Origin of the sequence: Cobetia sp. L2A1 (assembly GCF_009796845.1) — a bacterium.
Lineage (GTDB): Bacteria > Pseudomonadota > Gammaproteobacteria > Pseudomonadales > Halomonadaceae > Cobetia.
Genome location: NZ_CP047025.1, coordinates 1497478 through 1555148 on the forward strand (window position 1 = coordinate 1497478; position 57671 = coordinate 1555148).

A 57671-nucleotide genomic window follows, 5' to 3' on the forward strand; every position below is an offset into this window, starting at 1 on the left:
TGTGTTCGGTGATTAGTTGCTACTATATTGCAGAGCCTCTTGACACGGATGTGAATAGGGATTCAGGGAATAGCTAATGATAGCCAAGGAAAAAGACGCCTATAGCGGCGATGATGAGCGTGCCAAGTATGGCCATCGACAGGAGGAAGATGTTGCATTTCACCTGCGTCGCGCATTCGGGAATGAGTCGGACGTCGTGATATTCAACGATTTGCGTCTGAAGTATGAAGATGAGAATGCTCAGATTGATCACCTGATCATGCACCCCTTTGGCTTCATCATCATTGAATCGAAGAGCATTAGCGGCGAAGTGAGAGTCAACGCGACTGGCGAGTGGCAGCGTAGTTACAGAGACAATTGGATGGGGCTTAAGTCTCCATTGCGTCAGGCGGAGTTGCAGCAGGACATTCTCAAGCGCTTGTTGAACAATAATCGTACTCAATTGATGAGCAAGATATTAGGCCTGCAGGGTGGTTTTTCCGGCCGGCACTGGAAGGTGCTTTGTGCGCTATCAAGCAATGCCATTGTGCATCGCGAGGAAATGTCAAAGGCACTATCTGCGCAGGTGGTCAAACCTGAGTTTCTGCATGATCAGATAAATAATTTGATTGGTTCCCGCTCGAAGATGAAGCGTACTTTGATCTTCGATACGCGACCGGAATTCTCTGCAGATGAGCACGCCCGTATTACAGAATTTCTGCTCAAGCAGGATGCCCGATCTCGGCGTGCCTACACCATCGAGAGTGTACGAAACGAGATTTCTGGCCGATCAACAGATAAGCAACAATCGGTATCTTCTATGCTGGCATCCGCCGCTCAAAAAGAAGTACCTATAGAGCAAACTGTAGGTGCAAAGTCTACAGTCCCTGTCCAACAGACTGCTGTATCGCTTGAGCAACGCTTTCAGCCGTTGGACCAGTCGCAGCGCAGTGATCGCCTGGAAGGTATTGGTGAAACTCGAGATGAGTGCTTGGTTGTCTCTACGGCTGTTTCGGAATCTGATGCGATGGGGGTGCCTCCCATCATGACAGAGCATCCCGCTGAAATGACGGCAACGCTTGCGGTGCCTGATCCTGAGCTATCCGCTGCCCCTACTGTTACCCAGGAAGTGTTGATTTCCTGTCGTCAGTGCAAGCAGGATAAAGCACTTATGGGGTGCTATGGAAAGTTTGGTTATTACGTTAAATGTCGTGATTGTAGTGTTAATACTTCCATGAAGCAGGGGTGCCCTGCGTGCTGTCACAGTAGTGTGCGAATTAGCAAGGCGGGAGTCATCTATCGCGGCCACTGCCCGGAATGTACACACGAGTTTGTTATCTTTCGACAGATGAATTGAGCCGCATAACAAGAGGGTTATATCTCTGGTGTTACCACTTTCGCCTGATCAGATTAAGATCGCTTATTTCGCTATTGTGGCTTGATGTTCTAAGCAGTTGAGCAGTACTGGTCGTGATCGTGCTGATTCAGGCAGTGAAAGAATCGCATATGATCGAGTCACTATCGCGCGCTTTTGGGTCCATACAGCATTGCTCCCGAGTGGCTGAGTGAAACTAGTAGGTAGATCAATATTGGTGGGGGTCGCTCGGAGGGCATACGTGAAGCTCAACTTATCAATGACAGGCGCGGTTCGCACGTAGAGTGCCTCGGCTCCTCTTGCTCGTAAACATGAACGCTGTTGAATACTGTCAGTCGTTGGCTACTGGCGATTTACGAGATAAAAAATGCCTGCTCCTTTTCAAAAGATGCAGGCATTTTGCATTTTAAGCGTAGCGACGCAGTGGGTCGCCGAATGAGCTGGCCATCAGGTCTTAGTCGTCCGTGGGCCACACCTTATAGATGTGGTACGGCGGCTGACCACTGTCCTGGCCGTCATTGAAGGGTGGGGTGCTGTCGAGCTGATTCACGGTCACGTATAGCCAGCCGTCGGCAGCCAGGCGCACACCATCGGGCCAATCCAATCGCTCATCGCGCACCAACGGCGAAAGCTTGCCATCAGGCGTCAGCACATCCAGGCCGTGCTGATTGAGATTGGTGAAGTAATGAGTGCCATCAGGGCCAGTGTCTGCCCCATCGGATACCGGCTTGTCACCCACGCGTGTAATTCCGTCGGCGATGGCATCGTGGGAGGAATTTTTGCGCAGTAGTCTTGTCGGCACGCTGTACCAGCTATTACCTGTCATCGCGCCGAAATACAGCGTGTTGCCATCTGCTGAGAGTGTGATCGGGTCCGCGCCTATCTTGGCCGGTTGGCCGTTGTACAGCACGGACTTGCCGTCGATACGCATATCAACGTCAGGCTCCGCTTCCAGAGAAGGATGTTGGCTGAAACGGGTGGCCTTGCCGCTGTTGAGATCGACCGTGATCAACCCCGGATTAGCAATATCGGCGAGATAGGCCACACCGCGCGTGCGGTCTATGGCGAGGTCCTGAATGAAGCTGCCTTTGGGGGCGATTTCGGCTGGCAAGGTCAGCTTGGTGATCAGTTTGCCACTGGCAGTGTCGAAGCCCCACAAGCGTGTCTTGCCGAGGTGCATGCCCATATCAGTGATCCATAGGCCACCATGGCCATCCTGATAGATGCCAAGTGGAGAATCGATGGTGGCGTCGCCATAGCGACCGTCATGCGTTTGGTAGGCAGGTGAGGGCCAGGCACGGTAGCTATTCTGACCAGTGATCTCGACCAGTTGTACATCGTGGTCGCCATCCAATGGGTGAATGGTGGCGAATATTTTTCCGTCAGGTGTGACGGCAACATTACCAGGGCGAATCTGCATGACCGCAACCGAGCGCATTTCTCCATAAGAAGGCCCTGGCTTGAGGGCGGAGGTCGTGGGGGGCAATGTAGAATGCTCCGTGGCACATCCCGTCAACAGACTGCCAAACACCGCCAGACTACCCAGAAGTGCGGCTGACCGCTTGAATCCAAATGCCGCTGCGCGCATCAATGCCACCTCATGTTCGGAAAACCATCATGTCTGTAGGGAAAGGGCCGGGTAATTATTCTCGAGTGAATATTACGACCCATGGGCTGAGACCTCATTGCGCGATGCGCTAAAAAAATCATGTAAATCAATAAGTTTTGGATTATTGGAAGCAACAAGACATAAAAAAACGCCCTACAAGAGGGCGTTTTTTCGCGCGGTGCGGATCAGGCGTGGCGCGCGATCATAGCGTCGAAGTTTTCCTTCGGTTGCACGCCGGTCAGGGCTTCGAGCTTCTCGCCTGCCTTGAACAGCGCAATGGTCGGTAGACCACGAACACCGTTCTGTGCAGCGAGATCCGGTGCATCATCGACGTTGATGGCGACGACCTTGAGAGCGTCACCTTGCTCTTCGGCGATGGACTCGACAATCGGGTCAAGCATCTTGCACGGGCCGCACCACGGCGCCCAGAACTTCACCAGCACCGGCTGTGCACTCTCGGTGACTTCCTGCGTGTAATTGCTGTCGATAACCTGAGTGAAATTAGCCATTCATATCTCCTGTGCATCGCAAGGATGCGTGATTCAGTGATGTACTGCCTGCACTTTATAGGCACACACTAACGCCGTAAGACTTTGGTTCGCAAGCGCGTTTCTCCTCTAAGCAGGAAACATTTGCGTGCCATTCAGGCAACAGTAACCAGGCATCCTTGAATCACTATGGAAGAGGGGTCGCGTGGCAGTGTCATTAGACTGACGCATGATTGTCATTTGATATATGGTAAAACATATATATGATAATTCATATGTCGAGAGTAGTTTGCATCACAGGCCATGCCTGTTATTGCCGAGTTCAAGCGATATCAGCCATGGATGGATGACACAGTGAGAGGTTTCCAATGACGCTAAGTAGCGCTGCACAAACAAGTGATTCGGATGCTCGCTCTCAGCCTGACGCATCACTCACACCGCTGAAGGTGTTCAAGTGTCTTGCCGACGATACCCGTTTGACGCTGATGCAATTGCTGTCACAAGGCGGTGAGCTCTGTGTTTGCGAGTTGATATGGGTGTTGGAACAGCGTGTGCTGGATATCCAGTCAACGGGAGCCTCGCTGGCCGGAATCTCACAGCCCAAGGTCTCGCGGCATCTGGCGCAATTACGTGAATGTGGTTTGTTGAGTAGCGAACGGCGTGGTCAATGGGTGTATTACCGACTGCCTGTCGACCGGCCACAATGGCTTGAGAGCATTCTTTCTACGGCCTGTCAGGCCCAGCAGGTCGAGGTCTCGCGCTGGTCGACATGGCTGGACGGGATGCCCAACCGGCCTGAACGCTGTTGTTGAACGGGGCTAAGCATCTCCACTTCCTTTGCACCCTTGCATTGCCGTCATCTTGCTTCGCTAGTCCTATTTCCTGAACTGTCAGTGAGGAACTCTCCATGTGTCCAGCACATACCGCACCATCTTACGCCGCCTCTCTTCATGTGCCTGAGGGCATGCGTCCGCTCCGTATCGGTATCAATGGCTTTGGCCGTATTGGACGCCTCGCGCTGCGTGCCTTGTGGACGCTGAGAGAGAAAGTGTTGCTCGATATCGTGCGTATCAATGATCCGGGTGGCAATGCGATGACCTTTGCACACTTGCTGGAGTTCGATTCCGTGCATGGCCAGTGGTCACCAGGGGCGGGTATCGCCAGTGACGATGACTCGATCACGATCGACGGTGATCGTACTGCCTTCTCATCACAGCGCGAGATAACGGCAACTGACTGGTCGAAATGCGATGTGGTGATCGAGGCGTCCGGCAAGATAAAGACCACTGAACTGCTGAATGCTTATCTTGCACAGGGCGTCGGGCGTGTCGTGGTCTCTGCACCGGTGAAGGAAGAGGGCGTGCTCAACATCGTCATGGGTGTTAATGACCATCTCTATGTGGCTGGTGAGCATCGTATCGTCACTGCCGCCAGTTGCACGACCAACTGCCTCGCGCCCGTCATCAAGGTCATTCAGGCACAGTTCGGTATCCGTCACGGTTCAATGACGACGGTACACGACATCACCAATACGCAGACGATTCTCGATGCACCTCATAACGATCTGCGGCGTGCCCGTGCCTGCGGCATGAGCCTGATTCCGACCACCACCGGCTCTGCCAAGGCCATCAGTGCCATCTTCCCGGAGCTTGAAGGCCGGTTGAATGGTCACGCCATCCGCGTACCACTGGCCAATGCCTCGCTCACCGACATGGTGTTCGAGCTTCAGCGAGAAGTGACGGTAGACGAGGTCAATCAGGCCCTCAAGACTGCGGCTGAAGGTGAGTTGCGTGGCGTGCTCGGCTTTGAGACGCGTCCCCTGGTATCGATCGATTACCGTACCGACTCGCGCTCCAGCATCATCGATGCCTTGTCGACCATGGTGGTCGCCGGTACTCAGCTCAAGCTGTATGCCTGGTATGACAACGAATGGGGGTACGCCAACCGCACTGCAGAGTTGGCACTGAAGGTGGCGCTGTCTGATGTGGGTGCCAGTACCACTCTCGTGGCGCAATGACATGCGTGCCCGTCTGCAAGAATTGCCCCATGAGGTGCGTCAGTATTTGTTGGTCACGGGGAATTACTGGGCCTTCACGCTGACAGACGGTGCCCTGCGCATGCTGGTGGTGTTGCATTTCCACTCGCTAGGATATTCGGCGCTGGAAGTCGCGATGCTCTTTCTGTTCTATGAGGCCTTCGGAGTGGTCACTAACCTCGTCGGCGGCTGGCTGGGGGCACGCCTCGGGCTCAATCACACCATGAACGCCGGGCTTGCGCTGCAGCTTGTCGCGCTGGGGATGTTGCTGGTACCTGAGGTTTCACTCACGGTGATGTGGGTCATGATGGCGCAGGCATTGTCGGGGATCGCAAAAGACCTCAACAAGATGAGCGCCAAAAGTGCCATCAAGGTACTGGTACCGAAAGATGAGGCCATTGAGCAGCGCCAGGGGTCGCTCTATCGCTGGGTCGCCTTGCTCACTGGCTCCAAGAATGCGCTCAAGGGGCTGGGCTTCTTCCTCGGCGGAGCCGCGCTGAGTGTCGTCGGTTTCCAGGGCACGGTGCTGGCCATGTGGGTCATGCTGGCAGGGGTATTGGTGCTGTCACTGCGCCATCTGACGGCGGCGCTGGGTCAGAGCACAGGCAAGCGCAAGCCAGCCTTCCGTGAAATGTTCTCGACATCACGGGCGGTAAATGTGCTGTCGGCTGCTCGCTTGTGCCTGTTCGCGGCACGTGATGTGTGGTTCGTCGTGGCACTTCCGGTGTACCTGGCGGAGGTGCACGGCTGGCATTTCTGGACGGTCGGCGTATTGATGGCTGCCTGGGTGATCGGATACGGCGGAGTACAGACCCAGGCCCCAGGTATCACCGGCCCGCTATCGCGACGCTTGGTAGGCGACAATAGTATTCGTCATATCACGGTCATGTTGGCGGCAGGGCTGGCGCTCCTGCCTGCATTGATGGCCTGTCTGCCACTGGAGAGCGGTGAGATCACTTCACGCTTGGGGGGGCTTCAGCCGCTTGATTGGCTGATTGTCGGGCTGATGGCGTTCGGCGTCGTATTCGCCATCAACTCCAGTTGGCACAGCTACTTGATCGTACACTTTGCACGTAACGACGGCGTTTCGATGGATGTCGGCTTCTACTACATGGCTAATGCGATGGGGCGTTTGCTAGGCACTTTGCTGTCTGGTTGGCTGTACCAGGCATATGGCCTTGAAGCCTGTCTGTGGTGGTCTGCGGGGCTGGTGTTGGCAAGTACTTTATTGGCATTGGGCCTGCCAGGCGATACGCAAGAGAGCACAGAGCACCCATAGATCACGTGGATACCTCTCACCCCGCAAGGTGATGAGGGCTTTCTGGCCTCATGTATTATCGATGTGAGTGTTGTTGTATGTGCCAGTCCATAGCGTCAGTCTCTTGCGCCAGGCCTCTTCGCTAACCGTCATTTTCGTGGCGTAAGCTGGCATGACAGTGATCGAGTTCTTGCTGTCACGATGACATTCGTCGTCGCATCTTTATCTTTGTTCAAGAGAAATGCCATGCCCTTTAGTGACCCCGCAAGCGATGTAACCGTGCAGTCGGCCCCTGTCGAGGCCATGCAGGTACCGAAAAACGTGCGGCATCGCGAGGTGTTAGCGACCTTCCTCAAGCTGGGCCTAACCAGCTTTGGGGGCCCCATTGCGCATCTTGGTTACTTTCATGATGAGTTGGTACGTCGTCGTGGCTGGGTGAGTGACAGGGCCTACGCCGAGCTAGTGGCGCTTTGCCAGTTTTTGCCGGGGCCGGCGAGCAGTCAGGTCGGCTTTGCGCTCGGCATGGTGCGCGGGAGGGGAGTGATGGGAGGGCTGTTGGCCTGGATCGGCTTTACGTTGCCGTCCGCCCTGGCTCTACTCATGCTAGTACTGGTGGCTGGCAGTCTCGAGGGCGCGATCGCTTCGGGCGTCATTCACGGTCTCAAGCTGGTAGCCGTTGCAGTGGTCGCGCAGGCGATCTGGGGCATGGCGACCAAACTGTGCCCGGATTTACGCCGCATCTGTCTGGCGTTGCTGGCCATGCTGGGGCTCGCCGTAACCGAGGCGGCGCTGATGCAGGTGGGTGTGATTGGGCTTGGGGCATTGCTGGGCATGGTGGTGTGCCGCGAATCAAGCGGAGGGAGTTCTCCACGCGCATCCTCTCACGCGCAGGCACCTGGTGGGCTGATATTGCCGGTATCGAGAGGGCTTGCACGGGGATGTCTGATCACGTTCTTCGTCCTGCTGGCCGGCCTGCCACTGATGGCCTCCGGTAGCCTGGTCGATATCTTCTATCGTGCCGGTGCCTTGGTGTTCGGCGGTGGCCATGTGGTATTGCCACTGCTTGAAACCTCTACCGTCGAGACGGGCCGTATCGCAGCAGAGACCTTCCTGACCGGTTATGGGTTGGCTCAAGCAGTGCCAGGCCCGTTATTTACCTTCGCCGCTTGGCTGGGAGCCGGGATGGCGCAAATGACGGGCGGGTCTGTCGTGGTGGGATCGACTCTCGCTCTGGTGAGCCTCTTCCTGCCGGGAATCTTGCTGCTGATTGGCGTCGCGCCCTTGTGGGGGCGCCTGAGTGCACGCGCAGGCGCGAGAGCGGCACTGGCAGGTGCCAATGCGGCCGTGGTCGGGGTGCTGGGGATGGCGCTTTATGATCCCTTGTGGACGACCAGCGTGCTGAACCGTCTGGACGTGGTGATTGCGCTAGCAGCTTTCATCGCGCTGACACGTTTCTCGCTAGCGCCCTGGAAACTGGTGCTGGGGATGATCTTGATCGGGGTCGTGCGTGGGATGATGTAATCGGTGGCGAGCCCCCGTTCCGACACAACTCCGCCCCGAATGCTCAAGTATTCGGGGCGGAGTTGTGTCTAGCCTTGTTGCACAGAGAAGCAGGTCGCGGGTAACCCGATTGCTGAGGCTCACGTTACACCAGCGACAGCAGTGCGGTGACCAGTAATTCATTGTCATAGTAGGGCGCGCTGTTTGCCGTGATCAATTTGGTATCGATCACGGTGACCCCCAATCGTTCCAGTGCTGGCACCGAGACGCCACCAGGGTAATCGCCGCGCTGGCTATCGATGAGGACGATGTTGAGCAGGCTCTCCGTTGGGCAGTCGTTGGACATCAGGTTGAGGTCAGCACACAGCGTAGTGAGCAAAATGGCCACTAACTGATCCAGCGTCCTGCCTGTCTGTTCGGGGTCTGGGCAGCAGTTGGGCACATAGATCTTGGGGCACGGATTAGCGAACACCGCACGCCCTACACCGCTGGGTAGCAGATTGGCAATCACGCTGGAATAGAAGCTGCCTGGTGGGAAGCAGATCAGTTCAGCAGAGTCGATCAACTGACGATTATTTGTATGCAGTTTAGGGCGCACAGGCTGATAGCTATCGCTTTCATCGTCTACACCACTGAGTATCGTCGCTAGTCCGATATGGGCAATCGGGCTTTCCAGTGGCGCGACTTCCTTGCCTGTGATGCGATGTTGACCCACGATCTTGCGACCATCTTCCAGTGTGGCGGCCAGATGACAGTCGGCATTGACGATGGCACGCACCGTACCGCGCACATGCACTAGCTTGGAAAACAGGAAGATGATCTGATCGAGCTGCTGATGATGATTCAAGTAGCCACCGGCAATGATCAAGTTACCGATACTGGCGCCGCGCAGATCGAAATCGGCAGGCATGGCCTCGATGAGAAAGCCTAGTTGATGACAGATGAGGGTGCGCATGGGCTCGGCCACGGCCAGGCTTAGTGGATGACGTCCCGCGGCCAGTTCGCGCAGGGTGGCATGCAGCATTTCCTGCCTTGCTTCACTGGGGAGGCGATGCGTAAACAGCCGATAGATCTCGGGATGGCCCAGTACGCTATCATCGGCCAGCGCCATCAGGCGTGAGCGCAGATCACCGATGGCCGGCATCGAGAAGGCATCACGTAATTTGGCAGAACTGCCACCGGAATCGAAGGGGGTGACCAGATGAATGCTGTGATAGGTATAACGCGTCAAGGTACGTGCAATACCCGTCAACGCCGAGCCGCCACTAAAGAATAGTACGCGTGGCCCGACTTCTGGTGCCTTCTGATATCGCCTGACACGTAACGGGTCCGGTACCCGTGCGATGCGGCTGACTTTGACCTCTGCCATAGTCCGGCTTCCTTTGCCTTTTCACTTTGGCATAGAGTGCCCTTTTTTGGCGTAAGCGTCGCCTTTTTAGAGATACTGTCAGGGCTGAAACGACTCATGCCGGCTGACTGATATTGAGTGGCGACGCTTGTTTCCAGCCTTTGATTTGTGAATCTATCTCGCGCGTGACTGCCAGTGCAGTGTCTGCCAGTCGCGCTCATGCGCGATGGCTGCCAGGCAAGGATCAGGGCGCACGGCGTAGGGATGGTCGACAAACTCCAGCAAGGGCAGATCATTGCGTGAGTCGGAATAGCCCCAGCACGGTTGCATGCGCATGTCTGTCTGCGCTGGTTGTTGCTCAGCTTGCCAGGCCTTGAGCGCATCCAGCTTGCCGTCGCGGAAGGTGCGGATCCCCGTCGCCTGACCGGTATAGCAATCCTTGTCGATCTCGAGTGCAGTCGCCAGTGCTGCATCAACCCCGAGGCGTTTGGCGAGCGGTGCTACCAGCTGTGCAGTCGAGGCTGAAATGATCACTACCTGATGGCCTTGAGCCTGATGCCAGGCGATACGTTCAAGCCCTTCGCTGAAAAGGCGTGGTATCAGCTCAGCCTCAATGAAGTATTCCACCTCAGCAGTGACAGCAGCGACGTTACGCCCGATCAGTGGTGACAGTAGATGCTCAAGATGGTCTTCCATGTCGAGATTGCCTGCCATGTAGTCCTCCATCTGGCGTGTCCAGATGGCTCGGTATCCATCACCGTCCTTGATCCAGCCTTGTTGAATCTGCCAGTCAGCCCATAGCCCTGTGGCATCGCCATCGAGCAGGGTGTCATCGAGATCGAAAATCGCCAGCCCTGTCGTCAGAGGCATTGGCAATGATGTAGTGGTCTCACACAGTGTATTCATCATGACGCCTGCTTTGCCGTGGGCGATGAAGCAGGAATATCGGCTAATGCCTGCACCTCATCCAAGTCGGCATAGACCTGAACGCGCAAGTGCGTGGGCAGCAACTGACGGGAGCTGCGGTTGAGTACATCAATATTGAGCCGCAGCCCCTGACAGTCCACCTCGTAGCGCACGATATTGCCAAGCAGTTGGTGGCGGCGAATCACGCCTGGGCAGGCGGGCCCAGAATTGCTGGGTAGTGCCTGGGTCGGAAAATTCACCTGGCTGTCCTGCAGGCCGTAGAGGGAGGAGTCGGGCTGAAGGTAGAGCGCTTCCGGACGCAGCGCGACACGTGGACCATCACTAAGATATCCCAATAATGGCTGGGCTAGCTCACGACCAATCAGATTGTAATGCCCCATGAAGCCGGCAGCGGTGGCATCGATGGGACGGGTATATAGCGCCTCGGCGTTTCCCTGTTGCAGGATTCGGCCCTGGTGCATCAGGAAGATGCGGTCTGACAGTAGCAGGGCTTCTTCCTGATCGTGGGTCACGAACAGGGTGGTCAGCCCGAGACTCTTCTGAATGTCCCGAATCTGGTCACGTAGATGGCGACGAATACGTGCATCGAGTGCGGACAATGGCTCGTCCAGCAGCAGGATCTGCGGTTCTACAACCAACGCGCGTGCCAATGCTACTCGTTGACGCTGACCACCGGAGAGCTGATGAGGGAAGCGTTGCGCGTGATCGGTCAGCTCGACAAGTCGCAATATTTCGTTCACTCGGCGCTCACGCTCTTCAGGCTGCACCTTCTTCATGCGTAGACCAAAGGCCACGTTGTCGATCACGCGCATATTGGGGAACAGCGCATAGTGCTGGAAGACCATCCCGATGCCACGTCGCTGAGGTGGCAGGTGCGTAATGTCATGGCCATTGACGATGATCTGTCCCGCATCAACGTTGTTGAGTCCCGCAATGGCGCGTAGCAACGTGGATTTTCCACACCCGGACGGGCCGAGCAGGGTGATGAATTCGCCTCGGGCAATGTCAGCATCGATCTCGGAGAATACCCGAGTGGATCCGAAGCTTTTGGCCAGTCCACTGAGTTTCAAATAGTGCTGATCGGCAGCACGTTCCCGTAGGACGCTGGTCAAGAGGCCGCCTTCACGTTGGGTATCATCTCGTTGAATGGCGAGAGCGGAAGACGAAGTGTCGGTCGCAAGCATTAGCGGGTCCCTCGGGAATCTGCATCAGGTGTGACGATGTGTATGGGAGCTGTGAGATCAGTGCCTGACAGGCTGTCGTCGGCCTCATCCACAGGCTGGCCTTCTGTTGCTGGTTGGCGGTTGCCCAGCCAGGTGAGTAATAGAGTGAAGACGAACAACGTGATCACTAGTGCGCTAGTGAAGTGCCCACTAGCCCCGCGGATATTGTTGAGATAGACCTGCAATGTCTCAAAGCGCGTGCCGACCAGCATGTTGGCAAACACGAACTCTCCCGCCAGGAAGGAAAAGGCAAGGAAGACAGCAATCTGGATGCCGATCCGAATATTGGGAAGTACGACAAGGAAGAATGCCTTGAGCGGACTGGCGCCTAATAGCTGGGCAGCCTCCATCAGTGAGGCCACATCTAGCGCACGCAGGCTATTGGCCAGTGCGCGATACATGAAGGGCAGCACGATGGTGAAGTAGGTCGGAATCAGTATCCACGGCGTACCGACGATGGGTAGTGGGCCACCGGCATATAGCTGCAGCAGGCCGACGGAGGAGACGATAGGCGGTACGGCAAACGGTAACAGGATTAGCCCGTTCATCAGGTTGTCGAGCCGCGGGTAGCGGGTATGGGCGAGGAACACCACGGGTACGATCAAGATGAGCGATAGGATCAGAGCGCTGACCGCGATCAGAATCGAGCGTCCAAAGGCCGCCAGAAAGCGTGGCGTCGTCCATAACTCAATAAACCATTTGATGGTCAGACCGTCCGGAGTGAGGCTCGCGCCCCAGCGTGTCGCTAGTGCATAGAACAGTGTGGCGACCAGAGGGAGGGCCAGCAATGTGAAGACACTGCCTACCACCAGAGTATACGGATTGAGGAGGCGCAGACGCGCCATCAGGCTTGGCAGTAACGGTTTACCGTGACGGTAGGGCAGTTCAGCGGGAAGTGACATGGTAGCTCCTCCGCATGAGCCATTGCTGGATAAGCGTCACGATGACCAGGATCACGACCAGAACAAGTGCGAGGGCACTGGCCAGTTCCGGTTGCAGGAACAGGTCTCCGGAGACCAGGTTGGCAATGCGGATGGTCATCAGGTTGTAGCTGGTATTCACCAGTGCATAAACGGTGGCATAGGCCCCCATCGCATTGGCGAACAGTACGGTGAGTGTGCCGGCCAATGACGGCCAGAGGACTGGCAGACCAATATGCTTCCAGTAGGCGACACGTCCAGCCCCTAGCAGGCTGGCAGCTTCACGCCACTCACTTTGCAGTGTGCCGAAGGCTGGGTAGAGCAACAGAATCCCCAGCGGTATCTGGAACCAGGTGTAGATGACGATCAGGCCCGTACGTGAGTAAAGATTGAAGTCATCGATAATGCCGATCCGCTCCAGCATCAGTGTCAGCATGCCGTTGGCGCCCATCAGGATGATGAAGGCGAACGCGAGCGGTACCCCGGCAAAATTGCTGGTCATGTTGGTAAAGGCAATCATTGCCCGCGTCAGACGCGGGCCACAGCGATGCATGCTATGGCAGGTGACTGCCGCAATCGCCAGCCCCAGCACACTGGACATGAAGGAAATCTCGAGGCTGCGGCCAATGGCCTGCCGGAAGAAGGCAGAGGTCGCAATCTCATGAAAGTGTGCCAGCCCCCAACCGTCCGGTGTCTTGAATGCGCTGATCATCACCCATACCAACGGAGCAATCTGAAAGGCGCCGAAGATGATAGCGAAGGGCAGTAACCACATCACAGGGCTGGTGATCCATCGTTTCAGGCGAGGAAGCATCATACTGCACTTCCCTTTGCCGACGGCTGAGCGTGTGCAGCAAGCAACGTGTGATTGAGCGCCTTATCGTGTTCAAGCCCTAGCAGGGTGGCCACAGTGCCGCATAGTTCTCGCTGGCGCAGCTCAATTGCCGGTGCACTGGCAAAGGCGCTACCGAACGTCCACAGCGGTACGCGTCGCTCTTCTTCCAATAAGCCAGAATGCGAGCGGTCGGCGTTCATGCCGTGATCCGCAGTGACGATGACCTGATACCCGGCTTCGAGCCATGCAGGCAAGTAGTCAGCAAGGGCGACGTCGGCATGGCGGGCGGCATTGCGATACTGCGGTGAATCGCCGCCATGGCGATGGCCGGCATCGTCAATATTCATGCTATGCACCAGCAGGAAATCCGGGTCATGACGTAGACGCAGCATTTCGGCATCGCTGAACACGTGGTCGTCCGGATAATGATCCTGCCAGTAGAAGAGTCCTGCCTGGATGGCGGTATCGGGGTTGTCGAGCCAGCGATGGCGGCTGCGTTCGAAGGGCGCGGCGACATACAGCTCGCTGACCCAGTGATAGGCTGCGGCAGCGGTACGCCTCCCTTGACGGCTGGCCAGATCGAACAGACTAATGCTACGTGAGCGGCGGACCACCTGATTGTTGACGATGCCCGAGTCAACGGGCAGTTCGCCGGTGAGTAGACATTCATACAACGGGCGCGACATGGCGGGCAGCTCGCAGTCCAGCGACTGATACTGTCCGCGGCCAGCCTCTACCAATGCGCTCAGGTAGCCCATGGCATGATGGCCGACGGCATGATTGAGGCCATCAAGCACGACAAGAATGACACGCTGGGACATGGTGACTCCGTAAAGCTCAAGACGGCACCGCGCAGGCGGTGCCGTCTGTCAGATGAAGCGCAGTCGGCCAGCAAGATAACCGACTGCCTCGGTCTTACTGCTGGTGGATCAACACCTGTGACTGCCACTGGCGCGGTAGCTGGCTGGCACTGGCTTCCCAGCCGGCGAAGTCCTGTACTGGGCGAGCATTGGCGTACTGCTCATTGGGTAGCAGCTTGGCAGCGATCTCTTCCGGCAGGGTCAGGTGTTCGGCGCGGATTGGACGAGCGTAGCCTTTGGCCAGATTCAGCTGGCCGGCATCTGACAGGATGTACTCACGTGCAAGCTTCGCTGCATTCGGGTGGGCCGCATGCTTGTTGATGATGGTCGCGTAGCCAGAGGTGACGGAGGCATCAGACGGAATCACGACCTCGAAATTGTCGCGGTCGATCTGATCACGATAGTTAAGTGCATTGAAGTCCCACAGCAGCGCGACTTCGACTTCCCCTTTTTCCAGATTGGCGATGGTCGGCTCGGCCAGGGACAGGCGCCCCTGACGGGCCAACTCAGCGAAGACTTCCAGGCCCGGTGTCAGGTCGGATTCCTTGCCGCCATTGGCGAAGGCCGCAGCGAGGATGGCATTATTGGCCTGAGATGCCTTGCCTACGGCACCGACGGAGACGTTGTAATCACCCTTGGCGAGGTCGGCGAAGGAGGTCGGGCGTTGGTCTTCACTGACCAGTTTCTTGTTGATCATGAAGGCGATGGTGCCGGTGTAACCCAGCATCCACTCACCATCCTTGTCCTTGGCCCAGTCAGGAATCTCATCCCAGGTGCTCGGCTTGTAGGCCTGTGTCACGCCCTGCTTGACTGCGATCGGGCCGAAGGCGAAGCCCACGTCACCGATGTCTGCTGTGGCGTTGTCGCCTTCGGCCTTGAACTTGGCAACTTCCTCGGCAGAGCTCATGTCGGTGTCGCTGTGCGCGAGAGAATACTTGGACTCAAGATCGGCCCAGGTGTCTTTCCAGTTGGCCCAGCTGTCCGGCATGCCGACGCTATCGACGCGACCTTCAGCCTGAGCAGACTTCACGAGCGCCTCTACGGCAGCAGCATCAGGCACGTCTGCAGCATTGACGGTGGCACTGCCCAGCAAGGCCGCCATGAAGGCGGAAGCCACTAGGCCGGCAGTACGGGATGAGATGTTGGTGATCGACTTCAAGGATATTTCTCCAGAATGTGGATGAGCAACCGGCGCAAGGGGAAAGTGGCGCAAGCGAGCAGAGTGAAACGTTGGGCCTACTTACAGAGTGTTACGTGATTCATTTTCTGGTCTAGTTCAGATGTAAAGGTCAGGAACGACTTTATCGACTCGTCGTGACAGTTCCGTGTCGTGAATGTGTCGATGTCGTGGCACGGCACCAGACGGATATGCAAGCATTGGGTAGTATTGCCGCACATGTCGTCTCGCTGTCATTCAAACTTCATTGGAATGACATGTGGCTCGGCGAGGTTAAGAGGGGTGACCTCTAAACTAGACCAGAGGTGTGACAACGACATTGTTGAACAATGAATGTCATGCAATTTGCTCGCCATGAATCATCAGGCCACTTTCATGTGCTCTCTCAGGAAACTCGCATGCCATTACCTTCTCCCGACGCCATCAGCCAACATGCGGATACCGTGGGAATTCCCGTGGCGGGTTTGCGCCACAAGTTACTGTCCTATCTGCAAGAGACGGATTTGATGGGCGGCCAACGCTTACCGTCAGAGCGCCAGATGATGGTGCGTTTCAGCACCACGCGCGTCACGCTGCGTGACGCTTTGCTGCAATTGGAGGCAGAAGGGTGCATCTATCGCGAAAACCGCCGGGGATGGTTCGTCTCGCCGTCTCGGCTGCGATATGACCTACTCGCCTGTCTCCCTTTCAGGGAAATGGTGGAGTCCCAGCAGCGCAAGGCGCAGACCGACTTGTTGACGGCTGCGGAAGTACCAGCCGATACGGTGATCGCGCGTCGGTTAGGTATCGAGGAAGGGTGTGCTGTCTATCGCATTACGCGGATAAGGCGGATCGACGGTCGGCGGGTGTTACACGTCTGCCATCATCTGCGCCGTGATTGTTTCCCGGGAATTCTCGAGTTTGATCTTGCTGTGCATTCGCTGACGGATCTTTATCGCAACGAATACGCGATACGCGTGACACGAGTGAGTTTTGAGTTGGCCTCTACGGTATTGGGTAACGAGGCAGCAGAGGCGCTGAATGCGGCGCAGGGCAGTCCTGCGCAGCGGGTGACACGCATCAATTTCGATCAGAATGGACGTGCCGTGGACTGTGATGACGAACACTGGCGACATGATGCGATCGAACTGACCCTTTCCGCTGCACCGCAGAGATAGGTCTGCCCTGGGCAAAAAGGGATGGCGGACACTACCGCGCCAGTGAGCCCCGTGAGTCGGGAAGCCACTGGCGCGGTAGTGCTTTTCGGATCTGGCGATATCAGGGAGGAGTCACCATCGTGTCAGGGATTTACATGGCTGGCACACTGATGTCTGGGCGACGGATGGGCTTGTCGGGTATCGCGATAAGAGAGATGCCGTTGGTTTCTGGCAACTGAAGTCCGCCGATCAGGGCGATGGCGGCAATGGCGATCAGATACCAGGCCGGAGCCAGATTGTTGCCGGTCAGATCAATCAGCCATGTTGCGACCAGCGGTGCCGTTCCACCGAAAATGGTATAGGCAACGTTATAGCTCAATGCAGAGGCGGTATAGCGCACGCGGGTGGGAAACTGCTCCGATAGCAACGCTGCAGTGACGACGCCGCACAATACGGCGCCGACCGCCATCAGCGATGCCCCAAGCATTGAGGCCCACAGCGTCCCGCTGGCGGCCAGTCCGTAGGCCGGAAAAACGGCGATCGCGAGACTGACGCAAGCGGTAATGATGGTGTTGCGACGCCCGACCTTGTCAGAGTAGTAGCCTGCGACGGGGCATAGCAGTGCTGCGATAACCAATGCGCCCAGGCTTGCCAGTAGCGCCGTCTGACGGCTGGCACCACCAGCGACCTGCATGTAGGTCGCGAAATAGGTGCTGAACATGTAGAAGGAAAGCGCGGTGGCAGAAATGAAGGCCATCAGGCTGATGATGATGGGGGCGTGAGAATTGAGTGTTTCGCGAAGGGGCGCATTGGGTGCCTGATGCTCCTGCTGGATCAACCGGAAGGCGGGTGAGTCATCCAGTTTCAGGCGCATGTAGAGGCCGATTAACCCAAGCGGTGCAGCAATCAGGAAGGGAATACGCCAGCCCCACTGTTGCATTGTCGCTTCTGACACGAGGGTATTCAGACACAGTCCGAGCGCTGCAGCAGTTGCGAAGGCACTGAAGGTCGAAACAGGAATGAAGCTGCCATACCAGCCGCGCTTCTTGTCAGGCGCATGCTCCATCACGAAAGCACAGGCGCCGGCATATTCACCCCCTGCCGAGAAACCCTGAGCACAGCGTGCCAACGTCAATGCCAGCGGTGCGAACAGGCCGATACTTTCGTAGGTTGGCAATAGCCCGATCACGGCTGTCGCGCTAGCCATCATGATGATAGTGATCGCCAACACGTTCTTGCGGCCGATTCTGTCGCCGAGGGTGCCAAAGAAGATGCCACCTAATGGGCGTAGGGCAAAGGACACGGCGAATACCGCGAACGTCTGCAGCAGTGCCAGTGTCGGGTCGCCCTGCGGAAAGAAGTGTTGGGAAATGATCACGGCCATGAAGCCATAGATGGCAAAGTCGAACCATTCAATGAAATTACCGATGGCAGAGGCTGCCAATACACGCCGTAGCGTGGCGGGAGACACCTCATCGATCGTGCCTGTCTTGTTGTTATGCATGCTGAGACTCCACAGAGATAAGCGAGACATCACGCGTTGTGAGTCTTCCTCTTTTATCCTGAAGTAGTCGTCGTGCCGAAGGGTTACTCATTGCGACATGATTAATGTCTGATGCGACGTGATTTGAGGCGCTGTTGTCAGAGCCTGTCGCTGTGCTGGTGTGAATTTCACTCGAAGCGGGAAGGCGTGCCCCTGAAAGCTCTCCTCAATGGTACCCGGTAATAGGAAAATGCCGTTGCCCCCGGGGGGGGCAACGGCATTTTCAGAGTGACTGTAGTGAAAGAAGTCGGCGTTGTAGCTTAGCCGCGTGACATCAGCGGGCCCGGATTGGCCAGATATAGTTCGCGGATATGTTTTGCCGACCAGTAGGTAAGGGCGGCTACCGTCCCGGTGGGATTGTGTTGCATGTTCTGCGGAAAGGCACTGGCGCCCATCACGAACAGATTATGTGCATCCCAATGCTGAAGGTAGCGATTAAGTACCGAAGTGTTCGGGTCAGTCCCCATGACTGCGCCACCGGTGAGGTGAGTCGATTGATAGCTGGAAGGGTCGAAATGGTCGCCACGCTGTTTGACGCTTTCAGTGTGATACTCCGGCTTGAGCTCGGTGACGATTTCACGCATGCGTTCGGCCATGAACTCGGTCATGCGTAGATCATTCTCTTTCCAGTCGTAAGTCATGCGCAGTAGCGGATCCCCATGTGGATCCTGGTATGTGGGGTCGAGATCCAGATAAACGTCACGGTAGGACATGTTGCTGCCAGTGGTCCCCAGTACCATGTGATGCCCGTAGTGCGCCTTGATCTGTTTCTTCCACTCACTTCCCCAGCTCGGCGTGCCTGGTGGCGTGCGCAATGCTCCGATGGCGCCCCCAGGCCCTTGGGTCGTATAGATATAGGAGCCACCGATGAAGCCGTGGCTTGCCGTATCGAAGGTGTCCGGGCTGAAGTCGTCAATGACCTGACCGCTGCCGCCGGCCGAAATGAAGGGATTGAACTGATGCTCCTTGAAGTAAAGATCCATCGAGCCGGTGATCTGATAGGAGAAGTTACGCCCCACTACACCGGTGTTTTGCTCCGGATCATAGGGCTGGCCGATCTCCGAAAGCAGCATCAGACGTACGTTCGACAGCGGGAAGGAGGCGAGGATGACCAAGCCGGCTGGCTGAAAGATCTCGTTACCCTCGGCATCGTAATAGAGCACACCTTTGACGGTATCGTCCGTGTCGCTCTTGACGATGCGTGTGACCTCGCACCGAGTTCGATAGTGGAAGTTGCTACGTTGCTTGAGCGCATCCAGCGTGCAGGTCTGTGGCGTGGCCTTGGAGTAGTTGAGGCAGCCGTAATTGCTGCAAAACCCACAGAAATTACACGGCCCCAGCTGCATACCGTAAGGGTTGGTCCAGGCCCCCGACACATTGGCTGAGGGGTAGGGGTACGGATGCCAGCCGAGTGACTTGGTCGCCTTGGTGAACAGGACATCGGTCAGGGTGCGTGGTAACGGCGGTAGCGGGAAAGGATTCTGGCGTGAGCCCTCGAAGGGATTGCCACCTTCGAGAAGCTCGCCTTGCACATTACCGGCCTGTCCGGAGAGTCCGGCGACCTTCTCGAAGAAGTCGTAGTGAGGCTCCAATTCCTCATAGCTGACGCCGTAGTCCTGTATCGTCATGTCTTCAGGCAGGAAGCCCGGTGCAAAGGTGCGGTCTGCAAAGCTCTTGAGGGCTAACTCGTTGGGCGTAGCGCGGTACAGCACGCCCGTCCAGTGTGAGCCAGCACCGCCCACGCCGTCGCCGGGGTGGAATGTAGTCCAATGGCGCTGGGGGACGGCCTGTTCGTCGCGATTGCGTCGGATGGTGACGGTGCTCTGCCGCGGACGCTGCATCATCTTGAGTCGCACGCCGTACTTTAGTTCGTCGGCGGGCTTGGGATAGAGGAAGTCTTCCTTGGTCCGATCGCCGCCGCGCTCCAGCGCCAGCACATCCAGGCCAGCATCGGTCAGTTCAAGGCCCATGATGGAGCCGGTCCAGCCGAGGCCGATTATCACGACGTCGACTTCAGGTTGGGTAATGGCCATGTGGTGATTCCTTTCAGTTCGACGACGGGGTACTGGAGGGTATGGGGGCATGCTGACGGAGGTATTCGGGGCGACCCTGCTGAGTGGCGTCGACAGGGCCATGATTGCGCCGTACCTCTGCCACCTGTTCTGGACTGACGGCGGAGGCTTGATTCCCCCAGCTCTGGCGCACGAAACTCGCCAGACTCGCGGCTTCATCGTCAGTCAAACGCCAGTCGAAACCTGGCATTTGTAGGCGTTCGGGACGCTTGGGAGTTGAAGGAAGCTGGGCGCCGTAGAGCATGGTGCTGATCAAGGCTTTCGGATTGTCGGCAGTCGCCTGCGCGTTGCCGACCAGTGGTGGGAAGACGCTATCAGCCCCCGCGCCATTGGCAAAGTGACAGGCGTTGCAGTTATCCAGATACAGCCGAGCGCCTTCGTCGAGCGAGATGGCGGCCGTCAGTTGATGGGTAGTGGCGTCGCGGGCGGAGGAAGACTTCGAGTCAGACGTCGCCTGACTTGCTGGTACGTCGCCGGAGGCGTGCGATGCTTTGTCGGATGCGCCAAGGGTGGTCAGGTAAGCGGCGATGGAATACAGGTCTTCATCATTGAGGTGTGAGGTACTGTGCTGAATGACCGACCGCATCTCCCCACCAGTAGCCGCATGACGACTGCGGCCAGTGGCGAGGTAGTCCACCAGATCCTGCTCTTTCCAATTGCGCAGCCCTGAACCATCGCCGCCGCGCAGCGAGGGGACCTGCCAGCCATCTAACTCACTACCGGCCAGGTAATCGTCGCCGTCCTGATCGTTCAGCGCCTTTTCCTGCATGAACATCCCACGAGGGGTATGACAGCTGCCACAGTGGCCTGCGCCTTGTACCAGGTAGCGACCACGGTCAAGTTGTGCATGACGTTCAGGTGATATCGTGCCTGTTGTTTGCTCGAGTGAGGTATAGGGGGCTTCATCGGCAAATAACCAATTCCAGGCGCGGATGCCCCAGCGCTGATTGAACGGGAAGGATAGTGAAGTCTCGGGAGCAGGTTTGGCCACTGGCACTACGCCCTGCATGAAGTAGACATAAAGCGCATGCACATCATCATCGTTGAGGCTTGCATAGGCGGGATAGGGCATGGCCGGATACAGGTAGCTGCCATCAGCACGAATACCTTGGCGTAAAGCTGCCGCGAAGTCCTGCTCACCATAATCACCAATTCCCGCTTTGGGATCTGGAGTGATATTGGTGGCATAGATGGCGCCGAAGGGGCTATCGATCGGACGCCCGCCGCCGTAGTCCTCGCTGGCATCTTCACGAGTGTGACAGGCCATGCAGTCGCCTGCGCGCGCCAGATAGGCTCCGCGCTTGATGAGCGCAGTATCGGCTGGCGTGTCTTGGGGGCTGATGCCCTTGCTGTCGTCAGAATTGCCGATCGCGGCTATTGCCACGGCCGTAGTACCCAGAGCGACCACCACGAGTGCCAGACGCGCAGGGTGGTTAAAATAAGGGATCATCCGATGCTCCTGCCGCCCCTCGTCATGCGAGAGGCGTCGCTTTTCGGTCTAGAGTAGGAGGCCAAGATCAGCCGCGCTTGCCAGCGAGACTTACCGGGCCTAGCGGATAGGGCACATCGTGTTGATCGACCCATTCACGGAAGCTGGCGCGTGCACCCGTAAAGCCGAGCATCTTCCAACCAACCATGTCGCGGTTGCCGCCATACATCGGATCAGCCAGATAGCCTTCTTTAGTGTTCTGCAATAGAAAGCTAAAGAAAGTCGACGATGGTAGGTCGGAAATACCGGCAGCGGCGAAATCGGCCTTGCCAGCCTCCAGCTCGCTCAGAAGGGTATCGCGCTGCTCGGCAGGCAGGTCTGAAAACTCCTGGTTCATACGCGTCATGGCATGATGGCGAGCGCCCTTGATACCGAGGCGATAGAGCTCGGCAGGGGTATGCGGAAGTTGATAGCCGAATACTGGATCGGCGTTCGGATGAAAGGGGCCCTGCATGTACCAGTCATTTGCCTGGCCATAGTCTCCAGTGAGCTCCTTGTCGATAAATACGGGTACATTGGCAGTCAGGGCACCGGCACCATGTTCATCCTCGGGAATCAGTCGATCGGTGGCGGCGAGGATGAACTGCCATTCCTCGTCCGAAAAAAAGGTGGGTGAATACTTGTGGAGCGGAGGCATGTCAGCCTCTGCCGAGGTAGCCAGTAAAAGGCCTGGTGCCACGGTTACGGCAGGGATCATTGCCAGCGAACGACGGATGAATTCACGTCGTTGCTGACCCTCGAGGTTGAGCGGCATGCTTGTCTCCCAGGTGCAATATGATGTCGCGTCGTCAGTTGTACGTGCAGTATCAGGTAGTAAATAAACGAGATGCTATCTGGGAAGCTTGGCAGATAGATGTGCCAATCAGCGATGTAGCAGCGTGTCGTATTCAGTCAAGACAGCAAGACCAAGAGAAGCTCGCGGGGGATGTTGCATTGCGTATAATATTAACAAAAATCAGAAGTGTGATTTAGGAGCACTATCCTATATCGGTGTGACGGAGGGTTGCGTTTTTGCATGTCAGCAGATGTATAAGTGGCATGTGAGCTAGCAGATGGCAGAGCAATGTGTAGTGTTATGCGCAGAGAATGAGTTTCTTCCCCGTTTAGGTTGATGAGTTGCTCATGAAATTGTCCCATGCTATCCATTCCTCGTAAAACACGCCAAATATTGGACAGAGCACCCAATGTTTTGTGGCAGTTTCAGAAATAGAGCAGAGAAATGATTGCGGTTATCAAACAATAGATGGCAACGGCGAGTCATTCGGCGGCTGCTCATCACGACATGATTAATGCTTGATATGGTGTCTTTCGTATTATCAGGCTGTGCAAAGTAAAGTCCTCGGCGAATCCGTGGCCCTAGCGCATCAGCAGATCTGTCCCGATCTCTCTGAAGTCAGTGGCGCTTCGCATGAGGGCGTGAGCCGTCAATGCTTCGACACCGTAGACGCGTGTCGTCACGGCATGCCGTGTTGAGACGTGCTCGAGTAGCATGGCGAAGTCACCATCGCCGGAGGCGAGAATGATCTCGTCAACTTCAGGCGCTGCTTCCATGACATCGATAGTAATCCCGACGTCCCAGTCCCCCTTGGCCGAGCCATCACTGCGCTGGATAAAGGGCTTGAGCTTCACTTCGAAACCGATATCGCGCAGACGCTGTTGAAACTGCTGCTGCTTCGGATCACCACGATCAATGGCATAGGCATAGGCATGCTGAATAGTCCCCAGACGCTCAAGCTCTGCCCATAGACGGCGATAGTCGAACTGTCGCCCGAAGGTGTCGCGTACCGTGTAATAGATATTCTGAACGTCAATGAAGACAGCCAGTCGCGGGGGCGTGGCGGATGTGCGTGCATGCTGAGTGTCGTGCAAGGAGGAAGCTGACATGAGAGATGCCGGAGAAAACCGAGAGGGGATAACGTCAGACTGAGTGCTGATCGTTATTTGGGAAAAGCGCCGGCCGCTACCTGACAGGAAAGGGCAGCGGCTGGAGGTCAGTACATGAGTTCAACATGTGAACTCTGTTGCTGGAGCTTGATTGACAAGCTTCAGCCTTTGGCAGCGGGATTGGATGGCTTCGGCGGTGCTTTGACGCCGATGACCTGACCGCTAACGCCAGATTCGATCACATTGACCTTGCCGCCCTTATCCAGGAAGGCCTGCATCTGTGCTTCAAGAGACGCCGAGGTTTCAACAGCGGCGGGAGCTTTCTTCTTTGCGGCTGTACGGGTGTTGGCCATGCGGGACTCCGTTCCGAGACTGGGGGTGGACGACCACTATACCATACCCGCCGTTTTGCTGCTCGATGGCGACAAGATGAAATCATAAAGACGGTTTTTGCCGCGAAAGATCAATGTTGTCGCCAAACAGCTCAAACGCGTCATGACGCAGGTCTCTCGCTGTGTTCGTGCGTATTCTCCGCCGTTGCACGGCCGTGGACTTCGCACTGTTTATGGTCTGAGAGGACCTCGATGACTCGGCAATCACGGACCTGTCCGTCATCGCCGTGGCTAAGCATTCGCTGCAGCTCTTCACGGAGTGCCTCAAGACGCTGCAAGCGTGCCTCGACTTCGTCGAGGTGATGGCGCGCCACTGCATGTATCTCCTCGCAGGGGCGTTCAGGGGTATCCGAGAGACTCAATAGCTCGCGAATGGCCGGGACTGGGAAACCAAAGTCACGTGCATGGCGAATGAAATTCAGACGACCAAGCGTGGTGTCGCCATACCGTCGTTGATTGCCTGCGTTGCGCAGCGGTGGCGGTAGCAAGCCAATATCTTCGTAATACCGAATGGTCTGTACCTTGCAGTCGGCCTGTAGAGCGAGATCGCCAATGCTCAGCGAGGAGGAGGTAGGCATGTGTGGGCTCCATGCGAGTAAGTCTATCGGCGAGAAAATGTGTCAGAGAACCAGTGGCCAAGTACCGCAGTAAATATCGGGGCGCCAACAAGACAAGACAAGTTTTTGTCTATGAGATTGTGCGCCTGGATTTTAGATTCTTGCTGCCAGAGAACAGCGGCGCGTTGCTGGTTTGCCAACACTGTGTTCTAGCGCCTCCAAGCGACTAGCTGTTGAATTATTGGCCAGTGACCAACAGGTAAGAGGGACTACGGGGGGTATGCGTTGATCAAAAGCGCTGCCTTCACGAGGAATTGGCTTAAGGAGCACATCGCATGGCGAGCACTTTTGAAGGTAAGACCCAGGCCTACGCAGTAACGTCAGGTACCTCAGACTTGGCACCGTGGACCTTCGAGCGTCGCCAGCTGCGCTCAGATGACGTTGCCATCGAGATTCTGTTCTGTGGTGTATGTCACTCGGACTTGCACGTGGCGCGCAACGACTGGGGGTTCTCACAATATCCACTCGTGCCGGGTCATGAGATCGTCGGCCGCGTTACCGCTATCGGCAACCAGGTCAGCCAATACAAGATCGGTGATATGGTCGGTGTGGGCTGCATGGTCGACTCTTGCCGAGAGTGCAACGCTTGCAATGAAGGGTTGGAGCAATACTGCCGCGAAGGCATGACCATGACCTATGCCAGCCCGGACCGCCATGACGGTAGCCTTACCCAAGGAGGCTATTCTGACAAGATCGTGACCAGCGAACGCTTCGTTGTTTCCATCCCTGATGCACTGGATCCTGCTGAGGCCGCGCCACTGCTGTGTGCCGGTGTCACCACCTATTCGCCGCTGCGTCACTATGGCGTCAAGCCAGGTGATAAGGTCGGTATCATTGGCATGGGCGGCCTGGGCCATATGGGCATCAAGTTTGCCAAGTCCATGGGTTGTGAGGTCACGCTCTTTACTCGCAGTGAGGCCAAGGTGGTTGAAGCGCGTGAGAATGGTGTCGATCACGTGATCGTCTCAAGCGACGATGAGCAGATGACGGCTGCCACAGAAACTTTCGATTTCCTGCTTGATACTGTGCCGGTACCGCATGATCTCAACCCATACCTGAATACGCTCAAGTATGATGGCACACACATCCTGGTCGGCCTGATTCAGGAAGTGGACCCGGCACTTCAAGGCGGCAACCTGGTCATGAAGCGCCGCGTGCTGGCAGGCTCGCTGATTGGCGGCATGGCTGAAACGCAGGAAGTCCTCGACTATTGTGCAGAGCATGGCATCGGCTGCGATATTGAAATGATCGATATCCAGAATATCAACGATGCGTGGGAGCGCATGCAGCAGGGCAAGGTGAAATATCGCTTTGTGATTGACATGCAGAGTCTTAAAAACGCCCCATGACGCGTCGCGTGGCTGCTTTGATGCAGCCACGCAGTGAATGATAAAGCCCTCGCCGATGACGTATTGGTGGGGGTTTTGACGTAAGATATGTCACAAAATTGCTACAGGATGATTCCCGATGTGCTGTAAAACGCGTATAAAAGCGCGATGAAAACGCCAAAGAGAATCCAGCCGCTCATAGATGACGGTCTGGTCGATGAAGTGCTCCGCCCCTTAATGAGTGGTAAGGAAGCCTCGGTATACGTGGTGCGCTGCGGGAATGAGATCCGTTGCGCCAAGGTCTACAAGGACGCCGCTCAGCGCAGCTTCAAACAAGCTGTGCTTTACCAGGAAGGCCGCAAGGTGCGAAATAGTCGTCGCCAGCGTGCCATGGAGAAGGGTTCAGGCTTCGGTCGTAATCAACAGGAGGCTGCTTGGCAAAATGCCGAGGTAGACGCCTTGTATCGTCTCGCTGCTGCTGGCGTACGTGTGCCGGAGCCCTTCGGGTGCTTCGATGGCGTATTGCTGATGGAGTTGGTGACCGACGATGAAGGAAACGTGGCACCGCGTCTCAATGATGTGTCGATGTCAGCCGAGCAGGCGCTCGAAGACCATGCGGTGATGATGCAGTACATCGTGCGTATGCTGCATGCTGGTCTTGTGCATGGCGATCTGTCGGAATTCAATGTGCTGGTTGATGATTACGGTCCGGTGATCATCGATCTACCACAGGCTGTGGATGCGGCGGCCAACAATAATGCCAAGGGCATGTTGGCTCGTGATGTTGCCAATATCACCGCTTATTACGCGATGTTCGCGCCAGAACTGGCAGACACTCGTTACGCGGATGAGATCTGGGCGCTGTTCGAGGCTGGCGACATGGATCCTGATGCTGAGCTGACCGGGCTATTCGAAGACGACCCCGAAGCCCCTGATGTGGATGCACTGCTGGAAAACATCATGGCCGCGATGGAAGAGGAGCAGGAACGCAAGGCGCGCCAGAAGAGTGCCGAGGAAGGCGATGAAGAGGACTGAGCTTCCTCAGATGCCGCTTTGCGTGCTCTACCAGTTTTAGCTCTAGCGCTCAGAGGAAAAAGAGACTGCGCTCCACACACGACAACGCCGCTCCGGGCTCCGGGGCGGCGTTGTCGTGTGTGGCAAAATGGAAGTTGTTACACCGGATCGACCGCGTGTTGCTCTGTTTCCGGATCATGGCGGCGGTGACGTAGCTCGATACCCTTGAGTAGATTACGCAAGATCTGATCCTTGCACTCACGGTAGTGACGATGATCCGACTTGCGGAAGAAAGCCGACAGCTCTGACTTGGTGATCATTTCGAAGCCTGCCAGTGCCAGCAAATCAAGCATGTCGTCATCCTTCAGCTCAAAGGCAATCTTGAGCTTGCGCATGATCATGTTGTTGTCTGTGCGTTTTTCCGGTGCTGGCTGTGGGCCTTCACGCTTGCCACGGCGCACATTGATCAGGCCATTGAGGAAGCGGGCCAGATCCTGGTCCTTGATGCGCTGCTGAGCTTCGTCGCCGTCGCGCTTGAGCCAATCGCTGACTTCGGCGCGAGTGACTTCATGATCCGCCGCTGCAAAGGTGGTGATCATGTCGGTGTCGGAAAGATTCAGCGCGTAGCGCAGGCGACGGATGATGTCGTTATTGGTCACGGGCGTAGGTCCGGTCTTGAAGGAGTCTTTAAGGAAGCGATGCACGTGTCCTGGCGACATGAGCACGCCTTGATAAAGCGTGGACGGCCAGAGAGACGAATGGCGCGCAGCATACCAGATCAAGGTGGGGTTTCGCTCCACTGCAGTCGATGTGGGTCAAACCCAGCACTCAGAGTCGGTTTGATGATGTCAAAGTAAGGAGAGATATCGAAATCACGCGGTACAAACAGGCTGTGATGTCGAATGTGCAGCAGCTCTTGATAGCAGTGCAGGCAGTCAGGATCCTTCGAGGGTAATGACTCGATGTCGGGAAGAATCGGATAGCTCACCGAATGGAAGGCTTGAGCAATCAGCGATGAGCAGATTGCCCGCGTGGGGTCGCCACTGCCGAGCGCCAGCATCCTGCGGCGATAGCGGTTGGGGACTGGGGGCATGCGGATCAGATAGCGCGCCAGATCCACAATATTGCGCAGGTCATACTGGTGGCCAAGACGCGCTTCGGCATGCGCTACCAGCGCATCGACCTCATCATCGGTGAGGCCGACGGGGCGACAGATGCGAGTATGTTGATGCCAGTAGAGATTGAGAGGTACACGACGGACTCCCGCGGTGACATCCGCCTCCAGCAGACACTCACCAATGGTAGGCTTGCCAGCGTCATCAATGGGCGTGCGCGTACACAGTGCAGCATGTGACCAGGTCGATTGCGTCAGATACTTGATGGCCGTGCTGATGCGCGAAGATCCCTCTACCAGCAGCACATCGCCGCGTCGCAGTGTGGCAGCCAGCCTTTCTGGCGACGACGTGGAAGGGCGCAAGCGTTGGTGGTCAGGGCGCGTCAAATGCCGCGCCAGATGTTCACCCGCCTTGCTGACCACCCGATCGAGTCCGCGCATCCGGTATCCCCTCGCTAGCCTCCTTGAGCCAATCTCCTTGAGCCAATGATAGGCCAAACCTCGAGGTGTGAGGCGGTATCAGCGTCCCGGTGTCGGCACGTCATGATGACTGACGTCTTCGCTGCGAGCGGTTTCCGTCGCTTCCTCGTGATCATCGGCATCGGCCTTGGGCGCGAAGGTGGTATCACTGGTGTCCTGGGCCGGAGTCAGTGCCAGCTCGGTCAGCAGTGGGAAGTGATCCGAGCCGAACGCTTCCATGCGAGCGACACGCACGACACTGAAATGACGGCTATGGAACAGGTGGTCCAGCGGCCAGCGCAGCAATGGCAGACTGGCATGGAAGGTGTTGAACATGCCACGTCCCACGCGTGGATCCAGCAATCCCGACAACTTGCGGAACAGCCGTGTCGTGCGCGACCAGGCGACATCGTTCAGGTCGCCGGTGACGATGACCGGCTGATGGCTGTCGGCTACGCTCCTGGCCACGATGACCAACTCCGCGTCGCGTTCCGAGGACTCCTCGTTCTCGGTCGGGCTGGGCGGTGCAGGGTGCAGGAAATGCACGCGCACCCGATCACCGCTTTTCAGCTCAAGCTGAGCATGCATGGAGGGCACATCTTCCTCGACCAGGTAGTCGATGCTGGCATCGTGAAGAGGAAGACGCGAATAGACATGCATGCCGTAGAGATTGTCTAGCGGGCACTTGAGCGTGTAGCAATATCCCTCGTCTGGCCCGTCACCTTCCAGCACGTCGAGTCGCTGCTGCCACCAGGCGTCAGATTCCAGTGTCACCACGACGTCGGGCTGTTCGCGTTTGACGATGGCCAGCAGCTTGTCGCTCTCATGGTTGGTGGTCAGCACGTTGGCCGTCAGCAATCTGACATGTCGCTGAGGATCACTGTGAGCAGCCACTTCGGATTCATGCGGGAACAGGCGGGTGTAGGGCACGATCCAGTGTGCCTGATAGACAAGCCCTGCGAGCGCCACGAGCGCCAGCGGTATGCGCAGACTCCAGGCGATGTCGCCGACGCAGAGATCGGCAAGCAGCAGTGTGGCCCACAGCACGGCGAGTTGCAGGCGTGGAAAATCCATGACCCGGATGGACCAGTGGCGCAGACGCGTGAGAGGCAGCAGGGTGAACAGCGTCATCAATAGCGTCAGTACGCCAAGCAGGCTGAGGGTCATGTGAACTCCGGTCAGGTGATGGCACGAGAATTCAGTGCACGGGGGATATGTAGTGGTGACGAGACGACGAACAATCAACTCATGGAGCGACTTCCCAGCTGAACTTCAGCGTTCCATTCCTGGTCATGCCCTCGGTTTGCATCAGAGGGCAAGCCTCAGGTGACTTCCTGGCGCTGGCGCCACAAGCGTGCAATCCACTGCCAGCGATTGATCAGCAAGGCCATGAAGATCAGGCCGCAGCCAGCCATCTGGATCAGTGTCATGCGCTCCCCAAACCATGCGGCTGACATCAGTGCTGCCCAGACGGCTTCCAGCATCAGAATGACTGAGGCATGGCTGGGAGTTGTCATGCCCTGGGCATAGATCTGCAGGAAGAAGCGCAGTGTGCTGGCAAGCAAGGTGCTGGCCAGGAACCAACCAAGAATGTCCATGCTGATGCCCGCGGGCCATGTTTCGGTCGCGACGGAGAGGATCAGACAGGTAACGCCGGTCATCATCAACTGCAGTGCTGTCAGCGGTAGGGCGGGGATATTGCGCACGAGGCGCGAGTTGAAATTGAAGACCAGTGCGAACAGACACGCGGCCCCGAAGATCAACCATTGCGCCGGTTCGATATGGAAGCCGTCAGTGATTCCGGGTTGGCCCATGCCCAGCAAGCCAAAGCCGACCAGTGCCGTCGGTAGTGCCAGCCAGGTGCTGCGAGGAGGGCGGTCCTTGAAGAGCAGGCGCGCCAGCACCGGCACCATCAGAATTCCGAAACTGTTGATGAAGGCGATGACGCCCAGTTGATTGGAGAGCGCGACGCCCAACGACCAGCATGCCATGGCGCCTCCGAACAGGATGCCTACGCCACCGGCCCTCAATTTGCGGGAAGTGGAGAGCTGACGCAGGGAGCGGGCATCGAAGATCGCCAGTATCATCCCGGCCAGCAGAAAGCGGCTGCCGATAAACAGCAGGGGCGGCATGCCAGCCATGGCTTCCTTGGAGAAGATCCATCCTGCTGCGGCAACGATGGTGACCAGCAACAGGAGCAGGTCCGCCTTCAATGGCGGGCGGGTGGATATCGGCTTGGGGGCGAGACTCATGTGAACGCTCTGACTCCTTTATGCGTTATTTCTGAAGTTATCCTTATCCTACCAAGGCGTCGTGAGCGTTGCTGACCTTTATCTGTCGACAGGTCTTCACTCATCGCTTGCAGCTACAGTGGCTGTAGGTATTAGGATCTGTGCAAAGACATGGGCGCCGTCCCTGGAATAACACTGATCATTGGAGATCGCATGCGTCATGCATTTCACGCGTTGTTTTCATCCTCTTCGTCTCATGAAGCAGGTGCCGATCATGCGGCTGATGATAGCCATTCGCATGGTCATGCACATGGCCACGACCATTCGCATGACCAAGGACACGACCACGACCATTCGCACGGCCACGGTCACGATCATGCGCCGACCGTGACGGCCGATAGTGAGAAGCGCGTCAAGTTTGCCATGTATCTGACGGGCGGTTTCATGCTGGCGGAAGTGGTCGGAGGGTTGATTGCGGGCTCACTGGCTTTGCTGGCAGATGCTGGCCACATGCTGAGCGATACCGTGTCACTGGCGCTAGCGTTGGGCGCATTTCGTCTGGGCCATCGAGCAGCAACACGTAAACTGACGTTTGGGTATGCGCGCTTTCAAGTATTGGCCGCCTTCGTGAATGGTCTCACGTTGATTGTGATTGCGGTGGCGATTCTCATTGCAGCGATCAAGCGTCTCTGGCTGCCGTCTGACGTGCTTGCGGGTCCCATGTTGGCGATTGCTGTGTTAGGGCTTGTCGTCAATATCGTCGCCTTTTGGGTATTGCATAAGGGAGATCAGGAAAATCTCAACCTGCGCGGCGCCCTGTTGCATGTGATGGGCGATTTGCTGGGATCTGTTGCTGCCATTGCGGCGTCGATCATCATCATGACGACTGGCTGGAATGAGGCTGACCCTCTGCTGTCGTTACTGGCCGCTGTACTTATTCTGCGCGGTGCCTGGGTACTGGTGAAGCGTTCGGGCCACACCCTGCTGGAGGGTACGCCGGAGCATCTTGATCACGCCGATATCGATGCCGGACTTTTGGCGCTCGAAGGTGTTGAGAGTGTGCATGACCTCCACCTGTGGGAGTTGACGCCACAGTCACCGGTCGCCAGCTTGCATGTTGTCGTGGCGACGGGTGCCGTGGCGACGGAGGTTCAACAGCGCGTACAGACTTATCTACGCGATGAGCACAAGATCTCGCATGCTACTGTGCAGCTAGAGGGTGAGGCGTGCGAGCAAGGGTGTGTGACACCGCAGCACTAATCTATACCTCTCGTTCAGCTGTTGGCCTGTATGTCAGCCGGCAATTCGGCTTGTCATAAAAAATGCCCCGCTATATAGCGGGGCATTTTATTGTGGGTAACGACTCGCGAGTCGTTACCGCAGGACTTTCTCACGCACTATTTCTCAAGTGTCTTAGTGCTTGGCGACATAGACGGTGCGGATATTCATGAAGGCACCGAAGCCATATTCGCTCTGCTCACGACCATAGCCGCTCCCTTTGACACCACCAAAGGGTAGCTGGGCGAAGGGTGTCGTCGGGCGATTGACGAAGCTCATGCCCGCTTCGAGATGGCGAGCGACGCGCTCACCGCGCTCGAGATCCTTTGATACCACTGTGCTGCCGAGGCCATAAGGGCAGTCGTTCGCCAGCTGGATGGCATGGTCTTCATTCTCGGCAATCACAACAGACGCCACCGGGCCGAATAGCTCTTCATTGAAGGCTGGGTTGCCCTGCGTGACGTTGCTGAGCACCGTCGGCGGATACCAGGCACCGGCGCGGTCAGGAATTTCACCACCGCATTCGAGCTTGGCACCGGCCTTGATGGCGCGCTGGACTTGATCGTGTAGATCATCGCGTAGGTCTTTGCGCGACATCGGGCCGATATCGATACCTTCGACCAGCGGGTCGTCCATGCGCATCTGCTTCACTTTCTCGATCAGGCGCGCTGTGAAGTCCTTCGCCAGTGATTTATCGACGATCAGGCGCTTGGAAGCCGCGCAGCTCTGACCGGTATTATCAAAGCGACCAGCAATGGCGAGATCGACGGCCCGCTCGATATCAGCGTCATCCAGCACGATCAGGGGGTCTATCCCGCCGAGCTCCAGCACACTCGGCTTGAGCGCTGCGCCAGCCTGCTGGGCAACCTTACGACCGGCTTCTTCGCTTCCCGTCAATGTCACACCGCAGACAATCGGGTCATTGATGATGCTTTCCACCATCTCAGCACCGATGGGTAGCCAAGTGAACACACCTTCCTCGAAGCCTGCCTTATGGAAGAGCTGAGTGATAAGTTCGGCGCAGCCAGGCACATTGGAAGCGTGCTTGAGCAGGCAGACATTACCACCCGCCAGGTTGGGCGCTGCAAAGCGGACGACCTGGTATAGCGGATAGTTCCAAGGCATCACGCCCAGGACTGCACCCATCGGATCCTTGACGATCATGGCGCTTTCGGCACCCTCGACATCACGGGGCTCCGGGTCCATCAGTTCGTCCAGATTATCGGCGTAAAAACGGGTGATGCTGGAAGAAATCTGGGTTTCGCTGAGACCCTGTTGATAGGGCTTGCCCATTTCACGGGCGATCAGGGTAGCCATCTCCTCCTTGTGCTCATCGATGAGATCAGCAAGCACATTCAGTCGACGGGCACGCTCTTCTAGCGGTAGTTGGCTGTAAGCTGGGTAAGACTCGCGGGTCTGGTCTAGCTTGCGGGCCAGCTCATCCTTGCTCAGCGTGGCATATTCATTGAGAACATTGTCATTGGCTGGATTTGTTGCGGTCAGTGTCTTGTTGCTCATCTTGCCTCCCGTGAGGGTTGCCATGTCAGCATGAGATCGCCGGTGTTGGCACGATCCGTTGTGTTCCCCTAACACTTGCGGTGCGATGAGCGGTCTTCAAGGGGCGCTATCGAATTGATTGCGTCATCTCAGTGTTGCCGCAAAAACGCAGTTATCGCTCTTGAAAAGTCACTGTGTAGCAAGGAGAAGCGAGGAGCCTGCTCCAACTGGCTTGGCATGCGACAATACTGTCTTTTGGGCAGCAATGAACTCGAGGCAGGCCTCACGTTCAGAGTCAGCAAGATTCGCAAGGAGAGGAATAAAGCGTGTTCAACAATATTCTGGTGGTATGTACCGGCAACATTTGTCGCAGCCCGGTCGGCGAGGCGCTGCTGAAGCAGGCTCTGCCAGGCAAGACAGTTCACTCGGCAGGTGTAGGGGCTCTGATAGATCATCCGGTGGAGCCCACGGCCGGCAAGTTGGCAGAGGGTGCCGGACTTGATCTTGCCGCACATCGTGGGCGTCAGGTGTCGGTTGAGATGCTGACGGCTGCTGATCTGATATTGGTGATGAGTGACGGGCACCGCCGCGCCATCAATCAGATGGCTCCGCAGGTGAGCGGCAAGACCATGCTGTTTGGACGCTGGCTGGCGGGAGGGCAGGGTGAGGAAATTCCTGATCCCTATCGGAAAAGTGAGGCAGCGTTTGAGCACGCTCACAAGAAGTTGATCGAGGCAGCAGCACTCTGGGTCGCCAAACTCCAGTAACGCAGTGCAAGGGTCGATTAGTTTTTCATTTAAGAGCCTTGCAATATCTATACACAAACACCAGCTGATAAAATGGCCGGTGTTTGTGTACCTTGTAACCAAGATTTATTTTAACCCTGATTTCTCTGAATCAAGTTTATTAAAGCGGGAGCTGGGGGGCAAAGTATCAAGCCTGCTCCCGGAGGCGGTTCAATGGCACTGCTGCGGTCTCGATCAACGGTGTCGGCATGCCAATCGCATAGCCTTGGACATGATCGACACCAATGGTTGAGACCGAGGCCAATACCTCAGTACTCCCGACAAACTCAGCGATGGTCTTCATGCCCATTTCACGAGCTACCTCGGCGATGGCGCGTGCAATGGAGTAGGACACGCGATTGGTATCCATATCTCGGATGAAAGCGCCGTCGATCTTTAGATAATCGACAGGCAGGCTCTTGAGATAGCCGAAAGACGAGACACCGCTGCCAAAGTCATCCAGTGCAAAGTAGCAGCCTAACTCTCCTAGCGTCTCAAAGAAGATGCGTGCATCACTCAGACGCGTAATGGCCACCGTCTCGGTGATCTCGAAACATATCTTGTTGCCCGGAATACCACTTTCTCTCACGAGCGTGACGAGCGTTTCTCGGAAGCTGGGGCTACTGATGGAGTGGCCAGAGAGGTTAAGAGCGACCATTGTCAGTCGTTTGGCGTGAGCCTTCTGTGACGCTAGCCACGACAAATACTGGCGAATGACATACTCATCAATTGCTGCTGACAGGCCATAGCGCTCTGCCGCAGGCAGAAATTCACCTGGAGAAATGATGTTTCCATCACGTGACCTTAGACGTACAAGCACCTCGTAGTGCAGCTCTGAGGGATTTTCACATCCGACATGCGTAGAGACGATAGGCTGTTGAAACAATACTAGCCGCTGCTCTTCCAGTGCCGCGGTAATTTCGGCTACCCAGTGCATCTCTTGCATACGTAATGTGACCTGATCACCGGACTCGCAATGTCGATGCACGCGGTTACGCCCAGCGTCCTTGGCTTCATAGCAAGCAGCATCAGCGGCACTCAGTAATTGATGAGGATCATTATGGCTGCTGCTGATGCTGACCAGGCCAATACTCGAGCTGACACTGAATAACTTGTCATCCCACATGAATCGGAAGTTGGCGACAGCCTGTCGTAGATACTCCAGCTGCTGCTCGGCAACTTCCAGCGTCGTGTCGGGCATCAACAGACCAAATTCATCGCCCCCCAAGCGTGCCAGGAAGTCTTGCGGACGAAGCTCGGCACGAATGATGTCGATGAGCTGGATCAATAGTGCATCCCCGGCAGAGTGACCGCAGGTGTCATTGACGACCTTGAACTGATCGAGATCGATATAGGCTAGACAATGCACGGTATCGTCTACTCGCGCGTTATCACATAGTTGGGTCAATCTGACACGGAAAGCGGCACGGTTGAGCAGACCAGTCAGGCTATCGTGATTGGCTTCATGTATAAGTCGCTGCGACATGGTGTGATTGAGCGTGTTGTCGATCAGTGCAATCAGCGTATAGCCTTCCTGGTTGGGGGGCCCATCAATGGCTGAAACACTGATATCGGCGTGCACGGTATTGCCACTGGCATGGATGAAGCGGCAGCGCTGGGTGAAATATTCATCTTTACCGTGAATCAGTGCATGGTGCTGGGCCAGCAGGTGGTCCAGGTCTTGTGGCTCTACCAGCTCGCGTAGATAACAACTGGACAGCACCTCCTTCGAATAGCCCAGAATATCTTCCATGCGCTGATTGATGCGCAGCAGCTGGCCATTATTACCTAGGTGCGCCATCCCTACTGCGGAGTACTCGAAGGTGGCGCGATAACGCCGCTCACTGGCGCTCAAGCGTCGTTGCGTGATGTAGCGTTCACATTCGGTGGCCAGTTGTGAGGCGCGATCACAGACCGATCTTAGGAAGGCCAGTTCATCATCAGCCCACTCACGCGGGCTATTGCATTCAGTGCAGCAGATGACACCCACGATCTTTCCGGACATGCGCACGGGGCTATCGAGAATTGCCTTGATCCCATCATTGAACGTGCCCTGAAACAGCAGGTTGTCGTCGACTTCCGAGACATCGTCGATGGCGAGTACACGTTCCGCCTCAAGCGCTGAAAAGTAGCCTGAATATTGGGCCTTCGAGAGCACCTTAGGGAAGGCATTAGCCGTATCATCATGAGGTGAGGGCAGAGAGGAATCACGTACATGCAGCAGGTTCAAGACATCATCCCGCTCATCCATTCGCCAGAGGCTGACCTTGCGCACTTGCAGCCCCTCAGCCACCAGCTGACAGATCCAGGGCACCAGGCTTTCAATGTTGGTGCCATCGATATGACGGGTATTGCCAAGACGTATCAGCGCCGTCTGTTGATGTTCATAGCGGCGTAGCTTGCTTGCCTGGGCCACATTGGCCTGGTGCTGGTGATGAATGTCCAGCAGCGACCCGATGAAATGACGGGGTTCGTTGTCCTTGACGTCGAACTGGGCACGGAACTTGAACCAGCGATAATCTCCCAGTCGGGTTCGAATGCGCAGCTCTATGCTGAAAGGCGTATTTTTCTGGCGATTCTCTTTAAGCAATGCCTGAAACTCCTCACGCATTTCCGGCGCGACTCGCTCATGCAGTGCCTCGAGGCGACTGTCCAGTGTGCCGGGTGAATAGCCCAGCTGAGTTTCCAGACGCGACGAGATGGTCAGTCGATCATCACCCGCTTGCCACTCGATGATACCGTCCGAGATGCTGCACAGTATCCAGTTGGCGCGAGACTGACTGTCCCGCAACGCCATGCTGAGGTGGGCTCTCTGCATCAGTCGCTTGACCGCCTCAGTAATCATCATGGCCAGCTTGTTCAGCTGATCAAGAATGTCTTCGCTGGGAAGGCTCGTGCGCGGGGAAGTATCGAACATGCTCATGCAGCCGATGACATCGCCTTGAGAGTCGTACAACGGCAGTCCGATATAATAGCGAATGCCATCGCCTTTCACTGAGCACGTATCGCGAAGTGTTGCGTGCTCAAGTGAATCACACGTCATCAAGCGCTTCCCTTCAGAGACTGCTGCACCACACAGACTATCGTGAATCGGTACGATATCCGGAGTATTGTCATCCAGGCTGAGCCAGCGCTTCAATTGATCGCCATCACGCAATGTGATCAAGGCCAGCGGAGCGCTCGCAAGGTCAGCGGCCAGCTCAAGTATCAGCTGTGCCTGATGATCTTCTTTGCGTCGCAAGGTCTCGATGCAGGCTGAGGTAATGGAGGTATCAAGCATCAGAGAGTCCGGCATCGAGAGGCAGTCTTCCAATTGAGATAAGGGTGGCATGGAGGGTAAAGCAACCCTATCACAGCCAGACCTCATGATGATCCATGGCGTTTTCGCGAGTTGATCTACACCTTGTAAACTGTCGCCTGCAGCGCAGCCTGTGGCACAATTTTGCCACACTATTCTACTTTTGGAGGGTGTTTGAATGAAGGAGTCAGAACCGCGATGGAGTTGATCAAAGGATTCTGCGTTCTTTTACTCTGCCAGTTTCTGGGAGAAGTCATAGGCAGAGCGCTGGTGTTGCCTGTCCCGGGTCCGGTACTGGGGATGCTGCTGCTGTTGATGGGACTGATGCTGCGCGGACGGTTGCGAAAACGTATGCTTCCGGCGGTCGATAGAGAGGGTGAGGTCGCGCGACGTGACGATAAGGACATGGGGCAACGTCAGTTGGCTCGTGCCTTTTTGCGTGAACGTGTCCCTGCCAGTCTTCGGCTTGCCAGCAATGGTTTGCTCATGCACCTGTCGCTGTTATTTGTACCGGCAGGTGTAGGTGTCATGGTGCATTTCGATTTGATTGCGCGTGATCTGATGCCGATTATCGTCACGCTGGTTGTCTCGGTAGCGGTGACACAACTCGTCACAGCCTGGCTGCTACAGCGTTTGATTGATCGTCGCCCGTCTGCACCAGAGGCGCCCTCGTCCAGTGAGGCTTCCTTATGACACTGGCACCATTGGATACACTCTGGGTGTACTTAAGCGCCTCTCCATTACTGCATCTGCTGCTGACATTGGTCGCGTTCCTGCTGGCGACTGTGATCAATCGTCTGGCGCGCGGCGCCTCATTAGCTCATCCCGTATTGATTTCCATCGCGTTGATCGTGGCATTCCTGATGGTCACCGATACGGACTACGCAACCTATTTCGAGGGCGCCCAGTTCATTCATTTCCTGTTGGGGCCGGCGACTGTCGCCTTGGCAGTGCCGCTCTTCGACCATCTCGATCGCGTCAAACAGATGCTGTGGCCGCTATTGACGGCATGTTGTGTTGGAATCGTCACCGCGGTGACGACTACGCTGGGCCTGGCGTTGGCGCTTGGTGCACATACTGAGGTTGCACTTAGTCTGGCACCCAAATCTGTCACGTCACCCATTGCGATGGGGATTGCTGAGAAATTGGGCGGTATCCCATCGCTGACGGCGGGTCTTGTCCTGCTCACGGGGACACTGGGGTGTGTTCTAGGGCCGACGATGATGAAGCTTGCGGGGGCCAGAGACGATACGGTCAAGGGCTTTACCATGGGGCTGTCGGCACATGGGATAGGGACTGCGTTCTGCTTTTCATCGGTCAGCACGTTGGCGGGTGCCTTCGCCGGAATGTCCATGGGACTGACAGGACTGCTGACTGCATTTATCTTGCCACCGCTGGTAGGGATTTTTGGGCTGTAAACAGGTTTATTTGGAATACGTTGGGTTGGCTTAATTTTTCGTTAAGCCATGCGCGCCATGCTGGCTCACGTTCAATGATTCAGATGATCTACTTACGACAGCCAGTGAACTTGTATCGACAGGGTGCGTTACTAAAAATGTCATCCTTGCGACACATCGCTGTCAGTTAGATGAGGAATCATGATGGACGCATGTGAATCAGGCGTAGCCATGACACGACGTTAATGCGTCCGTGCGTACATTGCTGGCGATGCCCCGACTCAAGGAAAGCTCCATGTTCAGTCTATCTAGACGCCGTTTTGAACAGCGCCAGCACAGCAGCCTCTCCGGGCATCGTCTGCTTATTGAGGCGCCCATGGCATCGAGTTGTCGTGAGCTTTGCTGGCAGTTGGCATCCGCTGGCGCTGCGCTGACATTGGTTGAACGCGAAGGTGATGATCTTGCACTGCTGTGCCATCTGCTACCGGCTCTCTTCGGTCAGAAGCACCAAGTATTGAGCCTAAGCCCCGCCGACTCGGCAGGAAAGATGCTATGTGAACAACTCTCGGCAATGCCGGATACCCAGAGGCCTAATACACTGCTGACGCTGCCGGGAGATGGTGACTGGAAGCTCGAGAGTGGCCGAGCATGGTACGTGTTAAAGACGCACGGATGGCCGGTTGGCGTCAGGAACCGAGTGCTACAGCTTATGAATGATGGGCAGTCTTGCGCTTCCGGCAGTACCTCATTTCTTGAATTGATCCTGCAGTCTGACGGTGACTTTTTCTCAATGTTGCCGGCGCCGCGCCACACACGTGTCAGACTTCATGGGCCGGCGATGGTCACTGGGGAGGAAGATCCGTTACTGATGCGTTTGGCTCGTCATCAGGGCAGCCATCCAGTGACTGTTGCACGTCAGTCACGAGAGCTGATCTTGCGTTTACGTCTGGCGCGGACATCCCATGTTGCCAAGCGCACGTGGCTACGAGGTATATATACGTCGCGCCGGCTAGTTGGCTGGCCCCGCAGAATAGTTGAGCGGGGTGCACTGAGTCTGCGCGAAGAAAAAATGCTGCTGACCACACGTGTGGATAAATGGCGCTCAGTGCGTCATCAGTCCCGCCGTGCCTGAGCCTTGGTCATGGCAGCTTGGCATGAAAGTGACGCACCCAGGGCAAGCAGTGAAGTATGCTCATCGATGAACACCCGAGACGTCCGCTTCCCTCTGGCAGCGGACGTTTTGCATCCAGTCAATACTGGACGCCGCCATGTCTTTCAAGGAGTTCCGATGCGAGTCTTGTTGGTCGAAGATGATCCTCTACTGGGTGAGGGCGTAAGCCACACCTTGAGCCGTGAAGGCATGAGCAGTGAGTGGCTCAAGGAGGGCGGTAACGTCTTGTCATCACTCAAGCATTCCAGCTTCGACGTACTGGTACTGGATCTTGGTTTGCCAGATATGGATGGTATCGAGGTGCTTAATGCACTGCGCCGGCAGGGGCAGACGCTGCCGGTACTGATTCTGACCGCTCGTGATGACATCAGTGATCGTGTACGAGGTCTCGATAACGGTGCCGATGACTATCTGGTAAAGCCTTTTGATATTGCCGAGTTAGTTGCACGATTGCGGGCACTGGTGCGACGTCATGCCGGCCAGGTCAGCGGTAGCCTGCAATTGGGTCCTCTGAGTATTGACCAGGCAGGCCGCACGGTGACGTTATCTGGCACCGAGATATCTTTGGGACGTCGTGAGTTCGATCTACTTGAGTTCCTTCTGCTACATCCCAGTCGCGTCTTCAGTCGTGATCAGCTTGTGGAACAACTTTATGGATGGGATGGCGATGTCGAGAGCAACGTCATCGAGGTGCATGTACATCATTTGCGTCGCAAGTTTGGCGCAGGAGTGGTCAAGACCGTGCGTGGTGTTGGGTATCGATTGGGTGAATTATCGTGAAGTCGATTCGTAATTTTTTACGGCGAAGTCTGATTGGCGGTGTCGTGATTGTGCTGGGGACAGCCGGTGCGTGGAGTTATTACGATGCCCATGAGCAGATCGATGAGCTATTTGATGCTGAGCTTGCCCAGAATGCACGCATGGTGGGCAAACTGTACCAGTCTCGGCTTTCTGCACTGGACGTAGAATCACGACAGGAATTGCTTCAGGAATTGACGGGAGGGGGGTTCCGGCTCAGCCCTCCTTCGCTCAACTTCCCTGACGGTCATGAGAAATCGCCACTGGGGCATGTCTATGAAGATAAGCTTATTTTCCAGATGTGGGATCCGCTGGGTCAGCCTTTGTTGGGGTTAGGCGTACAAGGAGTACAACTGACATACATGCCGGTGCCTGGCTATGGCATGCAGCATAGTGATCACTTTGATTGGCACACTTTCACGCTGTATTTTCCGGATACCGGTGTGTGGGTGACCGCGGCACAGCGTGATGATGTCCGGGATGAGCTAACGGGACAGATTGCGTTGCACAATGTGCTCGCATTGATTGTGGGTTTGTTCGTGATTGCGCTGATGATTGGCGTCGCGGTATCGCGCGGATTTCGCCCTGTACTGCGTATCAGTCGCCAGATCACCGCACGCCAGCCAGGTTATCTTGAGCCACTGGACGTACGCGAAGCCCCCGAGGAAATACGCGGTATGGTCGATGCACTCAATGGCTTGCTGGTCCGATTGGCAGATACCCTCGACAAGGAGCGGCGCTTTACCGCCAATGCCGCGCATGAGTTAAGAACACCGCTGGCCGGTATCAAGGTACATGCGCAAAATCTTGAAGCCGACGCGACTGATGAACCCGCTCGACGTGCAGCACGCATGATCGTGGATGGTGTGAACCGTATGACGCGTATGGTCGAGCAGTTGCTGACGCTTTCACGTCTCGAGAGTGGTGCTGAGGTACAGCGGGTCAAGGTCGACCTTGAACATTTGGCCCATGAGCTGGAGCGTGAACTTGAGCATCTGGCGCAGCAGCGTGGGGTCTCGCTGCTATTGAATGTCGCGTCAGGCGCTACCTTGTTCAGTCATGAAAACGGCATCTATGTTCTGCTGCGTAATCTTCTCGACAATGCGTTGCGTTATACGCCAGAGGGTGGGCAGGTACAGCTTGTCATTCGCGTGGGTGACTCTGGTACTCAGGGGAAGGAGAGACTTGTGATAATGGAAGTCTCTGATACTGGTCCGGGGATTCCGTTGCGTGAGCGAGAGCGTGTCTTCGATCGATTCGTACGTCTGGCAGGTCAGAAGACACAGGGCTCGGGTCTTGGACTCTCGATTGTCCGAGAGCTGGCAGAGCGCCTTGGCGCAGAGCTGACGTTAAGTGAAAGCCCGCTAGGTAACGTGCAGGCGCCTGGGGTGTTGGCACGTATCCGCTTTGGTTAAGTAGTCGGCTTTATAGGTGGCGTCACCTGAATGTGTCTTTATCGTTGCATGCCATGTCTCAAGCCTTTCCTGTCCTGCATGGGGCCGCTGTGTGCATGGGCTCAGGGAAACGTCATGTCGGGCAACTTGCCAACAAGGCGATGGTCGGGTGGCGAAGATGGCTTTATTAGCGCTATCTTCACTAATTATGTTGCACGGCAGCATGACACCACTACCTGTCAGGAGATCCGCATGAGTGAACATCAGACTCCCCCAGCTCGCGTTGCTCTTATCACCGGTGCCGCTAGTGGTATAGGCGCCGCTATCATGGAAGCATTCTGTCAGGCAGGCTACAAGGTGCTGGCAGTTGATTTCAGTGATGAAGGTGCCAGTGTCGCCGACAAGGCAGGCGCCGCCTTCTTCAAGGCAGACCTTACCGACGCCGAGCAATGTCGCGGCGCCGTGGCAGAGGCCGTTTCGCGCTTTGGCCGTCTGGATATCCTGGTCAACAATGCCGGTATCCAGCATGTCGAACGCATCAAGGACTTCCCGGAAGCCAAGTGGAACCAGATCATCTCGTTGATGCTGACCGCGCCGTTTATGCTCATTCAGGCAGCGTGGCCGCATATGGAGAAGAATGGCTACGGACGTATCGTCAACATGGCCTCCATACACGCGCATGTAGCCTCACCGGGCAAAGCTGCTTATGTGAGTGCCAAGCATGGTCTGATGGGGTTGACCAAGACAGCTGGACTTGAAGGTGGTGAAAGCGGTATCACCGCGAACGCCATCTGTCCGGCTTATGTGCGTACGCCACTCGTAGACAAGCAGATCGCCGAGCAGGCCAAGCTGAATGACATGCCGGAAGAGGAAGTTGTCGAAAAGATCATGCTCAAGGGCGCGGCCATCAAGCACATGATTGACCCCTCGGAAGTGGCTGATATGGCATTGTGGTTAGCCTCAGAAAAGGCCGGTTCGGTGACAGGTTCCAGTTTCAATATGGACTTGGGTTGGATTGCTCAGTAATCAGTGACGCACCCCTTGGCAGTACGCTAGCACCGAGTCGCTATACTCAAAGCCCTCGCTCATCCTCGCAGAGATCTTCTTGCAAGGTGAACGAGGGCTTTTTCATGCAGTACTGTTTGTTATGAATGACTGTTCTTCATCAGCGATCATCTTTCATTTACAACGGCTTTGTAAGGAATCCGCCATGACATACCCTTCATCCCAGTCCATATCTCCCCACGCGTCGACCACGTCACCAAGCCAGGCTTCAGGCTCAGTGCCTGGTGGATTACCACTGGTACGGGATAGCCAGTTACGCCTTGAAGATGGGGTGGCGGTGCTGACGCTGACACGTCATGACGTGCGCAATGCCTTGACCGGTACTGCATTGGTTGAAGACCTGCTATTGGTTGCAGACTGGGTGAATGATTGTGACGCCGTGGGTGCATTGGTGATTACGGGTGAAGGCAGTGCGTTTTCTGCTGGCGGGAATGTACAGGATATGGCGCAACGGCGTGGCGACTTTGCAGGAGATGCCGCAGAGGTGGCAGCGCGCTATCGGCGTGGTATTCAGCGTATGCCGCGTGCTGTGCTGGGTATCGAGGTGCCAGTGATCGCAGCCGTCAATGGTCCCGCCATTGGGGCAGGATTCGACCTTGCGAACATGTGCGATATTCGGCTAGCGAGCGAGCGCGCGCGTTTCGGTGAAACCTTCTTGAATCTGGGCTTGATTCCCGGTGATGGCGGTGCATGGTTGTTACAACGTTTGATTGGCTATCAGCGCGCCTGCGAGCTGACCTTCAGCGGCCGGATCGTTGACGCCCAAGAGGCGCGAGCGTTAGGGATTGTGCTGGAGGTTCATGAGGCTGATACGCTGATGTTTCACGCGATGGCAATGGCCCGGCAGATGGCAGGTCAGCCACGTTTGGCAACGCGGCTGACCAAGCGGCTCATGCACAGAGCGCCTGACATGGCACTCGATGACTTTCTCGATCTCTGCGCCAGTTTTCAGGGCCAGTGCCATCAAGACCCGGAACATCACACCGCAGTGGCGGCATTGCTCGCCAAGATGAAGGGCTAGTCCCGGGCAGTATCGTTTCAGACAGCGCCAGCGGTCAGCGCTTGACTGGCCGCTTCTGCAGCTTGCGCTGCAAGGTACGGCGATGCATGCCGAGGGCACGTGCGGTAGAAGAGATATTACCGTCGTGCTCGTTGAGTACCTTCTGAATATGCTCCCAGGTTAGGCGATTCACTGACGGCGGATTGTCAGAGATCTCGGTACTGGGGTCACCGCTCTCACGGGTAAATGCGCTGAGAATCTCATCAGCATCAGCCGGCTTGCACATGTAGTTCACTGCGCCGAGCTTGATGGCTTCCACGGCCGTGGCAATGCTCGAATAGCCGGTTAGCACCACAATACGCACGTCGGGGAGCAGGGCGATCAGTTCTGGCAATAGCTTGAGGCCGGAGCTTTGCTCAAGCTTCAGATCCAGCGTAATCAGTTCAGGACGGTGGCTACGGGCCACACTGAGAGCCTGGGCCTCGTCACGGGCAACTTCAACATCGTATCCGCGGCGGGTCATGGCGCGTGCCGTTACTTGGCAAAAGAATTCATCATCATCGATGATCAGCAGTCGGATTGCATCACTCATCAGAGTTCTCACTTGGGCGGTCTTTGCCGCCATCATGTCAGATGAAGGGGGAGGCGGACTTCAGTCAAGGTGCCGCCATCTTCATGATTGTACAGACTGACACCACCACCAAAACGATTGATGGTGGCGTGGGTCAGGAACAGGCCGATGCCCATGCCCTTTGATTTGGTAGAGATAAAGGTCTCGCCTAACTGGTCGGCAACCGCCATCGGTACACCAGCGCCGTGATCGCGAATATCGATGATGACCTCCTGTATGCGGCGCTCCAGCGTGATCTCGATATCATCCGGGCAGGCATCTGCAGCGTTGTTGAGCAGGTTCATCAATGCTTGTTCAAGTGTGGTATCGACCAGAATCTGTGCCTGCTCTCCGCCGGGGCTTACCTCGACACTGTGCTGAACGTCCGGGCGCACTACCAGCCAGCGCTGAACTATTGCTTCAAGCCATTCGGCAGCATTGATGGGCTGCGGCTTTTCCATGCGTCGGCGATCTGCGGCGGCCACCATGGCCTGCAAACGCTGCTTGCAGGTATCGACCTGGCTGCGAAGTAGCGCGAGATCCTCGTCTAGCTGCGGATCATTCTTTCCTTTGGCATCTTCGCGCATCTCACTCAATAGCACGGCCATGGTCGATAGCGGTGTGCCCAGCTCATGGGCCGTGCCGGCAGCCTGACTCGCAACAGCCAATACTTGCTCACTCCGTAGCGCTGCCTCACGAGTCGTCGACAAGGCATGATCCCGCGTGCGCAGTGCATGCGCCATCTTGTAGATGAAGTAGGTAACCAGGGTGGCCGATAGACCGAAGTTCAACCACATGCCGATGACATGCAGGCTGATGCGCCCGCCCAGTTCATAAGTGGCCAGTTGCGGCACCGGCTCGTAGAACACCATCAGGAAGCTGTAACAACACATGCCGACGGCAGCGATGATCCACGCGTAACGCCACGGCAATGTTGCGGCGGCCATGGTCACCGGCACGAGATAGTAGGGCACGAAGGGGTTGGTCGAGCCGCCAGTATGAAAGAACAGCATTGTCAGTCCGGCAATGTCCACCAACAGGTGCAGCAGGTTCTCGGTATCAGTGACGGGATGCGACTGTCCCAACCGCCACCAACTGGCGACATTGACCAGTCCCATGGCGATGATGATCGAGATGACGGGTAGCACATTGAGCTGGAAGCCGATGATCTCGATCCCGAAGATGATCAGGATGAGAAAGCCAGTCCAGGTAATGCCGCGGGCAATCGTCAGCCGTATGAGGTTACGGTGCGGTGTAGAGAGCGGCGGGGGTAACGGCTGATTCATGACGGCTCCTGCAATGAATGCGGCCATGATAGTGAATCAGGCCCACAAAGTGCAGCCCTGACGGCTGGTTAGCGCAATTTCTACGTTTCGAGGCGCGCCGCGACGTGCGAGAGCGTACTTTATGTCCGGCGATATCAGCCTTCAATGAGTCCCGAGTGGAAAGGTATGACGATAAAGGGAGTCATCATTATCAGGTGATGTTGCCATGCCGTGGAGCATGGACTGGGGCGCTGCAGCGCGCTCACTTCTCGCATCAGATAAAGGGGCGCTCAAAGGTGTGACAGAGTTTGCTGGGCAGTGTGGCCTTGGGATGCATGGTAGTTCCTGACCTCGAAGCTCTACATTTCTTATACCATAATTGTACTAAGCATGTCTGTCAGCCTTGAAATCGATCCAGTTGACGTTCCAGTGACTGCATCGTTGTCAGTAGATCGCGGTATTGGCGTGCATCCAGCGCGGCCAGCAGTTCATCCTCGAAATGACGGGCCTCGGGAATCAGTTGTCCTACCATCTCCTCTCCCTCTGGCGTCAGGTGGAGCAATTGCGCGCGCTGATCATGTTCACTAGGGCGACGCAGGACGAGATCACGGGTTTCAAGTGCCTTGATGGCGCGCGAGACACGCACCTTGTCCATATGAGTTCGCTGACTGATCTCCCTGGCGGTCATCGCTTGACCACGACTCAGCCAGGCCAGTACGCGCCACTCGGCGACATTGATGGCAAAGCGGGCTCCATAGCGAGCAAAGAGAGCTTCACTCGTGCGTTCAGCCAGCTGATTTAGTCGGTAGGGAAGAAACTGGTCCAGATCAAGCCCGCGCGCAGTGTCACTTTGTGTGTCATCGAAAGATGTCATTGAAGGTGCCTCCAGTAGCGCACATGAATATTGGATGATGGATCATGGCAGCGGTGAATCGCCAAGTTACGAATGTTACCACTGCGCAGCAGGAGTGAGACCAAAGGGCTAGCCAATGTTGGGTTGTCGGGCGTGAGACGCACGCATATAGTTTCAATTGAAACAATATGCGTGCACGAAAGACGGAGGAAGTTATTCATGGGCGATCGGGGTGACAGCAGACAACACTCAGCAAAGCTTCGTTATCACAGCGGATTTCGCAATCATGTCTCCAGTGAAGCCTTGCCTGGTGCCTTGCCACTCGGTCAGAACTCGCCTCAGCGCTGTGCTTACGGCCTCTATGCGGAGCAGCTAAGTGGCTCGGCCTTTACCGCTCCTCGTAGTCATAACCTGCGCAGTTGGCTGTATCGCATTCGGCCCTCGGTCGTGCAGGGAGCCTATCGCCCTCTGGAGATGCCACGCGTGGCGACGGCGCCGCTCAAGGATATCAGTCCGAATCCTAATCCCATGCGTTGGGATCCCATGCCGATGGCGGATGATGACGGCGACTTTCTCGAGGGGCTGACCACATTGGCCGTCAATGGTGATGCTCAGACGCAGACGGGATGTGGGACACATCTCTACGCCTTCACGCGCAGCATGCGGCAGCGCTTTTTCTGCAATGCCGATGGTGAACTGTTGATCGTACCGCAGCAGGGAAGCCTGGAAGTGCGTAGCGAAATGGGACTGTTGCATGTCGCCAGCGGGGAAATTGTCGTGATCCCGCGTGGCATCAAGTTTCAGCTCAATCCGCTCGATGGGCACGAGGATGACGAGCAGGAGGCAGGTAGGCAGAAAGACGACACCAAGGAATGGCCAGGAAGCGTATCCCGCGCTGTCTGTCGGGGTTATATGGCCGAAAATTATGGCGCCCCGCTGGAACTCCCTTCATTGGGGCCTATCGGTGCTAACGGCCTGGCCAATTCGCGTGATTTTATGACGCCCACCGCCTGGTATGAGGACCGTGATGGCGATCATGAACTGGTAACCAAGTTTGCAGGGGGATTCTGGGTGGCGACGCTCGATCACTCGCCGCTGGATGTCGTTGCCTGGCACGGCAATTACGCCCCTTACAAATACGACCTGGCGACCTTCAATGCGATCAATACCGTCAGCTTCGATCATCCGGATCCGTCGATCTTTACGGTGCTGACTTCACCATCAGATACGACTGGCGTCGCCAATCTCGATTTCGTGATCTTTCCGCCACGTTGGATGGTCGCCGAGAACACCTTCCGCCCGCCATATTTTCACCGCAATCTGATGAGTGAGCTGATGGGATTGATTCATGGTGAATATGACGCCAAGCGAGAAGGGTTTAGCCCCGGCAGTGCCAGTCTGCATAACGCCATGACACCGCATGGTCCGGATGCCGCGACCTTCGCTGCCGCAAGTCAGGCAGATCTTGCGCCGCAATATCAGGGCAACACGCTCGCCTTCATGTTCGAGAGCCGCTATCTGTTTCAGGTGACGCCTCACGCCCTCAAGGCCGAGTTCAGACAACAGGAATATGGCGCTGTGTGGCGAGGATTGGAATCTCACTTCACGCCTCACACACGCTGATATCGCGCTCAGACACCCTCATTCGATGATGATTATCACAAGGAAACTGTCATGAAATTTGCTACCTATCATTCCGGCTCGCGCGATGGCGAATTGCTGTTGGTCGCGCGTGACCTGAGCCATGCCGTACGCGTCAGTGATATCGCGCCAACTCTGCAGTTTCTGCTGGACGACTGGCAGAACAAGGCACCAGCGCTTGAAGAGCGTTATGCCCGTTTGAACGCTGGAACGCTGGAAGAGGCTTTTACGCTGGAGATGGCCACACTGCATTCGCCGCTGCCGCGTAGCTATCAGTGGGCGGATGGTTCGGCCTATCTCAACCATGTCCAACTGGTGCGTCAAGCGCGCAATGCCGAGATGCCACAGACTTTCTGGCAAGACCCGCTGATGTATCAAGGTGGCAGTGACAGCTTTCTTCCGCCGACCGCTGACATCGTATGTGTCAGTGAATCGCATGGCATCGATTTTGAAGGCGAGATTGCCGTCATCACGGATGACGTGCCGATGCATGTTGATCCTGAGGCTGCCGCTAGCCATATTCGCCTGCTGATGCTGGTCAACGATGTCAGTCTGCGCGGTCTCATACCGGGAGAACTTGCCAAGGGCTTTGGCTTCTTCCAGGCCAAGCCCTCTTCCAGCTTCTCGCCGATCGCGGTGACGCCTGATGAGCTGGGAGACGCCTGGCGGGAAGGGCGGGTACATCTACCGCTGACGGTGCATCTCAATGGGGAGAAATTCGGTGAGCCTGAATCGGGCCCGGACATGGTCTTCAACTTCCCGCAGCTGGTGGCGCATGCTGCGATGACGCGTCCGCTGGGGGCGGGTGCCATCATCGGCTCTGGTACGGTCTCCAATCCGGGCAAGGACGGCGGCCCTGGCAAGCCCGTCAAAGAAGGTGGTGTAGGCTATAGCTGTCTGGCAGAAGTGCGCATGGTCGAGAAGATTCTCTTTGACGAGATTCGCACGCCCTTCATGTGCTTTGGGGATAGAGTGCGTATCGAGATGTTTGGACATGACGGCCACAGCATTTTCGGCGCCATCGATCAGCAGGTCGTTGCGCTTGAGTGACATGGCATCTCTCAGACAGTGAGTGCGCACTGGCGTTAGGTTTTGTACGAAAAGTCATTTTTGATAATGTGGCCCATGCACATCCAGCATAGGTGCGGTATGGCAGGACGTTACGAAATCTCTGATAGCCAATGGCAGTTGATCGAAGACATTGTGTCACCAGCTCAAGCGATGGGCAGGCCCAGGAAAGACGATAGACAGATGTTGAACGGCATCTTTTGGGCTCTATGCTCTGGCGCCAAGTGGCGCGACCTTCCCGAACGTTATGGCCCTTGGAGCACTGTCTACGCCAGGTTCCGCCAATGGCGTGATGACGGTACCTTTGAGGCGGTCTTGTCGCGCCTTCAACTTCGGCTTCGCGAAGATGGCCTAATGGATCTCGAGACCTGGATGATCGACTCAACAGCCGTTCGTGCAACACGCGCCTCCGCTGGTGGAGGCAAAAAGGGGGATCTGAAGAACCCTTAGACCATGCAATGGGCCGGAGTCGTGGAGGCATCACGACCAAAATTCATTTGATCTGTGATCGCCTTGGCTGGCCCATCGCTTTCACACTGTCGGGAGGGCAAGAGTCGGATACCCGGTACTTCATGCCCACCCTGGAAAAAGTTTATCTACCGGGGAGTCTTGGTCGGCCACGAAAACGTTGCCGCTACATCGTGGCAGACAAGGGCTATGACAGTGATGAGTTGCGCCGTTACTGCGACCGCGTTCGAATCAAGCCGATCATCGCTCAACGAAGGATCAAGCGAAAACCCCGTCCAGGTCTCCCACGGGGTTTTGATAAACCTATGTACCGTCAGCGCAATATCGTGGAGCGTTCTTTCAGTTGGCTGAAAGAGTTTCGTCGTATTGCGACGCGATATGAAAAGCTGGCCCGTAGCTTTTATGCGATGGTATGCGTAGCTTGCATACGCCGCTGCCTACGAGCCGACTTTTCGTACAGAACCTAAGATATCCATGGGAGATGATTCGACTTCACCTCACAGATCATCAACCGCCCTCGACCAATGACTGAACCCACAGGGAGTCCACCATGAGTACGTTGAGTCTTCACGGCTATTATCGTTCATCCACCAGCTATCGGGTGCGCATTGCGTTGGCACTCAAGGGGCTGGAAGCGGAGCAAGTACCGATCAACCTACTCAAGGAGGAGGTGCGCGGCGACGCCTATCTGGCCCTCAACCCCCAAGGATTGGTGCCGACGCTGATCGTTGTGGATGACGATAGCCCAGAGGGTAGCCTGCCGGGTGTGGTGACCCAGTCGCTGGCCATCATGGAATATCTGGAAGAGCGTTGGCCGACGCCGGCCTTGCTTCCCGATGATCCGCTGGCGCGTGCGCATGTGCGCTCACTGTGCCTGTTCATGGCGTGCGAGATGCACCCGCTCAATGCGCCAAGAGTGCTCAAGTATCTGACAGGAGAGATCGGTGTAGATGAGGCCCAGAAATTGGCCTGGTACCGTCATTGGGTTGCTGAGGGCTTCTCTCGGTTGGAGATATTGCTCACCGCTTCTGCTGGTCGTTTCTGTGTCGGTGATACGCCGGGCATGGCAGATGCCTGCCTGATGCCACAGATTCACAATGCGCGTCGCTTTGAATGCGATCTAAGTGCTTATCCCTGTATCTTGCGGATCGAGGCGGCGTGTCAGCAGGAGGAAGCCTTCAGGCTGGCGCATCCTTCACAACAGGCTGATGCACCTCATCAATAGAACACCATTCTCCGTCACCCTCTGCTGGTGTCTGCGGGGTGTGCATTTATCGCCTGGCCCTCCCTTCACACGATATAAAACGTACAAGACCCCGTATAGAAACGAGGCCTTGTACATCTGTCTATCGCTGGGTTTATCCAGTGTGGCGTTCAATCCGCTGAAAGGTAACTATCCGCAACGCTTGCTTGAGCAGCAACTGGAGGCGGGGCTGGCTGGCTTCGTCTCCATCAAAGCCTCCTCGCTTGAATAACCACTGTCGACGCTAGAAGACGTGTCGTGTTGCTCAGTCATCGTTGGGCCGGGAGTCGCCGCAGCTGCGTCTGATGTCTGCTGCTTTACGGCACGCATCTCAGTACGTGCATCTCCCATGACCTGCCAGGCAGATTGCAGGAACAGTAGCGCAATGGCAGCGCCTAGCAGCACATCCGGCCAGCGTGAACCTGTCCACCCGACGAGAATGGCTGCCACGAAGACAGCGGCATTGGCCATGATGTCATTGCGTGAGCACAGCCAGGTGGAGCGCATGTTCAGGTCATCCGACTTGAAGCGCCACAGCATCGCGAAGCAGACGAGATTGACGGCCAGTGCCAATAGCGCGAAAGCCCCCATGCCGTGTGCCGCTGGCGCTACGCCATCGAATGCCTGGAATCCCGCCTCGATCATCACGATGGCGCCGAGTGCCAGCATCATCACGCCCTTGACCATCGCGCTCATGGCCCGAGCACGCAGGCTGCGATGGAGGACGTACAGGGTCAATGCATAAACACTTGCATCACCGAACATGTCCAGTGAGTCGCCCAGCAGCGCTGTCGAGCCCAGCCACCAGGCCGCCGTGAATTCGACGAAGAACATGCTGCCATTCAATGCCAGCAGGATTTTCAGGACCTTTGCCTGTGACGCGCGTAGTTGCATCAACTCATCAGTCTTGCTTTCGCAACAGCTTTTCATAGGGTGTCTTGGCCTCCTTCAGAATTGCTGTCAGCATGGGGGTTATAGCTACTATAAGGTCAAGTGTTCACCGTACTGATATGGTAGACGGGAGCGATACCGTGGAGAGAAGTGATGAGAAAAGACGTTCCGGATAGCAATGCCACACCGCCCGCTGACCACGTGATGACCATCGGGCAGCTGGCGGAGCGTGCCCAGGTGAAGTCAGTGACCATCCGCTACTACGAGAAACAGGGGTTGTTGTCACCCGCGCGACGCAACGGCAGCGGCTATCGCGAATATGGAAGTGCTCAGCTCAAGCGACTGACCTTCATCCGCCGCAGTCGTCGGTTGGGTTTTACACTGGAGGACATTCGCGCCTTGCTGGGGCTGGCGGATCAACACGCACTGTCATGTGATCAGCTGGATGCGCGCATCGAGAATCAGCTGGCGCAGGTGCGCGAGCGACAGCGCGATCTGGCGGCCATGGAGGCGGAGTTGGTACGCCTCACCTCCTGTTGTGCGGGCGGTATCATCTCCCAGTGCCGTATTGTCGAAGCGCTATCACATGCTCCCGCCTCGCCCACGTGAATCACTGAGCAAGGCTATCGCCCCTGTTGCCCAGCCTCGCCAGCCGCTACAATGCCCGCCATTCGTTTTGTTCTGCTATTCACCACACAGTGTGCACGGCGTGCCCTCACGTCGAGCCGGATACCTTTCAGCCCATGTCAGATTCCCAGATTGCCAAGGCGGCCGACATTCGCCGTACGTTCGCCATCATCTCTCACCCCGATGCCGGTAAGACCACCATTACCGAGAAGCTGTTGCTGTTCGGGAATGCCATCCAGATGGCAGGGTCGGTCAAGAGCAAGCGTGCTGATCGCCATGCGACATCCGATTGGATGAAGATGGAGCAAGAGCGCGGTATTTCTGTCACGACCTCCGTGATGCAGTTCCCCTATAAGGGCCGCATGGTCAATTTGCTGGATACACCAGGGCACGAGGATTTCTCGGAAGATACCTATCGTACGTTGACAGCAGTGGATTCGGCGCTGATGGTTATCGATGGTGCAAAAGGTGTCGAGGAACGTACGGTCAAGCTGATGGAGGTCTGTCGTCTTCGTACCACGCCGATCTTGACCTTCATCAACAAGATGGACCGTGAGACACGTGATCCGATCGAAGTGATGGACGAAGTCGAGACAGTCCTGAATATCCAGTGTGCGCCAATGACCTGGCCGATTGGTGTCGGTAAAGGCTTCAAGGGCGTCTACCATTTCTATACTGATGAGATTCATCTCTACAAGCAGGGGCAGGGTAGTCGCATCCCTGATGATGTTCGCATCAAGGGCCTTGCAAGTCCGGAAGCCATCAAGGTGCTGGGCGAAGACCTCGTCGAAGAGCTGAGCATGGAAGTGGAACTGGTGCGGGGCGCCTCGCACAAGTTCGATCTGGATGCTTATCGTCGTGGTGACTTGACGCCGGTCTACTTTGGTACCGCGATGGGCAATTTTGGTGTGCGCGAGATGCTTGATGGTTTCGTTGAATACGCGCCGCCGCCCCAGCCGCGTGATACCGATACTCGTGAGGTGACCGCTCACGACGGGCGCTTTACCGGTTTCGTCTTCAAGATTCAGGCGAACATGGACCCGAAGCATCGCGACCGCGTGGCCTTCCTGCGAGTCTGTTCAGGCAAGTACGAGAAGAACATGAAGATGCGCCATGTGCGTATCAACAAGGACGTCAAGATCCCTGATGCGCTGACCTTCATGGCCGCTGATCGCTCTCACGTCGAAGAAGCCTGGCCGGGTGACATCATCGGGTTGCACAACCACGGTACGATCCAGATCGGCGATACCTTCACGGTGGGTGAAGACATGCGCTTCACGGGTATTCCTCACTTCGCACCGGAACTCTTCAAGCGTGTGCGTCTGAAGGATCCCCTCAAGATGAAGGCGTTGCAGAAGGGTCTTCAACAGCTGTCTGAAGAGGGCGCGACTCAGGTCTTCCAGCCCTTCGATAACAATGATCTGATCGTGGGTGCAGTAGGGACTCTGCAGTTCGATGTTGTCGCGCATCGCCTGAAGGAAGAGTACAAGGTTGAGTGCATGTACGAGGCGGTCAATGTAAAAACAGCGCGATGGATCTACTGTGATGACATCAAGATGCTTGAAGACTTCAAGCGTAAAGCCAGTACTAACCTTGCTTACGATGGTGGTGGTTGTCTGACGTACATCGCACCGACACGGGTCAATCTTCAATTGACCCAAGAGCGCTGGCCGGACATCACCTTCCTCGCCACACGCGAGCACTGATTGCGCTATCGGTTGCTGACATAAAAAACGCCACCCTTCGAGGTGGCGTTTTTTATGTCATAACAATCTCCGGTTACTTAGCGTTTACCTTGTAAACCTTTTGGGAGGGCAATGCTCGCCATACTGCCACCGCTGGCATAATCGTCACGGGTGAATCCAGTTACGGTTACGTGCCAGCCCCAATCATGCCCTCGGATATGCTGCAGAAAGGGCAGCGCCTTATTGATAATGGAGACAACAAATGGCTGGTTTCATGCAGGAATTCCGTGATTTCGCGGTCAAGGGTAATGTTGTCGATATGGCAGTAGGTATCATTATCGGGGGCGCCTTCACCCTTATTGTCAAAAGTCTTGTGGGTGACTTGCTCAATCCATTGATTGGCTTGTTGATCGGAGAGGTGGACTTCGCCAATTTCTTCGTTGTACTCAAGGAGGGAGCGGCAGCAGGGCCCTATGCAAGTCTTGATGCCGCCAAGGAGGCCGGCGCTGTCACGCTAAACTATGGCCTGTTCATCAATGCCATCATCAGCTTTGCGTTGGTAGCATTGGCTGTTTTCGTGTTGATTCGTCAGATCAACAAGTTGAAGAAAGAGGCCGAGGCAGAGCCAGAAGAAGTGACTGACAAGGATTGCCCTTACTGCTTGTCCAAAGTGCCACTTGCCGCAACACGCTGTGGGCACTGTACGTCCGAGATCACATCCTTGACGCCTGTCGAAGTGGCTTGATATAGCCTGTTTCAGGGATGGCATATGTACCGTCATTACTGTGATCAGTACTTGGCAATACGATTCTTGCTATTTGAGTCTGTGATATCGCGTGAGCGGAGGCAGCAACAAAAAAACCGGCCATAATGGCCGGTTTTTTTGTTGCAACGATAAGCCAATCCGTGACCTTGCACATATGGTGCTTCATCATGTGCGAGATAGCCGCCCGGAGAGCGTTCATGCTGATTGATAGTCACTGCCATCTGGATTTTGCTGTCTTTGACGGCGATCGAACACAGGTGCTGGCGCGCGCGATCGCCGCTGGTGTTGGTACTTTCCTCGTGCCCGCGACAACGGCAGCAAGTTTTGAGAAGGTACAGGCACTTTCACGAGCGAACGTTCAGGTACATGCTGCACTAGGACTTCATCCCTATTTCATGTCTGAGCATGATGACGGCGCTTTAGCAGTGCTCCGTGATGCGCTGATTGACAATTCTCAGGTGGTGGCAGTAGGAGAGTGCGGCTTTGATGCACGGCTGCCTGACCCACAACAGCAATGGGAATTGTTTGATGCACAGCTCGCGATAGCAAAAGAGTTTTCGCTACCGGTCATCGTACATTGCGTGCGTGCCAATGATGAGGTGGCCAAGCACCTACGTGAGGCTCGTCTGCCACGTGGGGGTATCATTCATGCGTTTGCTGGTAGCCAAGTGCAGGCTGAGCGCTTCCTCGCGCTAGGGTTTGTGCTAGGACTGGGAGGCAGTGTGACCTATCCCCGTGCGCAGAAGCTGCGTCATGTCGTTACTCAATTGCCAGATGACGGCTTTGTCCTCGAGACGGATAGTCCGGATATGCCATTGAGTGGTTATCAAGGACAAAGAAATGAGCCAGCGAGAATGGTACAGGTAGCGGAGGTGGTGGCTGAGCTGCGCGGAGTCCCTGTGCAGCATGTCGGGGAACTAACAACGACGAATGTTCGGCATGTTCTTCAACTCAGCGCCTGATCTAGACTGGTAACAGTGGCTAAGAAACGCATGCCACATTGCCCAGGAGGTCGCGTAATCATCGGTAAAGCAATGTTTCGTTCTTCAGTGTCTGATCCATCCTCTCGTGCGCTACACCACGAGACGCTTACTGCTTTTGATAATGAAACGCTTTCCGATAATCCTCGCTATCGGTTCCTGCTGATTCCCCTACTGTTGATAGCATTGATATCAGCGGTTGGCTGGTTGTCCGTTAGCCAGGTAAATCAACTACGTGATCATGATCGCCTGGCTGCCACACAGCGACTGACGCTATGGGTCGATACCCAGCAACGTATGCTAAGAGGGCAATTACGAGAGCATGCATATTGGGAAGAAGCCGTCGAAGAAATGCTGCGTTTGCCTGTCCCTGACAAGGCGTGGCTCGATTATATGTATGGGCCCGAGTTCGCGATCAACACGGATATTCATCTGATGGGTATCGTCCGTGGAAATGGCCGTGTGGCTGCGTGGAGTGAGCACGACGCCGATTCATCCAGGCAATGGCTAACCGAGCAGCCAGGAAGCTGGAGGCAGGCAATTTCAGGCTTGTTGGCAAGGGCCTGGGATGCCCCTACGGTGCCTCAGATCGCTTGGCTACAAGTGAATGGACAGTCTTGGTTGGTCGGAGTGCAGGGGCTTTATGGCGATGAAGACGCGCTGCCAGCGCGTAATAAACAAGGCTTGCTGGTGTTTGGTATTCCGATGACGGATGCAGTGCTCGATGAGCAGGCAGTCGTCCTCGGTTTGAATGGTCTGAAAGTCGTCAGTAATCAATTATCAGAGCCAGCCGTTGCTGACCGGGTCTGCATGCCGCTGCCTCAGGTGCTTGACCAGGATGGGCCGCACAACAGTTCTCGAGCTTGCTGGCGAGATGAAAGCCGAGGCGTAGAGCTGCTGTTGAATCTTGGTGGGCCGTTAGCGGCACTATTGCTCGTCATTTTACTGGCTGTCATCGGGGCGTGCTGCATGATCTGGCGCGATAATCTGCGCCGCAATAGAAGTCGTGCCAAAGATGTGCATTGTGCTGCTCAGCTCGATTTGCATCATCAATTCAATGAACAGTTTCTGACGGTAC

At 56.1% G+C, this 57671-nt stretch carries 52 protein-coding genes (1 of these 52 running past the window's edge); 26 read left to right on the forward strand and 26 right to left on the reverse strand.

Annotated elements, in window-relative coordinates; translation table 11 throughout:
* Positions 1-76: 76 nt before the first annotated feature.
* Entirely contained in the window at positions 77-1336 is a 1260-nt protein-coding gene (locus GQR90_RS06495) for a nuclease-related domain-containing protein (protein ID WP_158773390.1), read from the forward strand.
* 472 nt (positions 1337-1808) lie between these two features.
* Here the strand turns inward: GQR90_RS06495 and GQR90_RS06500 are convergent, their stop codons facing one another.
* Positions 1809-2774 carry an L-dopachrome tautomerase-related protein gene (locus GQR90_RS06500; protein ID WP_199269482.1) on the reverse strand — a complete coding sequence of 322 codons (966 nt, stop codon included), beginning with the start codon at positions 2772-2774 and terminating at the stop codon, positions 1809-1811.
* Positions 2775-3148: 374 nt separating this feature from the next.
* Positions 3149-3472 (reverse strand): thioredoxin, encoded by a 324-nt coding sequence (gene trxA, locus GQR90_RS06505; RefSeq protein WP_158773392.1) that lies wholly within the window; start codon positions 3470-3472, stop codon positions 3149-3151.
* A 347-nt stretch (positions 3473-3819) separates the two neighbouring features.
* On the opposite strand from trxA, the gene GQR90_RS17745 reads away from it, so the two are divergent.
* The 4 genes from GQR90_RS17745 to chrA all read left to right on the forward strand — a co-directional run bounded on the left by GQR90_RS17745 (position 3820) and on the right by chrA (position 8265).
* Positions 3820-4263 (forward strand): ArsR family transcriptional regulator, encoded by a 444-nt coding sequence (locus tag GQR90_RS17745; RefSeq protein ID WP_158773393.1) that lies wholly within the window; start codon positions 3820-3822, stop codon positions 4261-4263.
* 152 nt (positions 4264-4415) lie between these two features.
* Entirely contained in the window at positions 4416-5468 is a 1053-nt protein-coding gene (locus tag GQR90_RS06515) for an ArsJ-associated glyceraldehyde-3-phosphate dehydrogenase (protein ID WP_158775351.1), read from the forward strand.
* Position 5469: 1 nt separating this feature from the next.
* Positions 5470-6765, forward strand: coding sequence for an organoarsenical effux MFS transporter ArsJ (gene arsJ / locus GQR90_RS06520; RefSeq protein ID WP_158773394.1), 1296 nt, complete (start codon positions 5470-5472; stop codon positions 6763-6765).
* A gap of 225 nt (positions 6766-6990) precedes the next feature.
* Positions 6991-8265, forward strand: coding sequence for a chromate efflux transporter (gene chrA, locus GQR90_RS06525; RefSeq protein ID WP_325064293.1), 1275 nt, complete (start codon positions 6991-6993; stop codon positions 8263-8265).
* 124 nt (positions 8266-8389) lie between these two features.
* Here chrA and GQR90_RS06530 read toward each other — a convergent pair whose 3' ends face one another.
* The 7 genes from GQR90_RS06530 to GQR90_RS06560 all read right to left on the reverse strand — a co-directional run bounded on the left by GQR90_RS06530 (position 8390) and on the right by GQR90_RS06560 (position 15516).
* Positions 8390-9613, reverse strand: coding sequence for a GAK system CofD-like protein (locus GQR90_RS06530; protein ID WP_158773395.1), 1224 nt, complete (start codon positions 9611-9613; stop codon positions 8390-8392).
* 153 nt (positions 9614-9766) lie between these two features.
* Positions 9767-10498 carry an HAD family hydrolase gene (locus GQR90_RS06535; protein WP_158773396.1) on the reverse strand — a complete coding sequence of 244 codons (732 nt, stop codon included), beginning with the start codon at positions 10496-10498 and terminating at the stop codon, positions 9767-9769.
* Positions 10498-11631 (reverse strand): ABC transporter ATP-binding protein, encoded by a 1134-nt coding sequence (locus GQR90_RS06540; protein WP_233266458.1) that lies wholly within the window; start codon positions 11629-11631, stop codon positions 10498-10500. The genes GQR90_RS06535 and GQR90_RS06540 overlap by 1 nt, the downstream gene beginning before the upstream one ends.
* A gap of 71 nt (positions 11632-11702) precedes the next feature.
* The gene (locus tag GQR90_RS06545; protein WP_233266459.1) at positions 11703-12644 is read right to left on the reverse strand and encodes an ABC transporter permease; all 942 of its coding nucleotides are present in this window, start codon (positions 12642-12644) and stop codon (positions 11703-11705) included.
* Positions 12628-13479 carry an ABC transporter permease gene (locus tag GQR90_RS06550; RefSeq protein ID WP_233266460.1) on the reverse strand — a complete coding sequence of 284 codons (852 nt, stop codon included), beginning with the start codon at positions 13477-13479 and terminating at the stop codon, positions 12628-12630. Before GQR90_RS06550 ends, GQR90_RS06545 begins: the two co-directional genes overlap by 17 nt.
* Positions 13476-14318: an alkaline phosphatase family protein gene (locus GQR90_RS06555; RefSeq protein WP_024952594.1), complete on the reverse strand. Its 843-nt coding sequence runs from the start codon at positions 14316-14318 to the stop codon at positions 13476-13478. Before GQR90_RS06555 ends, GQR90_RS06550 begins: the two co-directional genes overlap by 4 nt.
* 94 nt (positions 14319-14412) lie before the next feature.
* Entirely contained in the window at positions 14413-15516 is a 1104-nt protein-coding gene (locus tag GQR90_RS06560; RefSeq protein WP_233266461.1) for an ABC transporter substrate-binding protein, read from the reverse strand.
* A 416-nt stretch (positions 15517-15932) separates the two neighbouring features.
* On the opposite strand from GQR90_RS06560, the gene GQR90_RS06565 reads away from it, so the two are divergent.
* Entirely contained in the window at positions 15933-16691 is a 759-nt protein-coding gene (locus tag GQR90_RS06565; protein WP_158773398.1) for a UTRA domain-containing protein, read from the forward strand.
* Positions 16692-16821: 130 nt separating this feature from the next.
* Here the strand turns inward: GQR90_RS06565 and GQR90_RS06570 are convergent, their stop codons facing one another.
* The 7 genes from GQR90_RS06570 to GQR90_RS06600 all read right to left on the reverse strand — a co-directional run bounded on the left by GQR90_RS06570 (position 16822) and on the right by GQR90_RS06600 (position 24628).
* Positions 16822-18174 carry an MFS transporter gene (locus GQR90_RS06570; protein WP_158773399.1) on the reverse strand — a complete coding sequence of 451 codons (1353 nt, stop codon included), beginning with the start codon at positions 18172-18174 and terminating at the stop codon, positions 16822-16824.
* Between the two features lie 299 nt (positions 18175-18473).
* Positions 18474-20246: a GMC family oxidoreductase gene (locus GQR90_RS06575; protein WP_158773400.1), complete on the reverse strand. Its 1773-nt coding sequence runs from the start codon at positions 20244-20246 to the stop codon at positions 18474-18476.
* A 13-nt stretch (positions 20247-20259) separates the two neighbouring features.
* The gene (locus GQR90_RS06580) at positions 20260-21735 is read right to left on the reverse strand and encodes a cytochrome c (RefSeq protein ID WP_024952597.1); all 1476 of its coding nucleotides are present in this window, start codon (positions 21733-21735) and stop codon (positions 20260-20262) included.
* Between the two features lie 67 nt (positions 21736-21802).
* A complete protein-coding gene (locus tag GQR90_RS06585) occupies positions 21803-22528 on the reverse strand; it encodes a gluconate 2-dehydrogenase subunit 3 family protein (protein WP_024952598.1) in 726 nt (241 codons plus the stop codon).
* Between the two features lie 602 nt (positions 22529-23130).
* A complete protein-coding gene (locus GQR90_RS06590; protein WP_024952600.1) occupies positions 23131-23658 on the reverse strand; it encodes a LabA-like NYN domain-containing protein in 528 nt (175 codons plus the stop codon).
* Between the two features lie 161 nt (positions 23659-23819).
* Entirely contained in the window at positions 23820-24011 is a 192-nt protein-coding gene (locus tag GQR90_RS06595) for a hypothetical protein (protein WP_024952601.1), read from the reverse strand.
* 140 nt (positions 24012-24151) lie between these two features.
* Positions 24152-24628, reverse strand: a complete 477-nt coding sequence (locus GQR90_RS06600; RefSeq protein WP_088743761.1) for a MerR family transcriptional regulator — start codon at positions 24626-24628, stop codon at positions 24152-24154.
* A 314-nt stretch (positions 24629-24942) separates the two neighbouring features.
* Here GQR90_RS06600 and GQR90_RS06605 point away from each other — a divergent pair, with 314 nt between their 5' ends.
* Together GQR90_RS06605 and GQR90_RS06610 are read left to right on the forward strand one after the other, a co-directional pair.
* Positions 24943-26016 carry an NAD(P)-dependent alcohol dehydrogenase gene (locus tag GQR90_RS06605; RefSeq protein ID WP_024952602.1) on the forward strand — a complete coding sequence of 358 codons (1074 nt, stop codon included), beginning with the start codon at positions 24943-24945 and terminating at the stop codon, positions 26014-26016.
* 147 nt (positions 26017-26163) lie between these two features.
* Positions 26164-27030, forward strand: coding sequence for a PA4780 family RIO1-like protein kinase (locus GQR90_RS06610; RefSeq protein WP_158773401.1), 867 nt, complete (start codon positions 26164-26166; stop codon positions 27028-27030).
* Between the two features lie 137 nt (positions 27031-27167).
* On the opposite strand, the gene GQR90_RS06615 is transcribed toward GQR90_RS06610, so the two are convergent.
* The 4 genes from GQR90_RS06615 to GQR90_RS06630 all read right to left on the reverse strand — a co-directional run bounded on the left by GQR90_RS06615 (position 27168) and on the right by GQR90_RS06630 (position 30834).
* Positions 27168-27728 (reverse strand): DUF1456 family protein, encoded by a 561-nt coding sequence (locus GQR90_RS06615; protein WP_233266462.1) that lies wholly within the window; start codon positions 27726-27728, stop codon positions 27168-27170.
* Between the two features lie 59 nt (positions 27729-27787).
* On the reverse strand, positions 27788-28564 hold the full coding sequence (locus GQR90_RS06620) for a YiiX/YebB-like N1pC/P60 family cysteine hydrolase (protein WP_158773402.1): 777 nt from the start codon (positions 28562-28564) through the stop codon (positions 27788-27790).
* 78 nt (positions 28565-28642) lie between these two features.
* Positions 28643-29749 (reverse strand): endonuclease/exonuclease/phosphatase family protein, encoded by a 1107-nt coding sequence (locus GQR90_RS06625; protein ID WP_158773403.1) that lies wholly within the window; start codon positions 29747-29749, stop codon positions 28643-28645.
* Positions 29750-29904: 155 nt separating this feature from the next.
* Entirely contained in the window at positions 29905-30834 is a 930-nt protein-coding gene (locus GQR90_RS06630; RefSeq protein ID WP_158773404.1) for a DMT family transporter, read from the reverse strand.
* A 366-nt stretch (positions 30835-31200) separates the two neighbouring features.
* On the opposite strand from GQR90_RS06630, the gene GQR90_RS06635 reads away from it, so the two are divergent.
* A complete protein-coding gene (locus GQR90_RS06635) occupies positions 31201-32073 on the forward strand; it encodes a cation diffusion facilitator family transporter (protein ID WP_233266463.1) in 873 nt (290 codons plus the stop codon).
* 153 nt (positions 32074-32226) lie between these two features.
* On the opposite strand, the gene GQR90_RS06640 is transcribed toward GQR90_RS06635, so the two are convergent.
* Positions 32227-33609, reverse strand: a complete 1383-nt coding sequence (locus tag GQR90_RS06640) for an NAD-dependent succinate-semialdehyde dehydrogenase (RefSeq protein ID WP_158773406.1) — start codon at positions 33607-33609, stop codon at positions 32227-32229.
* Between the two features lie 305 nt (positions 33610-33914).
* On the opposite strand from GQR90_RS06640, the gene GQR90_RS06645 reads away from it, so the two are divergent.
* Complete coding sequence (locus GQR90_RS06645; RefSeq protein WP_158773407.1) at positions 33915-34355, forward strand: low molecular weight protein-tyrosine-phosphatase; 441 nt, start codon at positions 33915-33917, stop codon at positions 34353-34355.
* A gap of 166 nt (positions 34356-34521) precedes the next feature.
* Here the strand turns inward: GQR90_RS06645 and GQR90_RS06650 are convergent, their stop codons facing one another.
* Complete coding sequence (locus tag GQR90_RS06650; protein WP_158773408.1) at positions 34522-37653, reverse strand: EAL domain-containing protein; 3132 nt, start codon at positions 37651-37653, stop codon at positions 34522-34524.
* A 216-nt stretch (positions 37654-37869) separates the two neighbouring features.
* On the opposite strand from GQR90_RS06650, the gene GQR90_RS06655 reads away from it, so the two are divergent.
* The 7 genes from GQR90_RS06655 to GQR90_RS06685 all read left to right on the forward strand — a co-directional run bounded on the left by GQR90_RS06655 (position 37870) and on the right by GQR90_RS06685 (position 44517).
* Positions 37870-38364 (forward strand): CidA/LrgA family protein, encoded by a 495-nt coding sequence (locus tag GQR90_RS06655; protein WP_158773409.1) that lies wholly within the window; start codon positions 37870-37872, stop codon positions 38362-38364.
* A gap of 26 nt (positions 38365-38390) precedes the next feature.
* The gene (locus tag GQR90_RS06660; RefSeq protein ID WP_325064294.1) at positions 38391-39089 is read left to right on the forward strand and encodes an LrgB family protein; all 699 of its coding nucleotides are present in this window, start codon (positions 38391-38393) and stop codon (positions 39087-39089) included.
* Between the two features lie 274 nt (positions 39090-39363).
* Positions 39364-40200: a hypothetical protein gene (locus tag GQR90_RS06665; protein ID WP_158773411.1), complete on the forward strand. Its 837-nt coding sequence runs from the start codon at positions 39364-39366 to the stop codon at positions 40198-40200.
* 156 nt (positions 40201-40356) lie between these two features.
* Positions 40357-41019, forward strand: coding sequence for a response regulator (locus tag GQR90_RS06670; RefSeq protein ID WP_158773412.1), 663 nt, complete (start codon positions 40357-40359; stop codon positions 41017-41019).
* A complete protein-coding gene (locus tag GQR90_RS06675; RefSeq protein WP_158773413.1) occupies positions 41016-42452 on the forward strand; it encodes an ATP-binding protein in 1437 nt (478 codons plus the stop codon). The genes GQR90_RS06670 and GQR90_RS06675 overlap by 4 nt, the downstream gene beginning before the upstream one ends.
* Positions 42453-42683: 231 nt before the next feature.
* Entirely contained in the window at positions 42684-43457 is a 774-nt protein-coding gene (locus GQR90_RS06680) for a 3-hydroxybutyrate dehydrogenase (protein WP_158773414.1), read from the forward strand.
* Positions 43458-43641: 184 nt separating this feature from the next.
* Positions 43642-44517: an enoyl-CoA hydratase-related protein gene (locus tag GQR90_RS06685; protein ID WP_158773415.1), complete on the forward strand. Its 876-nt coding sequence runs from the start codon at positions 43642-43644 to the stop codon at positions 44515-44517.
* Positions 44518-44551: 34 nt separating this feature from the next.
* Here the strand turns inward: GQR90_RS06685 and GQR90_RS06690 are convergent, their stop codons facing one another.
* The 3 genes from GQR90_RS06690 to GQR90_RS06700 all read right to left on the reverse strand — a co-directional run bounded on the left by GQR90_RS06690 (position 44552) and on the right by GQR90_RS06700 (position 47245).
* Entirely contained in the window at positions 44552-45088 is a 537-nt protein-coding gene (locus GQR90_RS06690; protein ID WP_158773416.1) for a response regulator transcription factor, read from the reverse strand.
* Positions 45089-45120: 32 nt separating this feature from the next.
* Entirely contained in the window at positions 45121-46392 is a 1272-nt protein-coding gene (locus GQR90_RS06695) for an ATP-binding protein (RefSeq protein WP_158773417.1), read from the reverse strand.
* Between the two features lie 376 nt (positions 46393-46768).
* Entirely contained in the window at positions 46769-47245 is a 477-nt protein-coding gene (locus tag GQR90_RS06700) for a MarR family winged helix-turn-helix transcriptional regulator (RefSeq protein WP_158773418.1), read from the reverse strand.
* 198 nt (positions 47246-47443) lie between these two features.
* On the opposite strand from GQR90_RS06700, the gene GQR90_RS06705 reads away from it, so the two are divergent.
* The 4 genes from GQR90_RS06705 (at position 47444) to maiA (ending at position 51626) form a co-directional block, all read left to right on the forward strand.
* Positions 47444-48847 carry a homogentisate 1,2-dioxygenase gene (locus GQR90_RS06705; protein ID WP_158773419.1) on the forward strand — a complete coding sequence of 468 codons (1404 nt, stop codon included), beginning with the start codon at positions 47444-47446 and terminating at the stop codon, positions 48845-48847.
* A 51-nt stretch (positions 48848-48898) separates the two neighbouring features.
* On the forward strand, positions 48899-49915 hold the full coding sequence (locus GQR90_RS06710; protein WP_158773420.1) for a fumarylacetoacetate hydrolase family protein: 1017 nt from the start codon (positions 48899-48901) through the stop codon (positions 49913-49915).
* Positions 49916-50014: 99 nt separating this feature from the next.
* Positions 50015-50868 (forward strand): IS5 family transposase gene (locus tag GQR90_RS06715; protein ID WP_158773421.1). Its coding sequence is split into 2 segments (ribosomal slippage): positions 50015-50357 and positions 50357-50868, totalling 855 coding nucleotides; the frame shifts between segments, so codons are not numbered across the junction.
* Positions 50869-50951: 83 nt separating this feature from the next.
* Positions 50952-51626 carry a maleylacetoacetate isomerase gene (gene maiA, locus GQR90_RS06720; RefSeq protein WP_158773422.1) on the forward strand — a complete coding sequence of 225 codons (675 nt, stop codon included), beginning with the start codon at positions 50952-50954 and terminating at the stop codon, positions 51624-51626.
* A gap of 168 nt (positions 51627-51794) precedes the next feature.
* On the opposite strand, the gene GQR90_RS06725 is transcribed toward maiA, so the two are convergent.
* Positions 51795-52538, reverse strand: a complete 744-nt coding sequence (locus GQR90_RS06725; RefSeq protein ID WP_199269483.1) for a cation transporter — start codon at positions 52536-52538, stop codon at positions 51795-51797.
* 150 nt (positions 52539-52688) lie between these two features.
* Here GQR90_RS06725 and GQR90_RS06730 point away from each other — a divergent pair, with 150 nt between their 5' ends.
* From GQR90_RS06730 to GQR90_RS06750, 5 genes are all read left to right on the forward strand, one after another.
* The gene (locus GQR90_RS06730; protein WP_233266464.1) at positions 52689-53144 is read left to right on the forward strand and encodes a MerR family transcriptional regulator; all 456 of its coding nucleotides are present in this window, start codon (positions 52689-52691) and stop codon (positions 53142-53144) included.
* 134 nt (positions 53145-53278) lie between these two features.
* A complete protein-coding gene (locus GQR90_RS06735; RefSeq protein WP_158773424.1) occupies positions 53279-54868 on the forward strand; it encodes a peptide chain release factor 3 in 1590 nt (529 codons plus the stop codon).
* Positions 54869-55109: 241 nt separating this feature from the next.
* On the forward strand, positions 55110-55592 hold the full coding sequence (gene mscL, locus GQR90_RS06740; RefSeq protein WP_158773425.1) for a large conductance mechanosensitive channel protein MscL: 483 nt from the start codon (positions 55110-55112) through the stop codon (positions 55590-55592).
* A gap of 218 nt (positions 55593-55810) precedes the next feature.
* Positions 55811-56575, forward strand: coding sequence for a TatD family hydrolase (locus GQR90_RS06745; protein WP_158773426.1), 765 nt, complete (start codon positions 55811-55813; stop codon positions 56573-56575).
* Between the two features lie 15 nt (positions 56576-56590).
* Positions 56591-57671, forward strand: the beginning of a protein-coding gene (locus GQR90_RS06750; RefSeq protein WP_158773427.1) for an EAL domain-containing protein. It continues 1811 nt past the right edge of the window; the window shows 1081 of its 2892 coding nt (coding positions 1-1081); its start codon is at positions 56591-56593; its stop codon lies beyond the right edge, outside the window.

Bases quoted from the DNA above. Each gene is read 5' to 3' on its own strand.
- GQR90_RS06495 (WP_158773390.1), top strand. From the start codon at position 77: ATGATAGCCAAGGAAAAAGACGCCTATAGCGGCGATGATGAGCGTGCC.
- GQR90_RS06500 (WP_199269482.1), bottom strand. From the start codon at position 2,774: ATGCAGATTCGCCCTGGTAATGTTGCCGTCACACCTGACGGAAAAATA.
- trxA (WP_158773392.1), bottom strand. From the start codon at position 3,472: ATGGCTAATTTCACTCAGGTTATCGACAGCAATTACACGCAGGAAGTC.
- GQR90_RS17745 (WP_158773393.1), top strand. From the start codon at position 3,820: ATGACGCTAAGTAGCGCTGCACAAACAAGTGATTCGGATGCTCGCTCT.
- GQR90_RS06515 (WP_158775351.1), top strand. From the start codon at position 4,416: ATGCGTCCGCTCCGTATCGGTATCAATGGCTTTGGCCGTATTGGACGC.
- arsJ (WP_158773394.1), top strand. From the start codon at position 5,470: ATGCGTGCCCGTCTGCAAGAATTGCCCCATGAGGTGCGTCAGTATTTG.
- chrA (WP_325064293.1), top strand. From the start codon at position 6,991: ATGCCCTTTAGTGACCCCGCAAGCGATGTAACCGTGCAGTCGGCCCCT.
- GQR90_RS06530 (WP_158773395.1), bottom strand. From the start codon at position 9,613: ATGGCAGAGGTCAAAGTCAGCCGCATCGCACGGGTACCGGACCCGTTA.
- GQR90_RS06535 (WP_158773396.1), bottom strand. From the start codon at position 10,498: ATGAATACACTGTGTGAGACCACTACATCATTGCCAATGCCTCTGACG.
- GQR90_RS06545 (WP_233266459.1), bottom strand. From the start codon at position 12,644: ATGTCACTTCCCGCTGAACTGCCCTACCGTCACGGTAAACCGTTACTG.
- GQR90_RS06550 (WP_233266460.1), bottom strand. From the start codon at position 13,479: ATGATGCTTCCTCGCCTGAAACGATGGATCACCAGCCCTGTGATGTGG.
- GQR90_RS06555 (WP_024952594.1), bottom strand. From the start codon at position 14,318: ATGTCCCAGCGTGTCATTCTTGTCGTGCTTGATGGCCTCAATCATGCC.
- GQR90_RS06565 (WP_158773398.1), top strand. From the start codon at position 15,933: ATGCCATTACCTTCTCCCGACGCCATCAGCCAACATGCGGATACCGTG.
- GQR90_RS06570 (WP_158773399.1), bottom strand. From the start codon at position 18,174: ATGCATAACAACAAGACAGGCACGATCGATGAGGTGTCTCCCGCCACG.
- GQR90_RS06575 (WP_158773400.1), bottom strand. From the start codon at position 20,246: ATGGCCATTACCCAACCTGAAGTCGACGTCGTGATAATCGGCCTCGGC.
- GQR90_RS06580 (WP_024952597.1), bottom strand. From the start codon at position 21,735: ATGATCCCTTATTTTAACCACCCTGCGCGTCTGGCACTCGTGGTGGTC.
- GQR90_RS06585 (WP_024952598.1), bottom strand. From the start codon at position 22,528: ATGCCGCTCAACCTCGAGGGTCAGCAACGACGTGAATTCATCCGTCGT.
- GQR90_RS06590 (WP_024952600.1), bottom strand. From the start codon at position 23,658: ATGTCAGCTTCCTCCTTGCACGACACTCAGCATGCACGCACATCCGCC.
- GQR90_RS06595 (WP_024952601.1), bottom strand. From the start codon at position 24,011: ATGGCCAACACCCGTACAGCCGCAAAGAAGAAAGCTCCCGCCGCTGTT.
- GQR90_RS06600 (WP_088743761.1), bottom strand. From the start codon at position 24,628: ATGCCTACCTCCTCCTCGCTGAGCATTGGCGATCTCGCTCTACAGGCC.
- GQR90_RS06605 (WP_024952602.1), top strand. From the start codon at position 24,943: ATGGCGAGCACTTTTGAAGGTAAGACCCAGGCCTACGCAGTAACGTCA.
- GQR90_RS06610 (WP_158773401.1), top strand. From the start codon at position 26,164: ATGAAAACGCCAAAGAGAATCCAGCCGCTCATAGATGACGGTCTGGTC.
- GQR90_RS06615 (WP_233266462.1), bottom strand. From the start codon at position 27,728: ATGTCGCCAGGACACGTGCATCGCTTCCTTAAAGACTCCTTCAAGACC.
- GQR90_RS06620 (WP_158773402.1), bottom strand. From the start codon at position 28,564: ATGCGCGGACTCGATCGGGTGGTCAGCAAGGCGGGTGAACATCTGGCG.
- GQR90_RS06625 (WP_158773403.1), bottom strand. From the start codon at position 29,749: ATGACCCTCAGCCTGCTTGGCGTACTGACGCTATTGATGACGCTGTTC.
- GQR90_RS06630 (WP_158773404.1), bottom strand. From the start codon at position 30,834: ATGAGTCTCGCCCCCAAGCCGATATCCACCCGCCCGCCATTGAAGGCG.
- GQR90_RS06640 (WP_158773406.1), bottom strand. From the start codon at position 33,609: ATGAGCAACAAGACACTGACCGCAACAAATCCAGCCAATGACAATGTT.
- GQR90_RS06650 (WP_158773408.1), bottom strand. From the start codon at position 37,653: ATGCTTGATACCTCCATTACCTCAGCCTGCATCGAGACCTTGCGACGC.
- GQR90_RS06655 (WP_158773409.1), top strand. From the start codon at position 37,870: ATGGAGTTGATCAAAGGATTCTGCGTTCTTTTACTCTGCCAGTTTCTG.
- GQR90_RS06665 (WP_158773411.1), top strand. From the start codon at position 39,364: ATGTTCAGTCTATCTAGACGCCGTTTTGAACAGCGCCAGCACAGCAGC.
- GQR90_RS06670 (WP_158773412.1), top strand. From the start codon at position 40,357: ATGCGAGTCTTGTTGGTCGAAGATGATCCTCTACTGGGTGAGGGCGTA.
- GQR90_RS06680 (WP_158773414.1), top strand. From the start codon at position 42,684: ATGAGTGAACATCAGACTCCCCCAGCTCGCGTTGCTCTTATCACCGGT.
- GQR90_RS06685 (WP_158773415.1), top strand. From the start codon at position 43,642: ATGACATACCCTTCATCCCAGTCCATATCTCCCCACGCGTCGACCACG.
- GQR90_RS06690 (WP_158773416.1), bottom strand. From the start codon at position 45,088: ATGAGTGATGCAATCCGACTGCTGATCATCGATGATGATGAATTCTTT.
- GQR90_RS06695 (WP_158773417.1), bottom strand. From the start codon at position 46,392: ATGAATCAGCCGTTACCCCCGCCGCTCTCTACACCGCACCGTAACCTC.
- GQR90_RS06700 (WP_158773418.1), bottom strand. From the start codon at position 47,245: ATGACATCTTTCGATGACACACAAAGTGACACTGCGCGCGGGCTTGAT.
- GQR90_RS06705 (WP_158773419.1), top strand. From the start codon at position 47,444: ATGGGCGATCGGGGTGACAGCAGACAACACTCAGCAAAGCTTCGTTAT.
- GQR90_RS06710 (WP_158773420.1), top strand. From the start codon at position 48,899: ATGAAATTTGCTACCTATCATTCCGGCTCGCGCGATGGCGAATTGCTG.
- maiA (WP_158773422.1), top strand. From the start codon at position 50,952: ATGAGTACGTTGAGTCTTCACGGCTATTATCGTTCATCCACCAGCTAT.
- GQR90_RS06725 (WP_199269483.1), bottom strand. From the start codon at position 52,538: ATGCAACTACGCGCGTCACAGGCAAAGGTCCTGAAAATCCTGCTGGCA.
- GQR90_RS06730 (WP_233266464.1), top strand. From the start codon at position 52,689: ATGAGAAAAGACGTTCCGGATAGCAATGCCACACCGCCCGCTGACCAC.
- GQR90_RS06735 (WP_158773424.1), top strand. From the start codon at position 53,279: ATGTCAGATTCCCAGATTGCCAAGGCGGCCGACATTCGCCGTACGTTC.
- mscL (WP_158773425.1), top strand. From the start codon at position 55,110: ATGGCTGGTTTCATGCAGGAATTCCGTGATTTCGCGGTCAAGGGTAAT.
- GQR90_RS06745 (WP_158773426.1), top strand. From the start codon at position 55,811: ATGCTGATTGATAGTCACTGCCATCTGGATTTTGCTGTCTTTGACGGC.